At 41.1% G+C, this 57,347-nt stretch carries 57 protein-coding genes, 1 tRNA gene and 2 pseudogenes (1 of these 60 running past the window's edge); 32 read left to right on the top strand and 28 right to left on the bottom strand.

The window, feature by feature from the left end; genetic code table 11:
• The 12 genes from carB to G6W43_RS04325 all read right to left on the bottom strand — a co-directional run.
• On the bottom strand, positions 1-3,106 hold a 3,106-nt coding region (gene carB / locus G6W43_RS04270), incomplete at its 3' end, for a carbamoyl-phosphate synthase large subunit (RefSeq protein WP_194169240.1).
• Positions 3,106-3,861, bottom strand: coding sequence for a rod shape-determining protein MreC (mreC, locus tag G6W43_RS04275; RefSeq protein ID WP_194169241.1), 756 nt, complete (start codon positions 3,859-3,861; stop codon positions 3,106-3,108). The genes carB and mreC, both read right to left, overlap by 1 nt.
• Positions 3,851-4,888: a rod shape-determining protein gene (locus G6W43_RS04280; RefSeq protein WP_002939972.1), complete on the bottom strand. Its 1,038-nt coding sequence runs from the start codon at positions 4,886-4,888 to the stop codon at positions 3,851-3,853. The genes mreC and G6W43_RS04280 overlap by 11 nt, the downstream gene beginning before the upstream one ends.
• Before the next feature lie 9 nt (positions 4,889-4,897).
• The gene (gene clpX, locus G6W43_RS04285) at positions 4,898-6,130 is read right to left on the bottom strand and encodes an ATP-dependent Clp protease ATP-binding subunit ClpX (RefSeq protein WP_148824895.1); all 1,233 of its coding nucleotides are present in this window, start codon (positions 6,128-6,130) and stop codon (positions 4,898-4,900) included.
• The gene (gene lpxA, locus G6W43_RS04290; protein ID WP_103616929.1) at positions 6,130-6,918 is read right to left on the bottom strand and encodes an acyl-ACP--UDP-N-acetylglucosamine O-acyltransferase; all 789 of its coding nucleotides are present in this window, start codon (positions 6,916-6,918) and stop codon (positions 6,130-6,132) included. Before lpxA ends, clpX begins: the two co-directional genes overlap by 1 nt.
• 24 nt (positions 6,919-6,942) lie before the next feature.
• Positions 6,943-7,389 (bottom strand): 3-hydroxyacyl-ACP dehydratase FabZ, encoded by a 447-nt coding sequence (fabZ, locus tag G6W43_RS04295; RefSeq protein ID WP_004317884.1) that lies wholly within the window; start codon positions 7,387-7,389, stop codon positions 6,943-6,945.
• 110 nt (positions 7,390-7,499) lie between these two features.
• Positions 7,500-8,576, bottom strand: coding sequence for an epoxyqueuosine reductase QueH (locus G6W43_RS04300; protein ID WP_103597240.1), 1,077 nt, complete (start codon positions 8,574-8,576; stop codon positions 7,500-7,502).
• Between the two features lie 26 nt (positions 8,577-8,602).
• Positions 8,603-9,352 carry an ATP-binding cassette domain-containing protein gene (locus G6W43_RS04305; protein ID WP_194169242.1) on the bottom strand — a complete coding sequence of 250 codons (750 nt, stop codon included), beginning with the start codon at positions 9,350-9,352 and terminating at the stop codon, positions 8,603-8,605.
• Positions 9,349-10,029: an ATP-binding cassette domain-containing protein gene (locus tag G6W43_RS04310; RefSeq protein ID WP_194169243.1), complete on the bottom strand. Its 681-nt coding sequence runs from the start codon at positions 10,027-10,029 to the stop codon at positions 9,349-9,351. The genes G6W43_RS04305 and G6W43_RS04310 overlap by 4 nt, the downstream gene beginning before the upstream one ends.
• Positions 10,026-10,826 carry an ABC transporter permease gene (locus G6W43_RS04315; protein ID WP_194169244.1) on the bottom strand — a complete coding sequence of 267 codons (801 nt, stop codon included), beginning with the start codon at positions 10,824-10,826 and terminating at the stop codon, positions 10,026-10,028. Before G6W43_RS04315 ends, G6W43_RS04310 begins: the two co-directional genes overlap by 4 nt.
• Positions 10,823-11,761, bottom strand: coding sequence for an ABC transporter permease (locus G6W43_RS04320; protein ID WP_194169245.1), 939 nt, complete (start codon positions 11,759-11,761; stop codon positions 10,823-10,825). The genes G6W43_RS04315 and G6W43_RS04320 overlap by 4 nt, the downstream gene beginning before the upstream one ends.
• A gap of 12 nt (positions 11,762-11,773) precedes the next feature.
• Positions 11,774-13,306 (bottom strand): ABC transporter substrate-binding protein, encoded by a 1,533-nt coding sequence (locus G6W43_RS04325; protein ID WP_194169246.1) that lies wholly within the window; start codon positions 13,304-13,306, stop codon positions 11,774-11,776.
• A 175-nt stretch (positions 13,307-13,481) separates the two neighbouring features.
• Here G6W43_RS04325 and G6W43_RS04330 point away from each other — a divergent pair, with 175 nt between their 5' ends.
• The gene (locus G6W43_RS04330) at positions 13,482-16,802 is read left to right on the top strand and encodes a DUF748 domain-containing protein (protein ID WP_194169247.1); all 3,321 of its coding nucleotides are present in this window, start codon (positions 13,482-13,484) and stop codon (positions 16,800-16,802) included.
• Here G6W43_RS04330 and G6W43_RS04335 read toward each other — a convergent pair.
• Positions 16,799-17,203, bottom strand: a complete 405-nt coding sequence (locus tag G6W43_RS04335; RefSeq protein ID WP_194169248.1) for a hypothetical protein — start codon at positions 17,201-17,203, stop codon at positions 16,799-16,801. The two genes, G6W43_RS04330 and G6W43_RS04335, sit on opposite strands and share 4 nt — an antisense overlap.
• A 114-nt stretch (positions 17,204-17,317) precedes the next feature.
• Between G6W43_RS04335 and G6W43_RS04340 the strand changes: the two genes are divergently transcribed.
• From G6W43_RS04340 to G6W43_RS04375, 8 genes are all read left to right on the top strand, one after another.
• Positions 17,318-17,521, top strand: coding sequence for a tautomerase family protein (locus tag G6W43_RS04340; protein ID WP_002939973.1), 204 nt, complete (start codon positions 17,318-17,320; stop codon positions 17,519-17,521).
• The gene (gene bcp, locus G6W43_RS04345) at positions 17,518-18,015 is read left to right on the top strand and encodes a thioredoxin-dependent thiol peroxidase (protein ID WP_103558972.1); all 498 of its coding nucleotides are present in this window, start codon (positions 17,518-17,520) and stop codon (positions 18,013-18,015) included. The genes G6W43_RS04340 and bcp overlap by 4 nt, the downstream gene beginning before the upstream one ends.
• A 9-nt stretch (positions 18,016-18,024) precedes the next feature.
• A complete protein-coding gene (locus G6W43_RS04350; RefSeq protein WP_103571729.1) occupies positions 18,025-18,666 on the top strand; it encodes a thiol:disulfide interchange protein DsbA/DsbL in 642 nt (213 codons plus the stop codon).
• A 100-nt stretch (positions 18,667-18,766) separates the two neighbouring features.
• A complete protein-coding gene (locus tag G6W43_RS04355) occupies positions 18,767-19,681 on the top strand; it encodes a branched-chain amino acid transaminase (protein WP_002939975.1) in 915 nt (304 codons plus the stop codon).
• Positions 19,682-19,697: 16 nt separating this feature from the next.
• Positions 19,698-20,816 carry a prohibitin family protein gene (locus tag G6W43_RS04360; RefSeq protein WP_194169249.1) on the top strand — a complete coding sequence of 373 codons (1,119 nt, stop codon included), beginning with the start codon at positions 19,698-19,700 and terminating at the stop codon, positions 20,814-20,816.
• A 2-nt stretch (positions 20,817-20,818) separates the two neighbouring features.
• Entirely contained in the window at positions 20,819-21,553 is a 735-nt protein-coding gene (gene hisIE, locus G6W43_RS04365; protein ID WP_149701402.1) for a bifunctional phosphoribosyl-AMP cyclohydrolase/phosphoribosyl-ATP diphosphatase HisIE, read from the top strand.
• The gene (locus tag G6W43_RS04370) at positions 21,543-22,073 is read left to right on the top strand and encodes a DUF2393 family protein (RefSeq protein ID WP_149701485.1); all 531 of its coding nucleotides are present in this window, start codon (positions 21,543-21,545) and stop codon (positions 22,071-22,073) included. Before hisIE ends, G6W43_RS04370 begins: the two co-directional genes overlap by 11 nt.
• Positions 22,073-22,624 carry a DUF2393 family protein gene (locus G6W43_RS04375; protein ID WP_194169277.1) on the top strand — a complete coding sequence of 184 codons (552 nt, stop codon included), beginning with the start codon at positions 22,073-22,075 and terminating at the stop codon, positions 22,622-22,624. Before G6W43_RS04370 ends, G6W43_RS04375 begins: the two co-directional genes overlap by 1 nt.
• A 166-nt stretch (positions 22,625-22,790) precedes the next feature.
• On the opposite strand, the gene G6W43_RS04380 is transcribed toward G6W43_RS04375, so the two are convergent.
• From G6W43_RS04380 to modA (G6W43_RS04395), 4 genes are all read right to left on the bottom strand, one after another.
• A complete protein-coding gene (locus G6W43_RS04380) occupies positions 22,791-24,122 on the bottom strand; it encodes an acetyl-CoA carboxylase biotin carboxylase subunit (protein WP_004317853.1) in 1,332 nt (443 codons plus the stop codon).
• Entirely contained in the window at positions 24,122-24,574 is a 453-nt protein-coding gene (accB, locus tag G6W43_RS04385) for an acetyl-CoA carboxylase biotin carboxyl carrier protein (RefSeq protein WP_103647795.1), read from the bottom strand. The genes G6W43_RS04380 and accB overlap by 1 nt, the downstream gene beginning before the upstream one ends.
• Positions 24,575-24,659: 85 nt before the next feature.
• Entirely contained in the window at positions 24,660-25,319 is a 660-nt protein-coding gene (locus G6W43_RS04390; protein WP_194169250.1) for a molybdate ABC transporter permease subunit, read from the bottom strand.
• 8 nt (positions 25,320-25,327) lie between these two features.
• Entirely contained in the window at positions 25,328-26,026 is a 699-nt protein-coding gene (gene modA / locus G6W43_RS04395) for a molybdate ABC transporter substrate-binding protein (RefSeq protein WP_194169251.1), read from the bottom strand.
• A 127-nt stretch (positions 26,027-26,153) separates the two neighbouring features.
• Between modA (G6W43_RS04395) and G6W43_RS04400 the strand changes: the two genes are divergently transcribed.
• The 11 genes and pseudogenes from G6W43_RS04400 to G6W43_RS10610 all read left to right on the top strand — a co-directional run.
• Positions 26,154-27,242 carry a nicotinate phosphoribosyltransferase gene (locus tag G6W43_RS04400; protein ID WP_194169252.1) on the top strand — a complete coding sequence of 363 codons (1,089 nt, stop codon included), beginning with the start codon at positions 26,154-26,156 and terminating at the stop codon, positions 27,240-27,242.
• A gap of 8 nt (positions 27,243-27,250) precedes the next feature.
• Entirely contained in the window at positions 27,251-27,748 is a 498-nt protein-coding gene (locus G6W43_RS04405; RefSeq protein WP_194169253.1) for a hypothetical protein, read from the top strand.
• A 55-nt stretch (positions 27,749-27,803) separates the two neighbouring features.
• Positions 27,804-28,676: a menaquinone biosynthesis family protein gene (locus tag G6W43_RS04410; RefSeq protein WP_194169254.1), complete on the top strand. Its 873-nt coding sequence runs from the start codon at positions 27,804-27,806 to the stop codon at positions 28,674-28,676.
• The gene (fliQ, locus tag G6W43_RS04415) at positions 28,673-28,942 is read left to right on the top strand and encodes a flagellar biosynthesis protein FliQ (protein ID WP_223154231.1); all 270 of its coding nucleotides are present in this window, start codon (positions 28,673-28,675) and stop codon (positions 28,940-28,942) included. Before G6W43_RS04410 ends, fliQ begins: the two co-directional genes overlap by 4 nt.
• Positions 28,939-29,736, top strand: coding sequence for a UDP-N-acetylmuramate dehydrogenase (locus tag G6W43_RS04420; protein WP_194169255.1), 798 nt, complete (start codon positions 28,939-28,941; stop codon positions 29,734-29,736). The genes fliQ and G6W43_RS04420 overlap by 4 nt, the downstream gene beginning before the upstream one ends.
• An 8-nt stretch (positions 29,737-29,744) precedes the next feature.
• The gene (locus G6W43_RS04425; RefSeq protein WP_194169256.1) at positions 29,745-30,233 is read left to right on the top strand and encodes a hypothetical protein; all 489 of its coding nucleotides are present in this window, start codon (positions 29,745-29,747) and stop codon (positions 30,231-30,233) included.
• A gap of 62 nt (positions 30,234-30,295) precedes the next feature.
• Positions 30,296-31,393, top strand: coding sequence for a recombinase RecA (recA, locus tag G6W43_RS04430; protein WP_002940852.1), 1,098 nt, complete (start codon positions 30,296-30,298; stop codon positions 31,391-31,393).
• Positions 31,393-32,643, top strand: coding sequence for a phosphopyruvate hydratase (eno, locus tag G6W43_RS04435; protein WP_103611796.1), 1,251 nt, complete (start codon positions 31,393-31,395; stop codon positions 32,641-32,643). The genes recA and eno overlap by 1 nt, the downstream gene beginning before the upstream one ends.
• A 104-nt stretch (positions 32,644-32,747) precedes the next feature.
• Positions 32,748-32,930, top strand: coding sequence for a hypothetical protein (locus tag G6W43_RS10795; RefSeq protein WP_178140078.1), 183 nt, complete (start codon positions 32,748-32,750; stop codon positions 32,928-32,930).
• Between the two features lie 5 nt (positions 32,931-32,935).
• Positions 32,936-33,826, top strand: a complete 891-nt coding sequence (locus G6W43_RS04445; RefSeq protein WP_194169257.1) for an AMIN domain-containing protein — start codon at positions 32,936-32,938, stop codon at positions 33,824-33,826.
• Between the two features lie 76 nt (positions 33,827-33,902).
• Positions 33,903-34,003 (top strand): annotated as a pseudogene (locus tag G6W43_RS10610) (tyrosine-type recombinase/integrase); the annotation flags it as partial.
• 282 nt (positions 34,004-34,285) lie between these two features.
• Here G6W43_RS10610 and G6W43_RS04450 read toward each other — a convergent pair.
• From G6W43_RS04450 to G6W43_RS04475, 6 genes are all read right to left on the bottom strand, one after another.
• A complete protein-coding gene (locus G6W43_RS04450) occupies positions 34,286-37,276 on the bottom strand; it encodes a molybdopterin dinucleotide binding domain-containing protein (protein ID WP_194169258.1) in 2,991 nt (996 codons plus the stop codon).
• Between the two features lie 13 nt (positions 37,277-37,289).
• Positions 37,290-38,027 (bottom strand): 4Fe-4S dicluster domain-containing protein, encoded by a 738-nt coding sequence (locus G6W43_RS04455; RefSeq protein WP_194169259.1) that lies wholly within the window; start codon positions 38,025-38,027, stop codon positions 37,290-37,292.
• 185 nt (positions 38,028-38,212) lie between these two features.
• Positions 38,213-39,343 carry a glycerate kinase family protein gene (locus tag G6W43_RS04460; protein ID WP_148824903.1) on the bottom strand — a complete coding sequence of 377 codons (1,131 nt, stop codon included), beginning with the start codon at positions 39,341-39,343 and terminating at the stop codon, positions 38,213-38,215.
• Positions 39,340-40,734, bottom strand: coding sequence for a GntP family permease (locus G6W43_RS04465; RefSeq protein WP_103617057.1), 1,395 nt, complete (start codon positions 40,732-40,734; stop codon positions 39,340-39,342). Before G6W43_RS04465 ends, G6W43_RS04460 begins: the two co-directional genes overlap by 4 nt.
• Positions 40,735-40,898: 164 nt before the next feature.
• The gene (locus G6W43_RS04470; protein WP_194169260.1) at positions 40,899-41,861 is read right to left on the bottom strand and encodes a phospholipase A; all 963 of its coding nucleotides are present in this window, start codon (positions 41,859-41,861) and stop codon (positions 40,899-40,901) included.
• The gene (locus G6W43_RS04475; RefSeq protein ID WP_148824905.1) at positions 41,854-42,417 is read right to left on the bottom strand and encodes a molybdenum cofactor guanylyltransferase; all 564 of its coding nucleotides are present in this window, start codon (positions 42,415-42,417) and stop codon (positions 41,854-41,856) included. The genes G6W43_RS04470 and G6W43_RS04475 overlap by 8 nt, the downstream gene beginning before the upstream one ends.
• Before the next feature lie 226 nt (positions 42,418-42,643).
• On the opposite strand from G6W43_RS04475, the gene G6W43_RS04480 reads away from it, so the two are divergent.
• Positions 42,644-42,901 carry a SemiSWEET family transporter gene (locus G6W43_RS04480; protein WP_012140463.1) on the top strand — a complete coding sequence of 86 codons (258 nt, stop codon included), beginning with the start codon at positions 42,644-42,646 and terminating at the stop codon, positions 42,899-42,901.
• A 320-nt stretch (positions 42,902-43,221) separates the two neighbouring features.
• On the opposite strand, the gene leuC is transcribed toward G6W43_RS04480, so the two are convergent.
• The gene (leuC, locus tag G6W43_RS04485) at positions 43,222-44,487 is read right to left on the bottom strand and encodes a 3-isopropylmalate dehydratase large subunit (protein ID WP_103589905.1); all 1,266 of its coding nucleotides are present in this window, start codon (positions 44,485-44,487) and stop codon (positions 43,222-43,224) included.
• Positions 44,488-45,042: 555 nt separating this feature from the next.
• Here leuC and G6W43_RS10855 point away from each other — a divergent pair.
• The 4 genes and pseudogenes from G6W43_RS10855 to G6W43_RS04500 form a co-directional block, all read left to right on the top strand.
• Positions 45,043-45,567, top strand: a pseudogene (locus G6W43_RS10855) (cache domain-containing protein); the annotation flags it as partial.
• A 765-nt stretch (positions 45,568-46,332) separates the two neighbouring features.
• Positions 46,333-46,857, top strand: a complete 525-nt coding sequence (locus G6W43_RS10860; protein ID WP_103575376.1) for a methyl-accepting chemotaxis protein — start codon at positions 46,333-46,335, stop codon at positions 46,855-46,857.
• A 71-nt stretch (positions 46,858-46,928) separates the two neighbouring features.
• Positions 46,929-48,251, top strand: coding sequence for an NFACT RNA binding domain-containing protein (locus G6W43_RS04495; protein WP_194169262.1), 1,323 nt, complete (start codon positions 46,929-46,931; stop codon positions 48,249-48,251).
• A 2-nt stretch (positions 48,252-48,253) separates the two neighbouring features.
• Positions 48,254-48,595, top strand: a complete 342-nt coding sequence (locus G6W43_RS04500; protein WP_194169263.1) for a hypothetical protein — start codon at positions 48,254-48,256, stop codon at positions 48,593-48,595.
• A 123-nt stretch (positions 48,596-48,718) separates the two neighbouring features.
• On the opposite strand, the gene G6W43_RS04505 is transcribed toward G6W43_RS04500, so the two are convergent.
• Positions 48,719-48,816, bottom strand: a tRNA-Sec gene (locus G6W43_RS04505).
• Positions 48,817-48,891: 75 nt separating this feature from the next.
• On the opposite strand from G6W43_RS04505, the gene G6W43_RS04510 reads away from it, so the two are divergent.
• The gene (locus G6W43_RS04510; RefSeq protein ID WP_002940841.1) at positions 48,892-49,467 is read left to right on the top strand and encodes a BON domain-containing protein; all 576 of its coding nucleotides are present in this window, start codon (positions 48,892-48,894) and stop codon (positions 49,465-49,467) included.
• A gap of 2 nt (positions 49,468-49,469) precedes the next feature.
• Here the strand turns inward: G6W43_RS04510 and G6W43_RS04515 are convergent, their stop codons facing one another.
• From G6W43_RS04515 to G6W43_RS04525, 3 genes are read right to left on the bottom strand one after another with little or no spacing between them, the layout of a single operon-like run.
• Entirely contained in the window at positions 49,470-51,920 is a 2,451-nt protein-coding gene (locus tag G6W43_RS04515; RefSeq protein WP_194169264.1) for an efflux RND transporter permease subunit, read from the bottom strand.
• Complete coding sequence (locus G6W43_RS04520) at positions 51,920-52,522, bottom strand: ABC transporter substrate-binding protein (protein WP_107831525.1); 603 nt, start codon at positions 52,520-52,522, stop codon at positions 51,920-51,922. Before G6W43_RS04520 ends, G6W43_RS04515 begins: the two co-directional genes overlap by 1 nt.
• Positions 52,523-52,524: 2 nt before the next feature.
• A complete protein-coding gene (locus G6W43_RS04525; protein ID WP_194169265.1) occupies positions 52,525-53,241 on the bottom strand; it encodes an MlaA family lipoprotein in 717 nt (238 codons plus the stop codon).
• Between the two features lie 154 nt (positions 53,242-53,395).
• Here G6W43_RS04525 and G6W43_RS04530 point away from each other — a divergent pair, with 154 nt between their 5' ends.
• The 6 genes in view from G6W43_RS04530 to G6W43_RS04555 are tightly spaced (at most 36 nt apart) and all read left to right on the top strand, a layout consistent with a single transcriptional unit that may run on beyond the window.
• Positions 53,396-54,178 carry a TOBE domain-containing protein gene (locus tag G6W43_RS04530; RefSeq protein ID WP_194169266.1) on the top strand — a complete coding sequence of 261 codons (783 nt, stop codon included), beginning with the start codon at positions 53,396-53,398 and terminating at the stop codon, positions 54,176-54,178.
• Positions 54,179-54,934 (top strand): molybdate ABC transporter substrate-binding protein, encoded by a 756-nt coding sequence (gene modA / locus G6W43_RS04535; protein WP_107969880.1) that lies wholly within the window; start codon positions 54,179-54,181, stop codon positions 54,932-54,934. It begins immediately after the preceding gene.
• Entirely contained in the window at positions 54,931-55,320 is a 390-nt protein-coding gene (locus G6W43_RS04540) for a TOBE domain-containing protein (protein WP_107969878.1), read from the top strand. The genes modA (G6W43_RS04535) and G6W43_RS04540 overlap by 4 nt, the downstream gene beginning before the upstream one ends.
• 2 nt (positions 55,321-55,322) lie before the next feature.
• A complete protein-coding gene (locus G6W43_RS04545; RefSeq protein ID WP_103617672.1) occupies positions 55,323-56,180 on the top strand; it encodes a sulfate/molybdate ABC transporter ATP-binding protein in 858 nt (285 codons plus the stop codon).
• The gene (gene modB / locus G6W43_RS04550; RefSeq protein WP_103617681.1) at positions 56,180-56,854 is read left to right on the top strand and encodes a molybdate ABC transporter permease subunit; all 675 of its coding nucleotides are present in this window, start codon (positions 56,180-56,182) and stop codon (positions 56,852-56,854) included. The genes G6W43_RS04545 and modB overlap by 1 nt, the downstream gene beginning before the upstream one ends.
• Positions 56,855-56,890: 36 nt before the next feature.
• Positions 56,891-57,347, top strand: the 5' portion of a protein-coding gene (locus tag G6W43_RS04555) for a redoxin family protein (RefSeq protein ID WP_103617671.1). 41 nt of this gene lie beyond the right edge of the window; the window shows 457 of its 498 coding nt (coding positions 1-457); it begins with the start codon at positions 56,891-56,893; its stop codon lies off the right edge, out of view.

Below are 57,347 nucleotides of genomic sequence, written 5' to 3' on the forward strand. Positions count from 1 at the left end.
CATCCACGCTTGATTTAGTATCGCTTGTATTTATAACAAGTGCTATATCGCCATTTTTAAGTCTATCTTCGACGTTTGGTCTGCCCTCGCTTATCTTATAGACAAACTCAGCCTCCACGCCAGCTTCACTTAAAATTTTATGCGTACCGCCAGTTGCGACGATGCTAAAACCAAGCGCTATTAGCTCTTTTGCAAGATCAGGCGCGTAAGATTTATCAGCGTCAGCTAGCGTTAAAAATACCCTGCCCTTGCTTGGCAAAGTGTTGCTAGCAGCGATCTGGCTCTTTGCAAATGAGCTTGCAAAGTCGTGGCTGATGCCCATGACCTCGCCCGTGCTCTTCATCTCAGGACCAAGGATGAGATCAGCGCCACTTAGCTTGTTAAACGGCAGCACGCACTCTTTTACGCAAACATGCGAACTTACGCGAGGTTTTAAGATGTCACCATCTTCATAAACGACCTTGTAATCATCATAAAATTTAAGCGCTTCACGTAAATTTCCCTGCCACATAACTCTTGTAGCCACCTTTGCCATAGGCACGCCAGTAGCCTTACTCACAAACGGCACGGTTCTGCTCGCGCGAGGATTTACCTCGATCATATAAAGCTCATTTTCATAGATAGCAAACTGGATATTCATAAGACCAACAACGCCTAAATTTAGTGCGATATCTCTAGTTTGCTTCTCCACTTTTTTTATCATCTCATCGCTTAAACTCATCGGTGGCAATATGCAAGCTGAGTCGCCAGAGTGAATTCCGGCCTCCTCGATGTGCTCCATTATCGCACCTATATAGACCTCTTTGCCGTCACATATCGCATCCACGTCGAGCTCTTTTGCGTCTTGTAAAAATTTATCAAGTAGCACTGGCGAGTGGTTGCTAACCTTTACCGCCTCGCTCATATACTCTTTTAGCTCGCTCTCGTTATGCACCCTTCTCATCGCCCTGCCGCCAAGGACGTAGCTTGGACGAACAAGCACTGGATAGCCGATAGTTGCGGCCTTTTGCAAGGCTTCTTCTAAGCTAGTGGCAGTGTCGTTTTTAGGCTGAAGGACGCCTATTTTATTTATAAATTCGCTAAATTTCTTTCTATCTTCGGCCACGTCGATCACTCTTGCGGTTGTGCCGATGATCTTAGCACCGATCACGCTTAGGCGTTTTGCAAATTTAAGCGGAGTTTGACCGCCAAAATGCACGATCACGCCGTCTGGCTTTTCACGCTCGATGACTGATCTAACGTGCTCAAAATCGATCGGCTCAAAATACAAAATATCGCTCGTGTCGTAGTCGGTTGAGACGGTTTCTGGGTTGCAGTTATACATTATCGTTTTTATGCCAAGGTCTCTTAGGGCGTAGCTTGCATGCACGCAGCAGTAGTCAAACTCTATGCCCTGGCCGATCCTGTTTGGACCGCCGCCTATTATCATCACCTTTTTAGCGTCTTTCACAGGCTCTTTTTTAGGAAATTTAGTGATATTTGTGGTTGAGTAAAGATACGGCGTTAGCGCCTTAAATTCGCCCGCGCAAGTATCGACCTCGTTGTATTCAAGCTCGATGCCAAGTTTTTGCCTAGCAAAATAGATATCATTTTGGCTAAGCTCAAGATCGTCTTTTTCATTTATAAGCACAGCTATCATCTTATCTGAAAAGCCCATACTTTTGGCCTCTCGCAGTAGCTCTTCGTTGTTTAAGATATCCATGTCGATCTTATCTTCAAATTTGACTATCTCATAAATTTGCTCCAAAAACCAAGGATCGATCTTGCTAAACTCATGCACCTCAGCCACGCTAAAGCCATCTCTAAAGGCTTGTGCTAGATATAAAATTCTTCTCTCATTTGCATTTCTGATGCCATAAATCAAAGCGTTTTTCTCTAGGCTAAGGCTGTTAAATCCGCAAAGATCACGCTCTAGGCTACAAAGCGCCTTTTGGATACTCTCTTTAAATGTCCTACCTATCGCCATGACCTCACCAACTGACTTCATCGCAGTGCCTAGATATGGGTTTGATCCTGGGAATTTCTCAAATGTAAAACGCGGAATCTTTGTCACGATGTAATCAATCACCGGCTCAAAGCTAGCAGGCGTGCCTGTGATGTCGTTTTTGATCTCATCTAGGCTAAAACCAACTGCAAGCAGTGTCGCTACCTTTGCGATCGGGTAGCCAGTAGCCTTACTGGCAAGTGCTGAGCTTCGGCTAACGCGTGGGTTCATCTCGATAACGATCATGCGGCCAGTTTTTGGATCTATGGCAAACTGCACATTGCTACCGCCAGTATCAACGCCTATCTCGCGAAGTATGGCAAAGCTAGCGTCACGCATCGCTTGATACTCCTTATCTGTGAGCGTGAGTGCTGGCGCAACCGTGATGCTATCGCCTGTATGCACGCCCATTGGGTCGAAATTTTCGATCGAGCAGACGATGATGCAGTTGTCATTTCTATCTCTAATGACCTCCATCTCATACTCTTTCCAGCCAAGCAAGCTCTCTTCTATCAAAATTTCATGTATCGGGCTTGCGTCAAGGCCGGTGTTGGCTAGCTCTTTAAATTCGTCCATATTATAAGCCACGCCACTTCCTGCGCCACCAAGCGTGTAGCTAGCTCTTATGATAAGTGGAAAGCCTATCTCGTTTGCCGCATTTAGCGCGTCGTCCATGTTATAAGCATATCTACTCTCAGGCAGGTCCATGCCGATCTTTTGCATGGTCGCTTTAAAAATTTGTCTATCTTCGCCCTTTTTTATCGCTTCTGGGTTTGCACCAAGAAATTTGACATCCTTTAAAAGTCCGCTCTCAAAGACCTCCATAGCGGCATTTAGCGCCACTTGACCGCCCATCGTTGGCAAGATGGCGTCAATATTTTCTTTTTCGATGATCTTTAAAATGCTCTCTTTTGTGATCGGCTCAATATACGTTGCATCGGCAAAATTTGGGTCAGTCATGATGGTAGCTGGGTTTGAGTTTATAAGCACTACGCGGTATCCAAGCTCTTTTAGCGTCTTGGCTGCTTGCGTGCCTGAGTAGTCAAATTCGCAGGCTTGACCGATGACGATAGGGCCTGAGCCGATTAGCAAAATGGTATTTATATCTGTTCTTTTTGGCATCATTTTTCCTTTGTTACAACGTATAGGTAGTTTGGTATGTTTAGCTTTGCATAGGGCTCAACTATCACGCTTTGATAGGAGCTCTCTTTTAAAATTTTACTCACGCGCCCTACTGGCACCCCACTAAAAAATATCCCATCAAGCCCGCTCGTAAAGACCTCATCGCCCTCTTTTGGGCTGAGCCATTGTGGGATAAATTTCACCATTATTTGGCCTTGATTTCCATGCGCGACGCCTGGAATTTTGTCGTTTCCTATATAGACTGCAAATATACTTTTTGGGTCATTTTGCAAGTAAGCTAGTGGCTTGCCATCTTTTGCGATGACGATGCCAGCACTATTTCCTTGATAGATGAGCCCATAAATTTTATTTGGGTCGTATCCTTCAAACTCGCTTATCCAAATTTTATTATAATCCCCGATATGCACGTAGCTAAGCCCTTTTACTAGCTTTACGGCTGGGGCGTAGGCAGTTGAGTTTTTATCTTTTAAAATTTGATTTAGCTCGTTTGCAAAAGTAGATAAAAGCGTAGCTGAGCGCTCTAGTTCTTTGTTTTGCGCTCTTAGTTTTTCTATCTCGCTAGCCTGCCTAAAATATTCGTTTATATAATCTTTCACGCTTTTGGCAAAATTGTCGTATGAATTTATAGCGTAGTTGCTAAATTTAATAGATATGTTGCTTAAAATTTCGCCCTTAAACATCGAGGCGCCAGCAAGCAACGCTATAAAAACAAAAAGAACAATCTTACTCTTCATTTGTTAGCTGTTGTAAAAGTCCGATCTCTTGAAGTGCCTTGCCTGTGCCTCTAGCAACAGCAAGAAGCGGCTCATCAGCTACAAATACTGGAAGCTTAACGATATCAGACAAGAACTTATCAAGCCCTCTAATAAGCGCTCCACCGCCAGTTAGCACGATACCAGTCTCGACGATATCGCCAGCAAGATCAGGCGGCATCATCTCAAGCACAGTTTTTAGCGCATCTGCGATCTCTTTTAGCGGCTCTCTCATCGCCTCTCTCACATCCTCGCTCGTTAGCTCAACCCTGCTTAAAAGCCCACTCACTTGGTCGCGTCCTTTTACCACTACGCTTAGCTCTTTTTCTAGCTGCACAGCAGAGCCCACAGCGATCTTTATCTCCTCACCTGTTCTCTCGCCTATTAGTAAGTTGTATTTTTCTTTTATGTAATTAACTATGCTGCTATCTATCTTATCACCAGCTGTTCGGATAGATTTTGATATTACCAGACCGCCAAGTGAGACGACACCGATCTCAGTCGTACCACCGCCGATATCAACTACAAGGTTGCCTTGTGGCTCTCTAACTGGTAAATTTGCTCCGATAGCTGCTGCCATAGGCTCTTCTATCAAAAATACCTCTCTTGCACCAGCACTTAGTGCGCTCTCTCTAACAGCCTTTCTCTCAACCTGAGTAAGTCCGTAAGGAACTGATATGATGATCCTTGGGCGTAAGAAATTTTTCCTTCTATGAGTCTTTTCTATAAAGTAGCGTATCATCCTCTCTGTCATGTCAAAATCCGCGATAACACCATCTCTCATCGGTCTTATCGCCTCGATGTCGCCAGGAGTTTTTCCCACCATCTCTTTTGCAGCGTGGCCGACTGCTAGAATTTTTTGTTTTCCATATTTTTCACGTCTTACCGCAACAACTGATGGTTCGTTTATGATTATTCCCTTATCTTTTACCAAAACCAAAGTATTTGCCGTACCTAAATCTATACCCATATCACTTGAGAAAAAACCTATAACCTGATCTAAAAACATCTATTTCCTTTACGCTGTTAATTTATTGTGCTTTACCAAAATCGGCTTTGCCTTATCTTTTACCGTCTCTTTTGAGATCACGATATCGTAGTCTTTTAGCTCTGGCAGATCATACATTATATCTGTCATGAGCTCTTCCATTATGCTTCTAAGCCCTCTTGCTCCAGTCTTTCGCTCGATAGCAAGGCTCGCTATCTCTTCAAGTGCCTCATCATCAAATTTAAGCGTAGCGCCGTCGATCGCACAAAGCTTTTGATATTGTTTTAATATCGCATTTTTTGGCTCGGTCAAAATTTTAACCATATCCTCTTTTGTTATCTCATTTAATGTAGCCACCACATGAAGTCTGCCGATGAGCTCTGGGATGAGGCCGTACTTTACAAGATCGTCTGGCTCAAGCAGACTTAGTAAATTTTCTTTTTCATTTTTGCCACGTTTTTCTTGGTTAAAGCCAAGTACATTTTTGCCAACTCTGCGCTCGATGATATCAAGAAGTCCGTCAAATGCACCGCCGCAAACAAATAAAATATTTGTCGTATCTATCTGGATGAAGTCTTGATTTGGATGCTTTCTGCCGCCTTTTGGTGGGATATTTACTACGCTACCTTCGATGATCTTTAAAAGCGCTTGCTGCACGCCCTCGCCTGAAACGTCTCTTGTGATGCTTCTGTTTTCGCTCATTCTAGCGATCTTATCGATCTCATCGACAAAGACTATACCCTGCTCCGCCTTTTTCACGTCGCCATTTGCAGCTTGCAAGAGCCTTGTGAGGATATTTTCAACGTCCTCGCCGACATATCCAGCCTCAGTTAGGCTTGTTGCATCGCAAATCGCGATAGGCACGTCAAGAAATCTCGCCAAAGTCTGAGCCATCAGCGTCTTTCCGCTACCAGTTGGGCCAACAAGCAAGATGTTTGACTTTGAAATTTCGGTGTCGTCTTTGATGTCGCTTTGTTTAAAAATTCTCTTATAGTGGTTATATACGCCGACGCTAAAGACCTTTTTAGCCCTATCTTGACCGATCACGTAGTTATCAAGTACTGCTTTTAGCTCCTTTGGTGTGAGCTTTTGATACTCTATCGCCTCTTCACTTTTACTCTCTTCTACACTCGTATCACCATGTATCATATCGTATGCTGCTGCTATACAGTACTCGCATATATAGGCGTTTCCTTCGATGTCTGCTAATAATCTTCTCTCAGCAGACTCAGCCTCGCCACAAAAATTACACTTTCTAGCCATTAATCTCTTCCTTTTGCAAGCGGAATTCCTCTTGTCGTTTCTAATATAAATTTACACATTTTCTTTACGTTTTCGTCGCTGGTTTTTACGATCAGCTCGTTTGCTTGATCTTTTAGGCTGATGCCTTGATTAAACAAAAATTTATAAGCGCGAACAAGCTCTTCAACCTGCTCTTTGTCAAATCTACGCCTAATGCCAACTAAATTTAAGCTTCTTATATAGGCTCTGTTGCCCTCAGCTAGGCAAAATGGCACTACATCTTGGCTTAGCGCACTAGCCCCTGCGACCATGCAGCTCTCACCCACTCTAACAAACTGGTGAATAGGCGTAAGACCGCCCACAACAGCGTAGTCGCCAAGCTCGACGTGGCCAGCTAGTGTTGCATTATTTGCCAAAATGACGTTACTGCCTATTATACAGTCGTGTGCGATGTGGGAGTATGCCATGATAAAGGCGTTATCGCCGATCCTTGTTATACCATCGCCCTTGTGCGTGCCTGAGTTTATCGTGCAAAACTCACGTATAGTTGCGTGCTCGCCGATGATGACGCCAGTATCGACCTCGTCTTTATAACTGATATCTTGCGGGATGTCGCCCACGATCGCGTAGCTAAATACACGAGAGTTATCGCCGATCTTCGTCTTGCCAAGCACCCTTGCACCTTGTTTTATCGTGACGTTGTTGCCAAGGACTGCATCTTTGCTCACAAAGGCGTAAGCCTCGATATTTGCGTCATCTCCTATTATCGCTCCATCTTCTATAACAGCTGTTTGGTGGATATTTTTCATTGTCTCTCTTTTTTAAGCAAAAGCCTATTTATCGACTATCATCGCTTTTAGTTCAGCCTCGGCGCATAGCACATCATCGACGTATGCTTTGCCCTCGAGCACCCAGATATTGCCTTTGTGTTTTAATACATTTAATCTATACTCTAGTCTATCTCCAGGGCGGACTGGATGGCGAAATTTCGCTCCGTCTATGCTCATAAAATAGACCACTTTGTTCTCGATGCCAGCTTGATGCTCATCGCTCATACTCTTAAACGCTAGCACGCCGCCAGCTTGCGCCATACCCTCAATGATCATCACGCCAGGATAGATCGGGTGGCCTGGGAAGTGCCCCTGAAATATCGGCTCGCCAATGGTTACATTTTTATAAGCGACGATGTTTTTTGCAGGCTCTAGCTCGACAACTCTATCGATAAGCAAAAAAGGAAATCTATGTGGGAGAATTTTTTGAATTTCTACGACGTCTATCACGTTTTAGCCTTAGTAATGTAAATTTTCGCAGATTGTAACAAATTTATACTAAGAAAAAAATTATTAGCCTCTTTTAAAATCTCTGAAATTTAGCCTTAGTAGGTCTAAATTTAGCTCTCTAAAACCAAAATTTCTTCGCTGTCGTTGTAAAAAACAGCCTTTGCGTAAATTTCGTAGCTGCCCTTTTTGACCTCGTCTAAGATGATGATAGGATTTTGCGAAAACTCCCCGCATATCTGCCTACGAAATTTCATCTCAGCGTCAAGCTCAAGCGGCTTTTTACAAAGCTCATCAACGCTTTTAAATTTGCTATTTGTAAATTTATTAAAGCGCTCTATGCTCATAAATATCGCGCCCTCTTTTAGCTCATCGTCCATTTCGCAGTCGCGCTCTACATTAAGCTTTAAATTCTCTCTTTTAAAGCCAGAGTAGAGCACAAAGTAGCTTGGCACCACAACTCCATCAAATTTAACACTAGCGCGCAAAAGCCTGTAGTTTAAAAATCGCCTTCTAAAAAGGTGAAATTTCTCACCTCTCGCCTCGCAAAGGCGCACCTTTTTGTAAAGCTCAAGCCTAGCCTCAATGCTTCCATAAAGTGCCCTTGCGTGCAGCTCGCTCATTAGCTCACTTTGGGGCAAATTTTGCGAGTCGCGCTGTTTTTTTAGCGCAAAGACACAGCCGCAGTAGTTTTGATGATAGAGTTTGTCCTTTTTAGCGAGGATAAACTGCTCGCTTGTGCCGCCATTTTTTCTATAATCAACCGCAATCGCTTCTAAATTTAAGCCAGCCACCGCCTCATCAAGCGCCTTTTTAAGCTGAGAAAAGTCCTTTTTTGGGCTCATCAAAAGTGTTGTCGTGATCTTATTTAGACCAAGCTCTATCGCCTTTTTAGCTGAGTCTTTCATACGAAAATCAAAGCAGTATTCGCACCTTTTGCCCTTTTCTGGCTCATCTTCAAGCCCTTTTGTGCCGCCAAGCCACGCTTCGTAGTCGTATTCGCCACATATTAGCTCGATGCCAAGCTTCTCGCAGCTTCGCTTCACGTCCTCAAAACGCAGTAAAAATTCGCTATACGGATGTATGTTTGGATCGTAAAAATAGCCTACTATTCGCTCATTTGGATGATCTTTTCGTAGGCGCTGTAAAAAGTAGTGGCTATCGACCGAGCAGCAGATATGAACTAGCAAATTTGACCTTTTTTGCTTGCATTATATCAAAGTTTGGAGTCATAAAATCTAGCTGCGTCAAGGTATTTTTTAAGGACATTTTGGCTTGCAAGATCTTCAAATTTACCAAAAGCCACTTGCTTGCCAGCCTCTATTATTAGCACCTTTTGCGCTATCTTCATCGCACTTAAAATATCGTGCGTGATAAAAATAATGCTGATCTTTTCATCCAAGCTTAAAAGCAAATTTATGATCTTTTGCTTTGTCTCGTTGTCAAGTCCGCTTGTTATCTCGTCGCAGATTAGGATTTTTGGTTTTGAAAGAAGCGCTAGCAGTATCCCGACCCTTGTCGCCTCGCCGCCACTTAGCTGTGATGGATATTTCTCTAAAATTTCATCTTTTAAATTTAAATTTGCCAGAAGCTCTTTGAGCTCATTTTCGCTAAAGCTAAGCTTAAGATATGATCTCACATGAGCGATGGCGGTTTTTACTTTTAGCGCTGGATTTAGGGCTTGTTTTTGATTTTGCAAGATATATCTGATATCTTTTTTTAGCTCATTTTTGTCCGTGATCTCTTCACTGTTTATATAAATTTTGCCCCCACTTTTTGGCTCGCTAAATGATATGAGCTTTGCAAGCGTGCTTTTGCCACTGCCACTTTGACCCAAAATGGCTAAATTTTCGCCATCACCAAGCTCGTAATTTATCCCCTCTAAAAGGTACAGCACTTCAGCCCTAGCGTTAAAATGCTCCTTAAAGCTTAAACTTTTTGAGACGTTTTCAAGCCTGATTTTCACGCATTTTCCTTTAAATTTAGCCGCCCATCCCTCATCTGCCAAATTTCATCACTAAGATAGTTTGTTAGCGCCTCATCGTGCGAGATAAAAATGACGCTCATCTTGCCCTTTAAGCTTTCTAAGATGCCCGCCACGTGGCTACCGCTAATGCTATCAAGCCCGCTTGTTATCTCGTCGCAGATTAAAATTTTTGGCTTCAGGCAAAGAGCCAGAGCGATCTGCACACGGCTCGCCTCGCCACCACTTAGTTCGTATGAGTATTTGTGCCAGATGAGATTTGCATTACCCAGCCCAAACTCCCTAAAATAATCAAATGCAAGCTCTTTATTTGATTTATTATCACCGCCAAGATAGGCGTTAAAGTGATCGCCCACGTTTAAGAGCGGATGAAGGCTTGCAACGGAGTTTTGAAAGATGAGCGCGGCGACCTTTTTTCGGTGCTCTTTTAGCTCATTTTGGCTAAGTTTTAAGATATCTTTTTTATAAATGCTAAATTTATCCGCTCTCACTCTAAAATCATCATCAAAAAGCCTTATTAGGCTCTTTGCAAAGAGCGATTTGCCACTGCCACTTGCACCCGTGATACCTATAAATTTACCCTCACTCATGCCAAAATCAAGCTCTCGCAAAAGCTTCTTATCCTTATAAAAAACGTTTAAATTTTTAATCTCTATCATATTTTTATATTGCCATTTTTTGAATTTGACGTAATGATCGAGGTTGCAAGGATGAGCAAAAAGAGCGTCACGCCAGGGAAAAGCACCATCCACCAAGAGCCCAGAAAAAGCGCCTCTTTACTCTCATTTAGCATGATGCCAAGGCTTATTTTATTTGCGTCACTACCCACACCAAAAAAGCCAAGCGTGGCCTCCATGACAACCGCGTTTATCGCGTTTATGCCAAAGATACTAATTATTAAATGCTTTAAATTTGGCAAAATTTCAAAGCAGATAAGGCTAAATTTACCAGCCCCATTTATCACAGCCTGCTCGGCGTAGTCGCACTTTTTACTAAGCCTTAAATTTTGCATAAAAACTTTTGCGCCCTGCATAAAGGAGCAAATGGCGATGATAAAAGAGGTAATCAAAAGATCGCCACTACTAAATGAGCTAAAAAGCATGATAAAAACGATGTTTGGGATACTTAAAAAAGCATCAAGCCCCTTATCAAAAAGGCTCTCGCAAACTCTGCTCTTGCTCGTACCAAAATATGCGTAGATGAGCGAGAAAAGCGTCGTTAAAAAGCCAGCTAAAAGTAAGATAAGAAGCGAGTTTTTAAGCGCATAGGCCACTCTTATGAGATTGTCTCTACCAAGGATGTCAGTGCCAAAGATATGCTCGCTACTTGGGGCTAAATTTACCGCCATAAAATCAGTGAAATTTGGCTCAAATTTAGAGAAAAATGGCGTCAAAAAGGCAAATGTGACAAGCGACAAAAAGACAAAACAGGCTAGGAAAAATATGACTTTTCTCATAAATTTCTCTTATCTGCTAATATGGCAAAAATTTTAGCCAGTAAATTTGCAAAAACGACAAAAACAGCCGTTAGCAAAATGGTCGCAAGTGCGACTGGATAGTCTTTGGCGATGACTGCATCAAGGCTAAGCTTGCCTATGCCTGGAAATGAAAAAATGCTCTCAATGACGTATGAGCCAGCAAAAACGCCAGCCACAAGGGTTGCGAAATAATAGACTATATCAGTGCTTGCGTGCTTTATGGCAAAGAGATAAATTTTGCCGCGCCCCAAACCTCTAGCGTGAGCCGTCTGAATAAAGTCAGCGTTTAGGCTTTGATTTAGCCTGTCTCTTACAAATTTCACGTTTGCGCCAAGGTGTGGCAAGATGATGGCAAGCGTTGGCAAGATGATAAATTTAGCCCCAACGCCGCTAGAGCCTAGCTCGTTCGCGCCTGAACTTGGCAGCAAATTTAGATAGACGCTAAAGATCGCTATTAGCACGAGTGCGATGTAAAAATGTGGTAGTGATGCCAGCAAAAACGAGCTAAAGTTTATAAAGATATCGGCAAATTTATTTTTATAAATGGCACTTAAAAACCCTAAAAAAAATGATAAAAAAACTATCAGAAAAAACGAAGCAAAAAACAAAATAAGAGAGTTTAAAAGTCTCTCTTTAATGAGTAAAAAAACGCTTGCCCCACTTACAAAACTAGTGCCAAAATCCCCCGTGACAAAGTGAGCCAGCCATCTAAAATACTGCACAAAAAAGCCATCTTTTAGCCCCAAATTTTCTAAAATTTGCTCTTTTATAGCCACGCTCACCGCCTCACTTCGCAAAAACATCGCATCAGTGACGTTTCCTGGCAAAAAATATATGAGCAAAAATAGAAAAAATGAGATAAAAAACAGCAACCCAAGGCTTGAGATCGCTGTTTTTAAAATGGCTCTAAACAAATTTTTTATCCACTATTTTACTTGCCACTCTCTTATGTTCCATAAAAATCCAGCCCCATGGTGACCTAAAATTTGCGTCTTTATGCCTGAAATTTTGTTGTTAAAAACGAGCGGATAGTCAAGATAGGCTATAAAAATGTAAGGTGGATTTTCAAAAAGCGCTTTTAGAAATTCTTTGTAGTATTTTTTCCTAAGCTCCATGTCCTTTGTATATCTCGCGTTTTTTAAAGCAAGATCAGCGTTTGCGTCCTTGTAGTGACTAAAGTTCCAGCCATTTTCATTGACATCGATGTCGGCAAATCCGCCAAAAATTCTATATGTGTGAAAGTCTGGATCAAATGGGCTGCCCCAGCCGATCACAAAGCTATCAACCTTGCTTATACTAAAGGCTGTTTTTGGCTTTGCATAGGCTTTGGCTCTTACGCCAAATTTCTCAAACTCGCTGCTTAAAATTTTAGCTAGATTGACCCTTAAGATATCGTTATTAAAGGCGTATATGTCAAAGCCAAGCTCTTTGCCGTCCTTTTCAAAAAAACCAGCCTTGTTTTTCTTAAAGCCGCTTTTTTCAAGTAGCTCCCTAGCCTTTTGCGGATCGTAGCTAAATTTAAACTCGCTGTCATTTGCAAAGCTTTTTTCTATCGGGTTGTTCGCTACGCTTGCATATCCGTGAAATAGTTTTTTAACTATCTCGTCTTTATTGACCGCGTAGTTTAGAGCTATCCTTACATTTTTATCTTGAAAAAGAGGATCATTAAAGTTAAACATCAAAGCTCTATAGTCCGCACTTTTAAACTTAAGCAAGCTTAATTTTTTATCATTTTTTATGAAATTTACACCAGTTGGAGAGATGAGCGCAACGTCGATCTCACCGCTTTTAAGCCCAACGAGCCTTAAATTTTCATCGCCAACGATCTTTAAAAATAGCCTTTTTATCTTTGGCTCGCCTTTATAGAATTTATCATTTGCCACAAACTCCAAACTCTCATCTTTTTTCCATTTTACAAGCTTGTATGCGCCAGTGCCAATAGGAGCGTCGTTAAATTTATCAGTTGCGATATCTTTGCCCTTTAAAATGTGCTCAGGCAAAACGCCAAAGCTAAGCGCGTCAAGAAACGGCGGAAAAGGCTCACTAAGCGTGATCTTAACTTTATAATCGCCTAAAATTTCAACGCTTTTTACCACCTCGTAGTTTGAGATAGCAGGCGCGTTTAGCTTCTTATCTTGAGCCGCTTCGATGGTAAATTTAACGTCCTTTGCGCTAAATTTCACCCCGTCATGCCAAAAAGCATCATCTCTTAGCTCAAAAACATACTCCAACCCATCATCGCTCACCTGCCAAGACTTGGCAAGCTCAGGCACGACATGGCTATTTTCATCGTGGCTAGTAAGTCCAGAAAAAACCAGCGAAAGCGTAGGATCGTGGTCCTCGTCGTAGAGTGGATTTATACGAGGTGTTTGCTCCTCGATAGCGACCACAACGGCATTTTCATTTGCATAAGCAAAGGCAGAAAACAACAAAAACAATAAAGCCAAAAATCTCTTCATCACTCGCTCCTTTGTTTAAAAAATATTTGATGAATAGTAATACGAAATGCATAAAAGTATTATTAAGATAAGTGTAAATTTAATGTATAGAAAATTTGAAATTTCTAACTAACTTTTAACCTTTTTTAAAGTAAAATCAAGGCTCATTTTAGCTAACAAAAAGGTAAATTTCACAATGGATAAAAAGAAAAAAATAGCCCTAATCACCGGCATCTGCGTAGTCTCACTTTTGCTTATTTACACGCTTCTTGGCTTTTTTGGTCTGCCTTATGCTATCAAAAATATCGCGCCAAAGTACCTAAAAGACTACAACGCAACGCTTTTTGTAAGTGATGCTAAATTTAACCCATTTACCTTCGAGCTAAACGCTACAAATGCCGAGCTAAACACTACTTCGCCGCTTTTTAGCACGAAGCAGATCGACCTTAAGCTAAAGCCATTTTCTATCTTTAAAAAGCTAGTTGAGATAGACATTTTTAGGCTAGATGAGCCAAAAGTAAAGATCGCAAGAGATAAAAAAGCAAATTTTAACTTTAGCAATTTTATAAGCGACGATAACGCAACTAGCGAAGATAACAGCACTAGTTCGATAAATTTCGCGCTAAATAACGCAAAAATCATCAAAGGCTCATTTTCATATAGCGATCAAAATTTAACAAAGCCATTTAACGTAAGCTTTGATGATATAAACTACGAGCTAAGCTCGCTAAATACGAAGAAAAATAGCGCTGGTAGTCACATCTTTGACTCAAACTCAAGCCTCGCTCATAAGATCGATCTAAAAGGCGACATCAAGCTAAATCCACTAAAAATAGAGGGCAACGTCAGCATAAAAGACTTTAGCATAAAGCCAGTTGCGATAAGTTTTATCGACAATGACACGTTAAATCTAAAAAATGCCATTATAAACTTAAAGATAAACTACGCTTTAAAAGCCGATGAGAACGCAACTAGGATAAATTTAAAAGATGGCTTTTTAAATATAAAAGGACTAAGCCTTGATGAAGGCACAAATGAGCTTAGCCTTGGTGAGCTTGAGCTTCCAAAATTTGATCTTGTTAGTAAGATAGCTGACAAAACGGAGGCTGCGCTAAATTTAAGTGCCATAAATTTAAATGATATCTCTTTAAAAAATGCTATTGCTGCGAGCGTAAAATCACTAAATTTAAGTGATATCTCGCTTCTTGCAAATTTAAATGAAAAAAGCGAACTAAATGCCACAGCCAAGTTAAAAAGCGTAGGCGCAAACGCTCTAAAAGTAGATGAAGCAGATAGAAATTTAGCAAATTTAAAAGATATAAATGCTTCAAATTTAAATATAAATTTAGCAAACAACAAAACCGCTCTAACGCTTGAAAAAATAGCACTTAATGGCATCAATGCGCCACTTAGCAAAAGCGCAAGTGCAAATGTAGCAAGTGCTGGCGTGACAAATACAAGCTTTACAATGGATGGCAACAAAAGCCTTGCGAGCCTTGATGAGCTAAATGTAAAAAACATAGAGCTTAAAGCAAAAAATAAAGATATAGCAAGCGTCGCTGACGTGGCGATAAAGAGCATAAGCTTTGATATTTTAAAAATGGCTCTAAATATCGCTAGTGTCGATGTTAATAAGCCTAAATTTACTTCAGAACTAAGTGGCAATGGTCTAAGCGCCGTAAATGAGCTAGGATTTGGCGAGCAGAGCGCAAAACCTGCAAAGACGGCAAAGCATACTAAAAAAGTAGAGAAAAAAGCTGAAAATAAAAGTGCTTCAAAAAGCAAAGAAAATGAGTTTAAATTTGATATAAAAAATATAAGTGTAAATAACGCAGATATCGCTTTGACGCATCTTTTTGAAGGCGAGAAGATCGCTCATAAATTTGATAATCTTTTTGTAAAAGTAGCAAATTTAAGTAGCGATTTTAGCAAGCCATTTGACGCAAAAGTGGCGATGAAGAGCTCGCAAAAGCTAAATTTGGATGTTGAGTCCAAGATAAAGATCGAGCCACTTGATGTGAGCGCTAAAATAAAGCTAAATGATACAAATTTACCAAAGTATTTTGCCTATGCAAAGCCCTTTTTAGAGGCCGATCTAGCTAGCGGACAGCTCGAAAGTAGCGCTGAGATAAGCTACGCAAAAGATATCAAAGCAGACGCAAAAGTTAGCATAAAAGATATAAGACTAAATGGCAAAAAAGCTGAAAAACTGGTCGCCTTTAAAAGCCTTGATCTTGAAAAAATTTCATTTGCCAAAAATGACCTTGCCATAAGCGGAGTGAGCTTAAATTCGCCATTTATCAAGGCTCATCTAAGCAAAGAGCGTAAATTTAACCTATCTCAGATCGTAAAAGAGGATAAAAATAAAGCTAAAACTGAGGCAAAACCTGAGAGCAAAAAAGTAGTTAGCAAAAAAGATGATGAGCTAAAATTTAGCGTGAAAAACTTCTCTTTAAAAAATGGCGAGGTTGATTTCTCGGACGCATCGCTATTTATGCCATTTGCCACAACGATCTCAAAGCTAAATGGCAAGCTCACCGACATCGATAAAAAGCGTCCAAGCTCAGGCGAGTTTCAAGGTGTGGTTGGCAAAAATGGCTTTGCACAGATCACTGCAAAACTCTTTCCGTTTGAGCTAAAGCAAAATACTGATATAAAGCTTGACTTTAAAGATATCGATCTAGTTAACGTGACACCTTATAGCGGGCAGTTTGTGGGCTATAAGATCAAAAAAGGCAAGCTAAATTTAAACCTAAACTATAACGTCATCGACTCAAAACTAAATGGCTCAAATTTTATAAATTTTGACTCTCTTATACTTGGAGAGAAGGTTGAGTCAAAAGATGCTGTAAATTTACCACTTTCACTTGCCATCTCGATACTTAGCGATCAAAATAATCAAATAAACATCGATCTGCCAGTCGAGGGAAATTTAGACGATCCTGACTTTAAATATGGCGGCGTCATCTGGGCTGCAGTGAAAAAGCTCTTTGCCGACATCACGCTAGCTCCATTTAGATTTTTAGGCAACGCCCTAGGACTTGGCAACAAAGATCTTAGCTCTATTGATTTTCTTGCAGGAAGTAGCGAGCTTATAAGCTCAGAAGCGCCTAAGATAGCTGATTTCATAAAGCTAACTGGCTCAAAACCTAAGATGAAACTTAGCATAACGCCAACATACTCAAAACTCGATGAGAGCTTTTATAAAAACAAAAAACTAGATCAAAAAATCAATCAAATCATCGCTTCAAGCGGCAAAGACTACATCGCGGTTTTAAATGAGCTTGTGCCAAATTTAAAAGATAGAAGCGAAAAAGCCTTAAGAGAAGAGGCGCTAAAGGGCATCGAAGTCGATAAAGCAAAGCTAGTAGAGCTTGCAAATGAGCGTGCAAATGCGGTAAAAGAGGCACTTATAAAAGCTGGGCTTGAGGCTGGCCGCATAAATATGAACGATGCAACAAGCTCAGAGCCTAAGCAAAACACCTACACAAGCGTGCTAATGGGAGTGGCGAACTAAATTTCATTTATTTCGTTGCTTCTTGCATTATAGACAAACCAGCTAAGAAGCATAAGCATCATAAATGCCCCAAAAACGAGGCTTGCGTAAAAATATAAGTTAAAATCAGCTCCGAGCAAATTTGCGTTGTGAAGGGCGATCATGACGCCAGCTAAAGCGATTAAGTAGCCAATTAGCTTGATGATGAAAATTTTTGGATTTACAATGATCAGCAAAAGGCCACAAAGTATGATGCCAAGGGCTATTTGCAAATTTGAAACGTCAGCTTGAGCATTTGAGCTAAGTGTTAAAAAGCCAGCCAAAAGCGCCATTAGTATCATCAAAACTGCATAAACCGCCCTGCTTCGTCCAAAGCCATACATAAAGCAAACAAAGCCCTTATTTTGCCTGTTATAATCCATTTTTCGCTCCTTTTGGAAGTTTGCTTATTTTAATGCCAAATTCTTAAATAACGGCTTTAATCTGAAATTTCACTCATTTTGGCTAATATTTTGCATCTTAAAAAAGGAGCAAAAATGCCTTATGTAAATATAAAAATAGCAGGCCCAGAGCCTACAAAAGAGCAGAAAGATCAAGTTTTTAAAGAAGTAACCGAAACGCTTGTGAGGGTGCTTGGCAAGAAAAAAGAGGCGGTTATGATATTTATAGAAACTCACGATGCTGGCAATATCGGCGTAGGCGGCGAGAGCGTAGAAGATAAGAGAAAGGGGATAAAATGAGCGAATTTAGCAAAGCAGACATGGAAAGAAAGATAACACTTGAGGTTGGCGACAAGGCGCCAGAGTTTGAAGCGCTAAATCAAGATGGCGTAAAGGTCGCGCTAAAGGACTTTATAGGCAAAAACGTGGTGCTTTACTTCTACCCAAAGGATAACACTCCTGGCTGCACGACTGAGGCTTGCGAATTTAGCGCAAACTACGATCAGTTTATCAAAAATGATACCGTCATCATCGGCGTTAGCCCAGATAGCGTGAAGTCGCATGTGGGCTTTATCGCAAAGCAAAATTTAAAGCACATCCTCTTAAGCGATGAGGATAAAGAAATTTCAAAGCTTTATGGCGTTTGGCAGGTCAAGAAAAACTACGGCAAAGAGTATCTTGGCATCGTTAGAAGCACCTTTGTGATCGGCAAAGACGGCAAGATAGTTAAAATTTACAAAAGCGTAAAAGCCAAAGACCACGCCGCAAAAGTGCTAGCTGATCTAGTAAAATAAGGAGCAAAGATGAAGCTTATAAAAATGCTAATTTTAAGTGCGTTTTTTGCGCTAAATTTATCAGCACTGACTGAAGGTGTGGAGTATCAAACTCTAGCAAAACCGCTTAACGTGCCTAAAAACTCAGTCGTCAAGGTCTTTAGCTACGACTGCCCTCACTGCTATAAATTTGACCGAACGATCACAAGAAAGCTGATGTCAAAGCTTGACGGGGTTAAATTTATCCCATATCACCTAAGCACCAAAGGCAAGCTTGGCGAGACAACAAGTAAAATTTTCGCCGCTCTTATATCGATAGATGAGGCAAATGGGACTGATCTGCTAAGCGATGAGTCTAAATTTAAGCAAGCTAAATTTGCGATATATAAAGCAAGACACGATGAAAAAGATGACTTTAATGATGGCAAAGACAAGCAAAGATTTATAGATCTAGCGCTAAATGCGGCTCACGTGAGCAAAGACGAATACGAAAAAGCGCTAAGCTCAGATCGTGCAAAAGAGCTTTTAAACGAGTGGTTTGCCTCTTATGATGTAGCAAGTATCAGCGGTGTGCCAGCCTTTGTGGTAAGTGGCAAGTATCTGATAAATTTAAGCGCAGCTTCGTCGATCGATGAGATGGCAAAGACGATAAAAGAGCTTTTAGATAAGTAACTTTAGCCTAAAATTTACGGACATTTTGGGCTTAGAAATGTAAATTTAAAGCAATTTTAGATAAACTCGGGTCAAATTTCTAAAAAAGAAAGGTTTAATTATGAACGCTTCAGAATTCATCTGGATGGATGGAAAACTAGTAAAATGGGACGATGCGAAAGTACATGTTCTAACTCACTCTTTGCACTACGCTAACGCTGTATTTGAGGGCACAAGAGCTTATAAAACAAAAAAAGGTCTAGCTATTTTTAGACTAAAAGACCACACAAAAAGACTTTTAAGATCAGCAAAAATGACCGTTTTAAATGTGCCTTACACTGAAGAAGAGCTTGAAAAAGCGCAGATCGAGCTACTTCGCGCAAATAAATATAACAGCAACGTCTATATCCGCCCACTTATCTTTTTAGGATACGGCGTAATGGGCGTAGCACACACAAAAGCACCAGTGCAAACTGCTATCGCTTCATGGGAGTGGGGTGCATATCTTGGCGATGAAGGCCTAGAAAAAGGCATCAGAGTTAAAATTTCAAGCTTTGCTAAACTTGCTCCTGCTGCTCAAATGAACAGAGCAAAGGCTAGCTCAAACTACCTAAGCTCACAAATGGCAAACTACGAAGCAAAAGAGGCTGGATACGACGAGGCGCTACTTCTTGATAGCGAGGGCTTTGTGGCTGAGGGTCCAGGCGAGTGCTTCTTCATCGTTGAAAATGGTGCATTGATCACTCCACCAAACGACAACAGCCTACTTAGCATCACTCAAGATACAGTCATAAGACTAGCTCACGATCTTGACATCGAAGTAAGAAGAGAGCGCATCACAAGAGATCAAGCATACACAGCTGACGAGGCATTTTTCACAGGTACTGCAGCTGAAGTAACGCCGATAAACAGCATAGATAACCGCATCATCGGCAACGGTGCTAGAGGCGAAGTGACAAAGAGACTACAAAAAGCTTACTTTGACGTAGTTTATGGTCTAAACAAAAAATACGAATCATTTTTAACATATATTTAAGATTTAAAGGAACGAAATGCCCGCTGATTTAAATGATTATTTCAACAAAAAAAAGCCAGGTAATGACAACAGGGGCTCAGGTCAAAATAACGACAAAGAGCCACCTTTTAAAAAGGATTTTAAAATGCCAAATATACCAAGCGGCTTTGGCAAATTTGGTGCGCTAGCCTACATCATAATCGCCATTATCGCGATCCTTGCTATCACTCAGCCATTTAAAGTGATACACTCAGGCGAGGTCGGTATTAAAGCCACAGCGGGTAAATATGAGCCAAATCCTTTGCAACCAGGATTTCACTTCTTTTTGCCATTTATCCAAGACATCATCATCGTGGATACCAGAGTTAGGATCATAAACTACACTTCTGGTGAGGATATGGGCGAATCAATGCAAAAATCATATCAAGGCGTCGGTGCTGGAATTTTACGCAAGAACTCTATCTCGGTTTTGGACGCTAGAAATTTACCAGTTAGCATCGATATCACCGTGCAATACCGCCTAAATCCAGAAAATGCACCACAAACTATCGCATCTTGGGGTCTTAGCTGGGAAAGTAAGATCGTCGATCCTGTCGTTCGTGACGTGGTTCGCAGTATCGCTGGTAAATACACAGCCGAAGAGCTACCGACTAAAAGAAACGACCTAGCAAGGCAGATTGATGAGGGCATAAGAAAAGACATCGACTCTCAGCCAAACAAGCCAGTCGAACTGCTAACCGTGCAGCTTCGTGAGATCATCTTACCTTCAAAGGTAAAAGAGCAAATCGAGCGCGTTCAGATCGCTAAACAAGAGGCCGAGAGGACAAAATATGAGGTCGAGCGTGCAAATCAAGAGGCTCTAAAACAAGCTGCTCTTGCAGAAGGTAGTGCAAAAGCTGCGATCATCGAGGCAAAAGGTAAGGCTGATGCCATAAAGATCGAGGCTGACGCGACTGCTTATGCAAACAAAGAGATCGCAAAAAGTGTCGATCAGAATTTATTAAATTTAAAACAGATCGAGACACAAAATAGATTTAACGATGCTCTTAAAGAGAACAAAGATGCTAAAATTTTCTTAACACCTGGCGGAGCTGTGCCAAATATCTGGCTAGATGCAAAAGATAGGGCAAAAGCTAGCTCAGTTAGCGAAAGGTAAAAATGAATAGCGTAGCAAAAAGTATAGACTGGCAAAAGGTTGGTGGATTGCTCCCAGTGGTGGTTTGCGATCACGCTACAAACGAGGTTTTAATGCTTGCTTATATGAATGAAGAAGCACTAAGCTTAAGTCTATCTAGCCGCTACGCTCACTACTTTTCACGCACTAAAAATAGAATTTGGAAAAAAGGCGAAGAAAGTGGCAACACACAAGAGATCAAGGCTGCATTTTTAGACTGCGACAACGACACCTTGCTTTTAAAAGTCGTTCAAAACGGAGGCGTCGCTTGTCACACTGGGGCAAAATCGTGCTTTTTTAACGAGATAAATTTAGAAAATTTAGAAATTTCAGATGAAAAAAGCGAGGTTAAAAAGCCAAGATATGGCGTCATTGACGAGCTTTATCACGTTATAGAGGATAGAAAGCTAAATGCTGATCCGCAAACTTCATACGTGGCAAGCCTTTTTAAAAAGGGTGAAAATCAAATTCTAAAAAAAGTTGGCGAAGAGGCTACAGAGCTTGTCATGGCGGCAAAAGAGCTTAGTTTTGCCAAGCAGATAAAACAAGATGAGCAAAAAGCAAAAAACGACCTCATCTATGAAGCAGCTGATCTTTGCTTTCACGCACTTGTGGCGCTTTCAGCCCACAACATACATCCAGATGCCGTCAAAAACGAGCTTGCAAGGCGTTTTGGCATGAGTGGCATCGAAGAAAAAAGATCGCGAGATGTTAAATAGCATCAAGCATAATATACTTTTCATACTTCAAAATGCCAAACTTATCGACTTTCTAGCCTATGGTTGGGTCTTTTTAGCCTTTATATTTATCGTGCTTTTAGGAATTTTTGTCGCGATAAAATCATGGTGGCAGATAGGATTTTTATTTATCCTAGCTGGTTTTTTGGGACTTTTCGCAGGTAACTACTACGCAAACAAATATATAAATGAAAATCTAAGACCAGTTAGCATAAGCAAAATAAACACAAAACAGCTTCAATATGTAGATGCGTTGATGGTTGATTTTAACATCACAAATAATTCAAACTACACATTAAACATTTGCAAAATCGAGCTTGGCTTCTACCTTGGCTCAAAACAAAGCACGAGAAATTTTCTAAATTCACTAAACCCTTTTGCTAAAAAAAGGATCGTTTTAAATGAAGTGCTTTTGCCAAAGCAGAGCAAGCAGATAAGAGAATTTGTCAACGACTTTGCCTTCATTGACTACAATATCACCAAAAAAGCGGAGTGTTTTTGATGAGTTCAAACTACTTTACCATCGTTCATATCATCGTGCTTTTTGCGATCACACTACTTTCTATTTTATTTCTTGTGCTCTCGCTTAGAGCCGAGCGAAAACTATTTTTATCGCTACTTTTTACAAACATTTTGGTCTCAACCACGCTTGCCATTTTTTTGATGCTAGTTCTTGATAAATACACCAAAAAAGGCATAGTCGAAGGCGTAAAAAGCGAGCGAGTGTTAAGAAATGAAAGCATCGTATTTCGTGGTCAAGTAAGAAATGTCGGTAAATTTACCATTAGCAAATGCACTCTTACAATTAAGCTCATAAATCAACCGCTAAACAAAAACGATCTTGGTGGCGAGGCGCTATTTAAACCAAGCGGGATCTCATTTTTCTCATGGGTTTTTGGAGGCGATGAGGACGAGAGACCAAACACTGTGGCATATAAATTTGACGTAGCTCAAAATTTACCAAAGCAAAAAGCGGTGCCATTTACAGTGACTATGCCCTATCCGCCATATTTTAAAAATGGTATGAATATCACAAAACTTAGTTGCTACTAATAAATTTAGATAAATTTTTAGTCTTTATTACGTTTTGTGGTTACAATCTGGCTAAATTTCTCTTAAATTTAAAATAGCTCAACTCATAAAAATTTGGCTTATATAAAATAAAATTAAATATGAAATTTTAAACCAAAGCCAAAAGGCAATGGTTTAAAATTTAGTTTTAATGTCTTGAAAGATAGTTTGTATCGTAGTTGTTGCTTAAAAAGTCTTTGTTTTCCATCATGGCGATGTGAAAGTCTTTTGTTGTTTTGATGCCACTTATTATGAGCTGATCAAGAGCTACTTTCATCTTGTGGATCGCTCTGTTTCTATCAGTGTCCCAAACAACAAGCTTTCCGATCATACTGTCGTAATACGGCGGTATAGAGTAGTCTTGGTAGATGTGGCTATCCATTCTCACGTTGCGGCCGCCTGGGCAGACATATTTTGTGATCTTGCCAGGGCATGGAGTGAAGGTGTTTGGATCCTCAGCTGTGATCCTGCACTCGATCGCATGGCCTTTTAGCTCGATGCTCTTTTGTGACGGTAGCTTTTCGCCCTCGGCCACTTTTATCATAAGCTCGATGATATCAAGTCCGCTTACCATTTCGCTTACTGTGTGCTCGACTTGAAGCCTTGTGTTCATCTCGATGAAGTAAAAGTCTAAATTTTTATCAACCAAAAACTCAAACGTACCTGCTCCCTCGTAGCCGATCGCTTTTGCCGCTTTTATGGCAGTTTCATGTAGCCTCTCTCTTGTTTTTTCATCAAGTAAGATAGCTGGGCTCTCTTCGATCAGCTTTTGGTGACGGCGCTGCATAGAGCAGTCGCGCTCACCTATGTGAAGCACGTTGCCGTGGCTATCGCCGATGATTTGAACCTCGATGTGGCGTGGATTTAGGATGTATTTTTCCATATACATTGTGCCATCGCCAAATGCACTCATCGCCTCGCTCTCAGCCGACCAAAACGCCTTTTCTAAATCAGCCTCTTTTTCAACCACGCGCATACCGCGTCCGCCACCACCTGCCGCAGCTTTTAGTATGACAGGATAGCCGATCTTTTTGGCTAGCTCTTTTGCAGCTTTTGTATCAGCCACAGCGCCGTCTGAGCCAGGGATGACTGGCACGCCAGCTCTTTGCATGACCTGTTTTGCCTTGCTCTTATCGCTCATCAAAGCCATCGCAGCAACGCTTGGTCCAATAAATTTTATCTTGTGGTGTGAGCAAATTTCAACAAAATTTTGATTTTCACTTAAAAAGCCATAACCTGGGAAGATAGCGTCTGCTTCGCTGATCTCAGCTGCGCTTATGATAGCTGGGATATTTAGGTAGCTGTCACTTGAGCGCTCTTTACCGATGCAAATGGCCACGTCGGCGTATTTTACGTAAAGCGCGTCTTTGTCAGCGGTTGAATAAACTACAACGGCTTCTTTACCCATCTCCTTTATCGTTCGCAAAGCACGAAGAGCGATCTCGCCGCGGTTTGCGATTAAAATTCTTTTTAATTCCATTAATTTTTCTCCACGCCAAATAACGGCAATCCAAACTCAACTGGCTGTCCGTCAGAGACTAGCATCTCAGTGATCTGGCAGTCAAACTCAGCCTCGATCTCGTTCATGATCTTCATAGCTTCGATAATGCCCACTACATCGCCCTTTCTCACTCTTTGGCCTGCTTTTACAAATGGTGCAGCGCCTGGGCTTGGAGCAGCGTAGAAAGTACCTACCATAGGAGATTTTATGCTATCTTTTGGCGAATTTGCAGCTGGTTTTACCTCTGAGCTAACGACAACATTTACAGGTGTTGGCGCTGGAGCTGCTGCTTGTGCCGCTGGCTTTGCAGGCGCGCAATAATCAGCAAATTTCTCTACCTCGACCTCAAAATCACCACTTTTTATCTTGATATGATTCATCTCCATACCATTAAAAAATTCGATAAGCTCTTTTATATCTTCTTTTTTCATAGAAAATTCTCCTAAATTTTTATATAAGCCCCTAATTGTAGCGAAATTTAAATAAATTTAATTTTTAGCTGGCATAAAATTTGTGCTAAATCCTACTTTTATCTAGCAAATTTATAATAAAAAATAAGATAAAACTAAGCACAACTAAAACAAGGCTTAAAGCGAGTGCCTGATCGCTTCTGCCGTCATAGACTGCGTTGTAGATAGCAAGTGAGATGGTATCTGTTTTGCCTATGATATTGCCACCTAAAATGAGCGTTATGCCAACCTCGCCAAGCCCTCGCGAGAGCGCTAGGATAAAGGCTGCTGCCACGCTTTTTGCGATGCTTGGGAAAAGCACTAAAATAGCTGTTTGAAATTTATTTTTACCAAGGCTGTATGCCGCCTCGCTAAGGCTTTTTAAAAGTGAGCCTAGCGCTGAGGCTACGGGCTTTACAAAAAGTGGCAGCGAAGCTATAAAAGCAGCTATAACAAGGGCTTTAAAGCTAAAGACGATCTCTAAATTTAAGGCCTTGCCGATGATGCCATTTTTGCCAAGTAGATAAAGCAGTAAAAATCCTGTCGCAATGGGCGGAAATATGAGAGGAAAGGTGACTATCATCTCGGCAACTGCTTTAAATTTAGACCTGCTAAAAGCTAGAAAATAAGCTAGAGCTAGCCCAAAAATAGCAAGCAAAAGCCCCTGGCACAAAACGACCTTTATGCTTAAAAATAGCGGATCAAAAAGCCAAGCGAGCTCTTGCAAATTTCGCCCTATCTTATGCCAAATTTAGCGTAAATCTCTTTTGATCTCTCGCTTTTTAGCTCGTCTATAAATTTCTCGCAATCAGCCTTTTTCTCGCATCCTTCAAGCTTTGCAGCCACGATGTTTGCAGGGGCATAAAGCGCCTTATCTATCAAGATAAAACTACCAAATTCATCCTTGTGCGCGTTTAGCTCAGTTTGGTTGATAAAGCCAGCATCAACTTCGCCGTTTAATATATAGGTAACGACCTGTGGCACGCCTGCAACTGCTAAAATTTTATCCTTTAGCTCGCCCTCTAAATTTGCTTTTTGCATAAACTCACTAGCTCTTTTGCCATAAACCGTCTTTGCCGCGTCTGGCATAGCGATTTTAGAAAGCGTTTTTAGCTCATCAACTTTTTCTATTTTTACGCCCTTTTTAGTAGCTAGCACCAAGGCGCCAGAACCTAAATTTACATATTCAGTGATCTTTAGATCAGACTTCTTTAAAAAGTCCTCATCGCCCACTATCACGTCAGTTTTGCCCTCTTTTGCCTGCGCCATGATCGCTTTGATGTTTGCAAAAGAGGTATCGATATTTACGCCGTCTTTTTTGAGATTTTGCGCGACTGCTTCGACTATCTTTTTATATCCACCGCCTGCACTTACTAGCAAATTTTCATTGCCAAATGCAAAAACTGCTGCCATTAAAAGTAAAAATTTTTTCATATTTTTTCCTTTAAAAATAAAATTTCACGATTTTATAAAATATACTCTTATATATTCTTAAAATATATTTTTACAATTTTACTCTTTTTCTAAAATGGTATAATCTCGCAAAAACAAAAGGACAGACATGAACGAACTTGAACTAAAGATGCAAGGCAAGATAGATAGGCTAACAGATAAGACTTTTAGGCTAGATCCAAGGATCGGCGTGGGCTACTTTACGGCGAAATATTTTCTAAAAGTAAATGAGATAATTAAGCAAAACCTGCCCGATCAGCACGTGACGATGCAGTTTTTCCAAAGGCGCGATGATATCGTGTTTTGCGGTATCGACGAGGTTTTAGCTATCATCAATAAATTTGCTAAAAACCCAAGCGAGCTTGAAATTTACGCACTTGATGATGGCGATATCATAAATGCAAACGAGCCAGTTTTAAAGATAAGCGGCAAGTATGAAAATTTCGGCTTTTTAGAAAACGTCATCGACGCGACGCTCACTAGAAGAAGCTGCGTGGCGACAAACTCCAGAGACGTGATAAAAGCGGCAAATGGCAAGGACGTCTTTAGCATGGCAGACAGACAAGATGACATCTGCACGCAGCCAGGCGACGGCTATGCCTCGTTTATCGGCGGTATAAAAAAGGTCGCCACAGACGCTCAGGGCGAGCTTACAGGGCTAAAAGGTGGTGGCACCATGCCTCACGCGCTCATTCAAATGTGTGGCGGAGACGTGGTAAAGGCTTGCCAAATTTATGCTAAAACCTTTGAAAACGAGCAGATCACAGCCTTAGTGGATTACAACAACGACGTGATAACAGACGCTTTAAAGGCTGCAAATGCCCTAAAAGAGAGGCTTGGCGCGGTTAGAGTGGATACTAGTAAAAATTTGATAGATAGATATTTTGAAGGCAAAGATACGAGTAAATTTGACCCCCATGGCGTTTGCAAGGAGCTTATATTTGCCCTAAGAGAGGCACTTGATGAAGCTGGCTTCAAGCACGTTAAAATAGTCGTTAGCTCAGGTTTTAATCCGCAAAAAATGAGCGAATTTGAGAAATTTAAAACCCCAGTTGATATTTATGGCGTGGGAAGCTATCTTGTTAAAAATGACATTTGTGGCTTTACAGGCGATCTAGTCGAGTTAAATGGCAAAAGTGAAGCTAAATTTGGCAGAAAAAATTTCGCTTCAGATAGGCTAAAGAGAGTGAAATTTTAAGAGAAAAGATGAAATTTATAAAAATTTTAACGATTCTAGCGCTTTTACTGACTGCTTGCACCGCTGCAAACTACGCTAACGCCTTTGAAAAAGTTGGCATCCTTGAGGACGGAGTTTATCGCTTTAGTCAAAATGGCATTGGAGTCAAAAAAGACCTGCTTGTAAAGGTGATCTCCGTGCAAAACGCGGACAACTCGCGCAAAAAGATCATCTCCATGCTAAATATCCCTAAAAAGTCTAAAATCACGGACTTTAAAACAAGCGACGCAGGCGTGATAGTCTGGCCATTTTATGAGTTTGAGGATAAATTTATAACAACGATCATCGTTGAGCGCGTAAAAAAAGAGCTTGATGATCAAAAGCTAATTAAAATGCTTGACCTTAAACACCCTTACTACTCGACCTTTTCTTCGCGCAACAAGGGCAAAAATGACGCCATAGACGTGAAATACGTGCTAAATTTCAAAGAGGCAAAGCTGGTAAAATCGTTTCAAAACCGCCCTTAAAACTTTATTTTAAATAAATTTCATTAAAATGGCGTAATCAAAAAAAGGATCATCTTTGCATAATCTAAAAACCATAAACGTCGCTCACTCGCCGGACGCTGACGATATTTTCATGTATGCCGCAGTCAAATTTGGCTGGGTTAGCAGTAAAAATTTAGCCTTTACATCAAAGGCGCTTGATATAGAAACGCTAAACGAAGAGGCGCTAAAAGGCACTTATGAAGCAACGGCGATCAGCTTTGCACTCTATCCAAAAATTTGCGATGAATTTGCACTTTTGCGCTGCGCGGTGAGCTTTGGCAATGGATATGGCCCAAAGCTTATCAAGCTAAAAGATAAGCAGTTAAAGCGAAATTTCAAGGTTGCTCTCTCTGGCAAAAACACGACAAACGCCCTACTCTTTCGCATAGCCTACCCAGAGGCAAGGATCGTTTATAAAAATTTCTTAGAGATCGAAAATGCCGTGCTTAGCGGAGAAGTCGATGCTGGCGTGCTCATACATGAAAGTATCTTAAATTTCTCAGACCAGCTCTGCGTAGAGCGTGAAATTTGGGACATCTGGAGCGAGCTAAACGGCGAAAATTTACCGCTTCCACTTGGTGGCATGGCGCTTAGACGAAGCCTACCGATAACCGACGCGATCGAGTGCGAGAGAGTGCTTAGCGAGGCCGTTAGGATCGCCACTTCGCACAAGCCATTTTTATCTCACATGCTAATGGAGCGAAATTTAATAAGAGTTGGCAAAGATGAACTAAAAGCTTATCTAAATTTATACGCAAATGACGAGTCAATAAGCATGAACGAAACGCAGCTAAAAGCGCTAAATAAGCTCTATCAAATAGGCTATGAAAAAGGCTTTTTTGAAAAGCCGATCGACGTAAATGACTACCTAATCCCAACTGAATACAACGAAGTAAGGTTTAGCTGATGCAAAGCACGCTTGTCTCACTTGGAGTTGAAACCTTTAAGATCGCCCTTTATATCAGCCTCCCGATGCTACTAAGCGGACTAATAGCAGGTCTTATCATCTCCATTTTTCAAGCGACCACGCAGATAAACGAAACCACGCTGAGCTTCGTGCCAAAAATTTTACTAGTCGTCGTTGTCATCATATTTTTGATGCCTTGGATGATCTCGATGATGGTTGAATTTACCACCCGTATGCTTGATTTTATACCGGAATTTATCCAGTGACGAGGCTTGTTGATTTTTCTAAATTTACCTCGGTTAGGATAGGCGGCGTGCATGAAATTTTCGAGGTTGATAGCCTTGAAGATCTAAACTCGCCTCACTTTTTAGGCGCTGTGATGATAGGCGGGGGCAACAACCTTCTTATCTCGCCAAATCCCCCAAAAATGGCGATGCTTGGCAAGAGCTTTGACTATATAAATTTAGAAATTTGTGATGAAAAAATTTACCTTGAGATAGGCGCTGCGACAAAGTCAGCTAAAATTTACAACTTCTGCAAACAAAACAATATAGCCAACCTTGAGTTTTTAAAAAATATCCCTGGCACGCTTGGCGGACTTATTAAGATGAACGCTGGACTGCTTAAATTTAGCATAAGCGACAACCTCACGCATGTGCGTCTGGCTCGTGGCTGGGTAAGCAAAGAGGAGATAAGCTTTAGCTACCGCCACAGCGGCATAGATGAGGCCATTTTGGGAGCTAAATTTAAGCTTCGTAGTGGCTTTGACGCGAGCATTTCTGATGCTATAAGCGCAAAAAGGGCAAATCAACCAAAAGGCGCTAGCTTTGGCAGTTGCTTTGTAAATCCCGAGGGGCAATTTGCAGGGGCACTGCTGGAGGCTGTTGGACTAAAGGGATACGCTATCGGCGGAGCGAAATTTAGCGAAGAGCACGCAAATTTTTTGATAAATTTTAACCACGCAAGCTTTGAGGACGCCACTAGCCTTATAAATTTGGCTAGAGCTAGAGTTTTAGAGAAATTTGGCGTAGAGCTTAAGACTGAAGTTTGCATTTTATAAGGATGATGATGAGTGAGTTTTTGAGCGAAGTTTTTACCCTTTCACTTTTGTTTATAGCTATCGGTCTTTATGCCATTTATAGGGCTAAAAAGGCGCAAAGCGAGCATGAGAAAAATGTGGCTAGTTATGATAAAAACTTGCTAAATTTTGCCAAAATTTTAGGCGTAAAAGATCATATCGATCTAGTTAAATTTGATGAAATTTTAGCTCAGGCCTTAAAAGAAAAACTAATTTTTAAATTTAATAAATCTACCTCACAAGAGGAATTTCTCTCTTTTATAAAAGATGAAAATTTCAAAACCAAACCCCAAATTTCGCAAAACAGTATCGATGAAGCTTTTTTAAACCTTTGCGCAAGCTCGCTTGTAAAGCCACTAAAGCTAGCGATACTAAAAAACGAAGATCAAATTTATGGATTTTTGTTTGAAAAAGATCGGCTTTTTGCTCTTATTGATAGCGCTGCGCTGCTTGGCGAAAATATTATAATTTGCGAGTAAATCAAGTAAAATTCATCTCTTTTTAGATAAAATCAAGCCAAATTTCAACTATAAGGTAAAAAATGGCAAAAGAAAAAGATAGTGACAAAAAGATAGCTATCCCAGAGAGCGAAGCGGACAAGAAAAAGGCGCTTGAGCTTGCGCTAAAGCAGATCGATAAAGCTTTTGGCAAAGGCACGCTTTTAAGACTTGGCGACAAAGAGGTTGAGGCGATCGAGTCGATACCGACTGGCTCGCTAGGGCTTGATCTGGCTCTTGGCATAGGCGGCGTCCCAAAAGGCAGGATCATCGAGATCTACGGACCAGAGAGCTCTGGTAAGACCACACTCACACTTCACATCATCGCTGAAGCGCAAAAAGCTGGCGGAATTTGTGCGTTTGTCGATGCAGAGCACGCACTAGACGTAAAATACGCTTCAAATTTAGGCGTAAATACCGACAACCTTTACGTCTCTCAGCCTGACTTTGGCGAGCAGGCACTTGAGATCGTTGAGACACTTGCAAGAAGCGGTGCGATCGATCTTATCGTAGTTGATAGTGTGGCTGCTCTTACTCCAAAGAGCGAGATAGACGGCGATATGGGCGATCAGCACGTTGGCCTGCAAGCAAGACTAATGAGCCAGGCGCTTAGAAAGCTAACTGGAATTTTAAGCAAGATGAAGACGACTGTTATCTTCATCAACCAAATTCGTATGAAGATCGGTATGATGGGATATGGCACGCCAGAGACCACAACTGGCGGTAATGCACTTAAATTTTACTCATCTGTAAGAATCGATGTCAGAAAGATAGCCACACTTAAACAAAATGACGAGCCTATCGGCAACCGCACAAAGGCAAAAGTCGTTAAAAACAAGGTCGCGCCTCCATTTAAAGTGGCTGAATTTGACATCATGTTTGGCGAGGGTGTGAGCAAAGAGGGCGAGATCATCGACTATGGCGTAAAGCTCGACATCATCGACAAATCAGGCGCGTGGTTTAGCTACAAGGCTGAAAAACTAGGTCAAGGCAGAGAAAACGCCAAAGCCTACCTAAAAGAGCACCCAGAAATTTCTGACGAGATAGTAGCGGCGATCAAAGGCTCAATGGGTATAGATCACCTAATAAGCAGCGGCGCAAAAGACGAAGACGACGACACAAACGAAGCAGGAGATGAATAATGGTATTTATTGAAGATGTAGAAGCTCACGAGGTTTTAGACAGCAGAGGCAACCCAACAGTTCGTGCGACAGTTAGACTAAGCGACGGCACCGAGGCAAGCGCGATCGTACCAAGTGGCGCAAGCACTGGTAAGCGCGAGGCGCTAGAGCTTCGTGACAAAGACGAGAGATATGCTGGCAAAGGCGTTTTAAAGGCTGTTTCAAACGTAAATGAAAAGATCGCAGAAGCAGTGATAGGACTTGATGCCTACAACCAAAAAGCAGTCGATGTGGAGATGCTTGAGCTTGATGGCACGCACAACTACTCAAATTTAGGCGCAAACGCAGTCCTTGGCGTATCTATGGCGGTAGCTCGCGCAGCTGCAAAGAGCCTAAATATCCCGCTATACCGCTACCTTGGCGGTGCAAACGCTAGCATCTTGCCAGTGCCGATGTTTAACATCATAAATGGCGGCGCACACGCAAATAACAGCGTTGATTTTCAAGAATTTATGATCATGCCATTTGGTTTTAGCACATTTAGCGAGGCACTAAGAGCTGCAACTGAAATTTACCACAAGCTAAAATCTATCCTAAACGCAGCTGGTCACAGCACTGCTGTCGGTGACGAGGGCGGTTTTGCTCCAAATTTAAAAGACAATGAAGAGCCACTAAAGCTGATCTCACAAGCTGTAAAAGAGGCTGGATATGAGCTAGGTAGCCAGATAAAGCTAGCCCTTGACGTCGCTTCAAGCGAGCTTTACAAAGACGGCAAATACGAGCTTGAAGGCAAGAAATTTAGCAGCGATGAGCTCATTAGCTACTATGAAAAACTTTGCGAAAAATATCCGATATTCTCTATCGAAGATGGCCTTAGCGAGGATGACTGGAGCGGCTGGGCTGAGCTTACAAAAAGGCTTGGCAGCAAGGTGCAGCTAGTTGGCGACGATCTATTTGTTACAAATGAGAAAATTTTACGCGAGGGCATCGAGAAAAACATCGCAAATGCGATCCTTATCAAGCCAAATCAAATAGGCTCAGTCACGCAAACTATGCAAACTGTCCGCCTTGCTCAAAGAAACGGCTACCGCTGCATAATGAGCCACAGAAGCGGCGAGAGCGAAGATGCGTTTATCGCTGACTTTGCGGTCGCACTAAACACTGGCGAGATAAAAACAGGTGCTACCTCAAGAAGCGAGCGCAACGCGAAATACAACCGCTTGCTCGAGATCGAGCTTGAGGCGGGTGAGTTTTTAGGGGATAATATTTGAGCGAAATTTTAGATGAATATGGCAAAGAAGATGGTATATTTCATAAAATAATAAAATTTGTTCGGCCGACATTACGCTACGTCATAGCCACCATTTGTGTGGCTATGTTTGCCTTTTATGTGGGCAACATGATGTTTGGTAAACGCTCACTTGATGTGATGCTAAGCCTTCAGAGCAAAAAAGAGAGGCTTAGCGAAGACGTGGAAATTTTAAAAAAGATGAATGCACGTCTGCAAAAAGACTATTTTGAACTACAAGGCCTTGAGCCAGACTCTAATAAAAAGTAGGAACGATGAAGAAAATTTGGTTAGTTTTATCTATCTTGACTGCGAGCTTATGCGCCAGAGAAAACCCATTTATGCCTATTAGCGAGCTAAACACAAGCGTTATGACGACAAACGTCGTAGAAAAATATGACAGCTTCAACTCGCTCTCGTTTAAATTTCCAAGCGATGCGATGCTTTTGCTTGATGTCACCATAAGATATAGAGCAAATGACGGCAGCATAAAAGAAAAAAGACTAACTGACATAAACAAAACTATCGACTGGAACGATGAATTTGCACTTATGAAGATGAAGACTCCAGAGCCAGTCGCAGCTAAAAAACTAGACGTCTCAGTCACGATGGCCGATATGCCAGCTCAAAAGGTTAGCACGCCAGTGATAATAGAAAAAAAGGTGAGCACGCCAGTAACAATGGAAAAAAATGAGACGCAAATTTCAAATAAAGATAGAAATAAAACCTCAGATGTGCCAACTCCAAACGTCGTAGTGATCGACCTTGGCGCAAAAAAGATAAAAGAGCCTGCTAAGCCTGAGCAAAAAGTAGTCGAAGTTAAGATCGAGCCAGCCTCAAAGCCTGTCCAAGAGACAAAAAGCAGCGAAAAAGAGGTTAAATTCTTAGGATTTGTGAGCTTTTTAGCGCATGAAAAAGAGCTAAATATCATCACAAAAGCTAAAAATTTAAAACACTTTGCTTATGAGAAAAACAAGATCGTACTTGACTTTGCAAAACCTCCAAGAAGCTTTAAAACTAGAAATTTAAAGCTTGAAAACGAGACTTTTAAAAACGTCATAATCGGCTGGCATGATAAGTATTTCAGAGTGGTTTTAGAGCTTGACAAGATGCATAAATATAAGCTTGAAACCGCTGAAAATGGATATATGCTTAAGCTTTTATAGTTTTTATATTTAAATTTAAGCCTGCTATTTTAAATTTCTCTTGGTCGTAACCAAAAAACTGACACTAGTAAAATAAGCTTTTAGGCATGCTAGCCTAAATACCTAGCGATTTACACACACTTTGATAGTGACAAGCTAAAACTCGCTGCAAAAGTGGCTGAGGATCTGGCAAACTAGGGCACTCAAAGATAGAGCAAACTAGCAATACTATTTAACCCATACAAATTTAAAAACGCTGTTTGAAATACCAGCTAGCACACTTCAGATGATATTAAATTTAAGCCATGCAAATTTAAAACATTAAATTTAACTATGAAACTCTCTATAAATATGTGAGAATTTTTAGCTTGCAAGCAGCCTAAAAGCTTGCCCTGCATATAAATACGCCACAAGAGCAAAACTGCATGAAAATGAAATTTGGCAAGCAAATTTCACTCTGCTCGCCAAATTTATATCAAACTAGCCTATCTTTCTTATCTTTGCAGGAAGTGCTTGTCTAGCGCAAGTACCAACCAACCAGTCATTTAGGCTAAATTCGCCATTTCTTTTTGGATCAAGAAGTCCGAGCTTGTTGTGATTGACCCCTTTTTCTAAATTTGCTATCCCAAAAGCTGGCTTTCCATCGACGATATGCGTTCTTATACCAAACTCGTCATGGCCAAATCCATGCTCTATGCTGATAACTCCGCTAGCAACGCCGTCAGTTACAAACGCCTCGCCAACTTGCGCGCCATAAGGCGTAGTCACTTTGACCTTATCGCCTGAGCGAATGCCCTGCTCGCTCGCCACATCTGGCGCCATCCTTATGAAGTTGCTAGGATGGACGGCTCTTAGTCTTGGGCTAACAAATGTGTAGAAGTGCTGGATATTTGACTTTCTTGAACTTACTGTGTATTTCCACTCAGAGCGTGGGAAAAATTTCTCAAGCGGCGTGCCGTCACTTGCTACTGGTAGCATCAGGCTTGGCACTCCTGGCATATATTCGCCTGTTACTGAGTGTCTGTGTCCGCCAAGTGGCTCATAGTAGATAGAAGCTGGCGTAGGCGCTGGCACTTTTACGGTTGCTTTATCGCCCTTGTACGCGCTCTCGTAGCTATCATATCTGCCGCCTTTTGCTAGCACGTGCGCTACTTTTGGCTTCTCTTCGTCTTTTAGATAAGGATCAAGCTTTGTCATCACTCTTGATATCTTACTAAGCTTTTTGTCCTCGTCGCTTATATCTTTCACCCCCTCGCCGTCAAAGGCTAAATTTGCTAGTGCAGCCGCATAGTACTGCTCTTTTACGTCAAGGTCCATGAAATTTCCATCTTTGTCTTTGAAGGCGTTTTTGCCAAAGCCTTTTAGTCCAAGCCTCTTTGCTACGGCTATATAAAACGCCTCAACGTCGATCACGCTGCCATTTTTATCCTTTGCCTGCTTTGAGCTGACGGCTGGATAGCGCACGACTGAAGTTTTAGCGATCGTTCCCCAAAGAGAGTTTGGAAGTGCCCAGTTTTCTAAATTTACCCCATCTGGCACGATGTAGTCAGCATAGGCGTTTGTCTCGTTCATAAAGGCGTCGATACCTACAAAAAGTGGTAAATTTTTACTATCTTTTAGTGCGTCTAAAACCGCTCTTTCAAGTCCTGCTTGGCCGTAAAGTACGTTTGTCATGTAGTTTATGAAAACTTTTACTTTGTATGGATAGCCAGCCTTGTGGCTTGTAAGCGTTTCATTTACAAGTGGCATAGAGATAGGATACCATGGCTGAGTTGATGGATAGCCGCTGCCGCCAGCTGCTACTTTGCGCTTATACTCAGAGCTTGTTTCGTAGTATTTGCCTGATCTTGATAAATTTAGACCATTTGGCTTATAAGCACCCTCAAAGCTCTCAAGGTCATATCTGCCCTTTAAAAACTCGTGTGTGCCGGCACTTGCATTGACGTTGCCGCCCTTAAAGCCGTAAGTGCCCATTAGAGTGTTTAGACAAAGTATCGCAAAAGTAGTCATACCAGCTTGCGTATGCATCATACCGCCATGCACGTTTGTGCTCACCTGTCTGCCGTTTTTGGTGAAATTTTCGCAAAGCCAGATGATATCCTCAACGCTTACGCCACAAATTTTTGAGTACTCCTCTAAGCTATGCTTATAGGCTGATTCTTTTAAAAGCTGCATTGAGCTTTTTACCTCGACTTTTTTGCCGTCTATTAAAATTTTACCTTTGTAGTAGAGCTTGGCTGGTTCATTTACCTTGTAGCTTTGTATCTTGCCATCTTGCGAGCAGACCTGCCACTCGTTATTGATAAGTGCAAATTTGCCGTAGTCTTTGTGACCTTTTTCGGTGATGACTAGATGCGTGGCGTTGCACCAGTGTATCTCGCCTGCTAGCTTTGCTTGGTCTAAATTTGGCTGGATAAGGTAGTTTGTAGCGTATTTTTCATTTTCTATGATCCAGCGTATCATAGCCATGGCTAGAGCTGAGTCGGTGCCTGGCTTTATCGCTATCCAGCGGCCTTTGTCTGAAGAGGCGTATTTTACAGCATTTGTAACGCTTGGGTCTACAACTGCATAGCTAAAGTCATCTCTAGTGCCTCTTGCGTAAGAGAGCATTTTTGCCTGTTTTTGAAAAGGGTTGCCACCATTTGACGGCGAAGTGCCCCAGTAGATAACAAATTTAGAGTTTTCATAGTCTGGTTTTGTGTGAGCAAAGCCCTTTGCATTGTGCGCGATCTTGCCGCCGACCCTAAAGCCGCCGCCGCAAATTCCGCCGTGTGAGTAGTGATTTATAGTGCCAAATGACTTTTTGACAAAGCGATCGACGATATCAGAGCGTCCGTCATATAGATAAAAGCTTAAAAATTGATTGCGCTTGGTGCCGTACTCTGGGTTTTCGCTGTCGATTAGCTCGTCGCTATATATCGCTCTTAGTCCGTCCACGTGCCCCTCACCAAAGAGATCTCCGCCCTCTACGACCTCTTCTACTAGCTGCTCAAAGCTTATGCTCTTCCACTTGCCCTCGCCTCTTTTGCCAACTCTTTTTAGTGGTGTTAGTATCCTTGCAGGTGAGTCTATCATCTCAGGTAATATCGCTCCTCTAGCGCAAACTGTGGCTCGCTTTTCATCTTCGCCGCTTAGTGTTGTGGCAAGCAAAGCGTCATTTATCGATGTGTCAAAATTTGCCCAGTGTACGTTTGAGAGTGGGTGGTATGGGTTTCCGCTACATCTTAAAACGCGGTCGTTTTTGTCATCTACGTGAAGTCTTATGCCACACTTCGTTGTACAGCCGTGGCACATAGAAAAGACTACGCTATGTCCGTCGTTAAGTGAAATTTTGCCGTCTTTTACGCTAAATTCAGGCTCTAGCGAGTTTGACTGCGGCTTGTAGTCGTCTTTTTCGCCATCTGCTAGCACAGCGCTCGCGGTTAGTGTTGAGAGTACAGCTGATCTTTTTAAAAATTCTCTTCTTTGCATTACTTATCTCCTTTTACTGTGCTATCTCTTCACTCCAGCTGATAACCTTTTTATATCCATTATCAAGCTCGAGTTTCTTATCGTTTTTAACCAAAATTTCGCTAACGCCATGATAGAACACCTGTGGATTTGTATTTTTAGGGCTATCTATGACCATAGTCTCGTGTGTGGCTAGAAATTTTCTGATATTTGAGTTAGGATCGTTAAGATCGCCTATTATACGGCTACCGCCCACACAGCTCTCTACACATGCTGGCTGAAGTCCCGCTCTTAGTCTGTGGTCGCAGAAGGTGCATTTATCGGCCTTGTAGGTATGCAAGCTAAGATATCTTGCGTGATATGGACAGGCCTCCACGCAAAGCGCACAGCCTATGCACTCTTTTGTGTCGATCTTTACGATGCCGTTGCTTCTTTGATAGCTTGCTCCTGTTGGACAAACGTCGATACAGGCTGGTTTGTTGCAGTGGTTGCAAAGTCTTGGAAGTGACGCAATGACCGCCATCTTACCGCTTTTATCTTTTGCCTCGTACTCAGAGACGATGGTCCTAAAAGCACCTGGCTGAACGTCGTTTTCCAACATACAGCTCATAGTACATGACTGACAGCCAACACATCTTGTTAGATCTATTGCCATGCCGTAGCGAACACCACTACCGCTAAAGTCCTTTGGTGTTGCCTTTAGCGCAGTCGTAGCGAAAAACAGTCCTGCAGCTGTGATGAAGCTGCGACGAGAGTTTAGGGTCTGTTGCATAAGAAATTCTCCTTTCTTTTTAGAAATTTTTCTTATTTTAACATAGTAAATTTTTTTATAAAGTTTATTTTATATTTTTGCAAAATGTATTAAATTTTGAGAATTTTTGTAGCACTTTGCGAGTAAAATTTGGAGTTAAATTTAGAGAGAAAAAGATAGAAATTTAGCTTCTATCTTTTTTAAATTTATGCTTTATGATTTAGCATATAAAGGCGTATGACTTGCTCGGCGGTCATCTTTAAATTTCTAATGGCATTATCTTTTCGCATAGCTTCTTCAAGGCTCATTGGCTCATTTAGTATGCAAAAATACGCATCTATGCCGTGTTTATGGCAGTCTTTGGCGCACCTTTGCACGCTTCCAGCAAGCGCGATGACTGGCTTATGATGCCTCTTAGCTAGCTTTGCCACGCCTGTTGGGGTCTTGCCCATAGTGCTTTGAAAGTCCATGCGGCCCTCGCCAGTGATTACTAGATCGGCCTTTTTTATCTCATCTTCAAGCGCTATTGTCTGCGTGATGATCTCGATACCAGGCCTAAGCTTTGCGCCCAAAAATGCTACAAAAGCAAAACCAAGTCCGCCAGCTGCTCCAGCGCCCTTTTGCGTGTGAAATTTAGTGCCATTTTTCTCTTTTACAAGCCCCGCAAAGTGCTTTAGTCCATCATCAAGCTGTTTTACCATACGACCATTTGCACCTTTTTGTGGAGCATAGACGTAGGCAGCACCCTTTTGACCGTAAAGTGGATTATCCACGTCACAGGCGATTAAAAATTCGCACTCTTTTAGCTCTTTTAGCGCCTCTTCATCTGAAAATTCATAAATTTGAGCTAGATCTTCGCCTTTACCCTCAAGCAAAGCGCCGTTTTTGTCATAAAATTTAAACCCAAGGGCGCTTAGCATACCTATGCCAGCATCATTTGTAGCACTTCCACCAATACCTATGATAAATTTCCTAGCACCCTTACTAATGGCATCTTTTATCATCTGGCCAAAGCCAAATGTGCTAGTTTTCATAGGATTTCTCTCATCAGGATTTATAAGAGTAAGACCAGAAGCACTAGACATCTCAAGTATAGCAAGATCATCTTTTAGAGCATATCTAGCTAAAATTTCAGTCCCAAGTGGATTTTTAACGATGGTGTCTATAAATTTAGCATCAAGTGCGTCAGCCATAGCCTCCACGCTGCCCTCACCGCCGTCAGCTACTGGCTTTACTACGACATCGCAAAAATCTTCAAGCGCCTCTTTTATAGCAAGGCCCGCTTCAAGCGAGCTTAGCGAGCCTTTTAATGAATCTATCGCAACCAAAATTCTCATAAAAGCACCAAAGATAGTATATAAACGCTGATCATACCAACAACGCCCATGATAAATGTCATCGCTGTTTGAGTGCGGTAGCCTTGATCTGCCGTCATCTTACTAAAGTTTGTAACGACCCAGAAATAGCTGTCGTTTGCGTGAGATACACACATCGCACCTGAAGCTATCGCCATGACACAAAGTGCGGCTGAAATTTCGCTCGTAAAGCCAAGCGTGTGCATGAGCGAGTTGTCAGCGCTAAATGCGCCCATGATAGAGGCTGTCGTGATGATAGCCACAGTCGAGCTTCCTTGAGCGGTTTTTAGCACGGCTGAGATGATGAATGGGAAGAAAATTCCTATCGCTTTTATAGTTGAGGCATTTTCTTTTATGAAATTTACAAATCCAGCCTCGGTGATGACGTTGCCCAAAACGCCGCCAGCTGCGGTGATAAAGAGTATAGGACCAGCGATCTTTAATGATTCGTTTGTTATATGGTCAAATTCTCTCATCTTTTTAGTTTCAGCTAGTAAAAATACGCAAAAGATCACGCCGATCGCAAGGGCGATGATAGGGTTACCTAAAAATAAAAATATCTTTGGCAAGAGCGCAGCTTTATCAAGCATGCCTTGTTTTGCCAAAACATCAACCACAGAGCCAACCGCCATGAAAATGATAGGCATGATGATAGGTGCGATGCTTAAAAATCCGCTAGGCAATTTGCCAAATTTATTTAAAAGCTCCTCGTAGCTCGCTGTTATCGTAGCGTCAGCCTCTTTATCGCTGATAGTTACGCTTTTAGCGATGCTTTTTGAAAAGAAATAAACAGCTATCAAAACAGGCACTGAAACTACTGTACCCATGATGATGACAAGAAGTAAATTTCCTCCAAGTCCAAGTGTGCCAGCAGCAGCTATCGGACCAGGAGTTGGTGGGATGAAGACGTGAGAAGCGTATAGACCGCCGCTAAGTGCTACTGACATAGCAACTGGGCTTGCTGAAATTTTCTTATAAAGTGCCTCGCGGATAGAGTTTAAGACGACAAAACCGCTATCGCAAAATACAGGAATGCCAACAACCCAGCCCATTATAAGCATGGCAAGCTCAGGGCGTCTTTGTCCGACTAGCTTTACAACCATGTCAGCTAGCTTTAGCGCAGCTCCTGTTTTTTCAAGCACTGTGCCGATGATCGTTCCAAAGATGATGACGATGCCGATGCTCTTAAATGTGCCACTAAAACCAACGCCTATCATCGCTGGGATCTTGGATAGATCGATACCTGCGACGATTGCTAGCACCAAAGATATACTCATAAGTGCCAAAAATGGATGCACCTTGAGCTTTGAGATCATAACGATCATAAGGATGATTGCTATAACAAAACAGACAATCAAAGCTATACCGCTCATGAAAACTCCTTTATTGTGAGATTTTGCTAGTGATTTTAGCAAAATTTGCTTATATTTTTTCTAATATTTTTAAGTTTTTCTATTAGTTAAATTTTTTCATTATTTATATAAATTTTAGATTATCTGCCCAAATTTAGCCACTTTATAAGATTAAATTTTTAAGGCTATTTTAAAATAACAAAGCCAAGACCAACCTTCTCTGTGTGCCTATCATAATCAATCAAGCTCTCGCCGTATCCTGTAAAATACTGCAAATAGCCATAAACGCCGCTTGAAAATATCGGAAACATATATGAAATTTCAGCTGCACCTTTATTTGTTTTATCAAAATGTAAGTTATTTCTTAGCATTAGGCTAAAGATGTGGTCGTTTAGGTTGTAGCTAAGCCTCACGTCGCCATGTCCGATGTACTTTAAAATGTCCTTATTATCGCCTTTGTCGCCAACGACTATCCAAGCTCTTGGTGAGACGCTAAAGTTGCCATAGACAAAGTCACTTTGCACGTAGGCTCTGTTCCAGCTTCTTGATTTGCTACCATCTCGTCCGTTTGACTCATGCAAAAGGCCAAATTTTAGATTTTGGATGCCGATTTTCTCTAGATATTTTGGTGAGGCGAAATTTAAGAAAATTTCTGGCTGATAGTTTGTCTCACGAAACGGAGCAGAGGTTTTTGTTATCTGCCACCAAGAGGTTTGCGTATATGCTGCCACAAGGCTCTCTCTAAGACCAAAAACATCGTAAAATAGCGGCTTTGCAAGGCTTATTTGAAACTTCGTCTCAACGCTCTTTCGCCCGTCATCTGGGACAGTTTTAGCGTAAGTTACTGGCAAAAGGTAGTTAAATTTATAAAGCTCGATGCCAAGTGCATTTTGTAAATTTTTATCGCTTTTATCTCTTAAAAGATCAGCCTGCTTTAGCTTCGCATCATTTGGTGCTGGCTCACTTGCTTGCGCGTTTTGCACCACTTCTTGCTCGCCCAAAGAGCTTTTGGCTAGCTCTTTATAAATTTGCATCGCACCCTTTATATCGCCACTTTGCTCAAGCTCCTGCGCCCTTTTAAAATCATCCGTCCTGCTTGCCATCAAAAATGTAAGGCTAAAGCTTAAAAGTAATGCAAATTTACTCATTTTTCATCTTTTCATTTGCTATTTTGTACTCTTCTGGGAAATTTACGTTAAAAAACTGCTCTTTGTCCTTAAAATTTACTATTTTGCACTTGCAGTTTTTTCGTAAAAGTCCGATTTTGTGCTCATTTTTTAGGTAAAGCTCGTGTGCAAGTGGGGCTAAGCTTGGGCTAAAAAAGCCACAAAGCGAGTGGATATGCTCATCATCGCCAGCTACGACCATGTCAAATTCATCTTTAAATTTAGCCAGCTCTTCTAAGCTTTTTAGATCAAAAAATGGCATATCAGCTGGGATGATAAAGACGCTATGATCAAAGCTTTTTAGCACGCAGTAGAGCGCTAACATCGGCGAATAATCCTCACTGCTCTCATCTTTTATGAGCTTTAGTGGTGGGTTAAATTTCTCAAATTTAGAGCTTACAAAAACCTCATCAAAGACTTTGCTAAATTTAGCAACCTGATAGTGCGTGAGCGTTTCAAATCCCCCAAATGGCAGCAAGGTCTTGTCCTGACCCATGCGCGAGCTCTTGCCACCTGCTAAAATGACGCAAGTTTGCATCTTTTATCCTTTTAAATTTCAAAAAATTACAAAAGTATAACCAAATTTTCTAACTCATCTTGTTTTAAATTTATTATCACTTGATAAAAGCTTTGCCCTTAAATTTGCAAAAATGAGCGCTTTTGCCAAAACAATGGGCTACTTTTTAGCAGATAAAATTAATTTTTTTACCACGCTAATCATAAAGCTAAGAATAATATAATGGCTTACTTTTAAAGGAGATCACATGAGTGAAAGAAATTTACAAATTTTAGGTTGGATAGGCACGTGCTTATCGGTTGTTATGTACTTTTCATACATCCCACAGATAATGGGCAACCTTGATGGCAACAAAACGCCTTATATACAGCCACTAGCGGCTGCGCTAAACTGCACGATCTGGACAAGTTACGGCCTACTAAAATCTAAAAGAGACTATCCGCTAGCAGCTGCAAACTTACCAGGCATAATCTTTGGACTTTTGGCAACTATAACAGCGTTTTAATGCACTAACTTCAAGCTTTTTATACTAAAAATAGCCGGTAAATTTGCAAATTTATCGGCTAACAAATCTAAATTTTACAAATAAACTAAAATATCAAATTTAAGACAGGTCTAAAAGTAAATTTCACAAGAAATTTCATCAAATTTTGTCAAAAATGTAAGGCAAAGTATCGTGAGATGGGTTTAAGGGCTTTGCTCCCCTTGCGGTAGCAACTGCAAGCAGAAGCAACGTAAAAATTTAGCAAAGATAAGACATTTAGTCTATCGAGCTAAATTTTTACTAGCTCCATTAAAAACGCTCGCGAGACGAGCCGTTAAATTCTAAAGATCACGCGGATCGGCGATTTTACCTGCTATCGCGCTCGCCGCCACAACCGCCGAGTTAGCTAGATAAATTTCACTCGTCCTATCCCCCATACGACCGACGAAATTTCTATTTGTAGTCGATATGCAGCGCTCGTTTGCGCCCAAAATGCCCATATATCCGCCAAGGCAAGCGCCACATGTTGGGTTGCTCACAACTGCGCCAGCTTCTATGAAAATGTCGATTAGCCCCTCTTTTTCAGCAGCTCTTGCGATCTTTTGCGTCGCTGGAGTGATGATGAGCCTTGTTTTGCGGGCTACTTTTTTACCTTTTAGGATTTGCGCTGCGATGCGAAGGTCGCTTAGACGGCCATTTGTGCATGAGCCGATAAATGCTTGATCGATAGCTAGATCGTCGCGAACCGCCTGTCTTACGCTCTTGCCGTTGCTTGGCAAAAATGGATATGCGATGACTGGATCAAGGTTTGTGACATCGATCTCTAAAATTTTGTCGTATTTTGCGCCCTCGTCTGAGTAGAAAAATTTTGGTTTATCGCGTAAATTTTTATCTTTTAAAAACTCTTTTGTGATCTCATCAACCGCGATGATGCCGCTCTTTGCGCCAGCTTCGATCGCCATGTTGCACATTGAAAATCTATCATCCATGCTAAGGCCATCTATCACCTCGCCGCTAAACTCAAGCGCCTTGTAAAGTGCGCCATCAACGCCTATTTGACGGATGATCTCAAGGATGAGGTCCTTGCCGTAGACGTGCTTATCAAGCTTACCTTTAAAGACGACTTTGATGCTCTCAGGCACTTTAAACCAGTTTTTGCCAGTGATCATCGCATAAGCTAGGTCGGTGCTACCCATGCCAGTGCTAAATGCCCCAAGAGCGCCGTGCGTACAGGTGTGGCTGTCTGCGCCGATGATGACGTCGCCTGGGATGACTAGCCCTTTTTCAGGCAAAATTGCGTGTTCGATGCCCATATCCTTTTCGTCAAAATAGTTTTTAAGGTCATGTTTGTAGGCAAATTCGCGTGAAATTTTGGCTTGATTTGCGCTTAGGATGTCCTTTGTCGGGATGTAGTGGTCCATCACGATGGCAAAGCCGTCTGGGTTAGCTAGCTTTGTCGCGCCACTTCGCTCAAACTGCTTGATCGAAATAGGCGTCGTGATGTCGTTGCCTATGATCATATCGATCTTGCTCTCGATAATCTCTCCTGCGCTTACTTCTTTGCCAACGTGATCTGAAAATATTTTCTCGGTGATAGTTTGTTTCATAAATTTCCTTTAAATTTTGAGGCGATTTTAACGAAATTTGTATAAAAAGATATTTAGCCAGCGCTTTAAATCACTATAAATTTGACAAAAAATTTATGCTAAAAATTTGGACAGATAAGATTTGCAAGATAGTATTTTCTTTTTTATATATTTTAAAATTATAATTTAAGCAATTAAAATAAATTAAACGTCAAATTTAGCCTTAAATTTCATTCTTAATCCCTAAAATACTCTGTTTATTACTTTGGATAATTAAATTAATAAAATTTAGCAAAATTTATCATAACAAGCGTTATTTAGCTACTTTTTGCCATTTTTTCTTAAAAATAAAAATTAAGAGATATTGTTTAACTTTTATTATAAAATACGCCGAAAATTTTAAAAGGATTTAAGATGAAAAGACTTTTTTCTAGCTTGTCTAACAAGATAGCCTTTTTGCTGACAGCTTGGATGCTAATAGGCATAGGCATATTTTTTAGCATAAACTACTCAAATTCCAAATCGGAAAAAATTCAGTCCTATAACAATGTGCGTAAAACTGGGCTTAAATCGACGATGTACTTTGTCGATGAGTTTTTAAAGTCAAGACTTCACATGGTGCAAACCTTCGCAAAAGAGCTAGAGGATAAAAAGACCTACGCCAGCAGGGACGATATAGCCGAGGCGCTAAAGGGTGCTTTTGTCATTTCGCCATTTGACGCGCTATTTGTGGGCTATGCGGATAACGGCAACGTCATAAAGACTGATCTTTTGAAAAACAACCAGCCATTTTTGATACCAAATTTTGACGGCCGCACGAGGGCTTGGTTTAAGGGTGCTAGTAGCAGCGGCAAGCCTGGATTTTCAGAGCCATACGTAGATGTCACGACAAAGAATTTAACCATCACAGCCTACGCTCCTATTTTTAATGACAAACACCAGCTAGTAGCGGTAATCGGCGCAAATATCTTCTTAAACGGCTTTAGCCAGGAGCTTTTAGAGATAAAAACGACCAAGACTTCAAGTATCATGATCGCCGATGACAACGGCAAAGTGATAGTTCATCCTGATGCAAATTTAATCACAAAAGAAGATGAAAACTACAAAAGCCTCATCAAAGAAAATATGAAAAACAGCATAGATGGCGACAAGGTCTCGCTATTTTTCTATAACGGCATGAGAAACGTCATCTACTGCCAAAAACAAAAGCTAACAGGCTGGAACGTCTGTATAGTGGCTGATGCTGATGAGTTTGTAGCTGAGATAAAAAGCGCTTCAAATAAGCAAATTTTGATGTTTAGCCTATTTTTGATCTCGGTCATCATCGCCATCATCGTGGTCGTTAGATACTTCTTAAGACCGGTTCTAACGATACAAAACGGGCTAATCGAGGTCTTTAAATTTATAAACAACAAAACTTCAAATGTCGAGCCTATCAAGCTAAAAAGCAGCGACGAGCTAGGCGTTATGGCTAGCATCATCAACGAAAACATCGAGAGCACAAAAGAGAATTTAAATAGCGAGCGCGAGTTTTTAGCTAAAACGCAAGAATTTGTAAGCAAGATAAAAGGTGGCGACTTTAGAGCGACGCTTGAAGCGACGACAAATAGCCAAGCTCTGCTAAAGCTAAAAGAGGCATTTGGCGATCTACGTGACTCGCTAAAGACAAATATCGCTTCAAACGAGCACGACATCTTAAAAGCGCTAGAAATTTACTTTAAAAACGACTTTACTGCTAGGATAAACGACGAGGGCGTCATCGCAAAAGGTATCGACGCACTTGGCGATAAGATCGCGCAGATGTTAAAAAACAACGAAGAGATCGCAAAACTGCTAGAAGACCGCGCAAAGGCGCTAAAAGGCTACATGCAAGAACTAACGACTAAAGCAAACAAGAGTGCGACTTCGCTCTCTGAGGGCGCTGCTGCGGTTGAGCAAATGAGCGCGTCTATGAGGCAGGTAAATGCAAGATCTGATGATGTCAAAAGGCAGTCTGAGGAGATAAAAAATATCATCACCATCATCCACGACATCGCCGATCAGACAAATTTACTAGCTCTTAACGCTGCCATTGAAGCAGCACGTGCGGGAGAGCATGGCAGAGGCTTTGCGGTTGTGGCTGATGAGGTTAGAAATTTAGCCGAGCGCACTCAAAAAAGCCTTGGCGAGATCGAAGCAAATGCAAATATCCTAACTCAAAACATCGATGATATGAGTGCGGCGATAAACGAGCAAACCATAGCGATCGCTCAGATAAACACGCTAGTTGCCGATATCGACAACCTAACAAAAGAAAATCTTGAAGTGGCAAACCAAACAAACAAAGCCACAAACGAGGTTGATGAGATAGCTGATCAAATCGTCAAAGAGGTCGCTAAAAACAAATTTTAACTTTTGTCCTAGCAAACCAGCTAGGACTCTTTGTTAAAACATTTTTGCAACATTTCTGATATAATCCCCGCATGAAGTACGCACATTTAGTTCAAATAGCAAATTATCTATCAAAATTTAAAAAGATAAGCCAGGCAAAGCGCGTAAGCGACATGGCTATACTTATCGAATTTAGCGGCGAAAAGATCATTTTTGATCTAAATAAGTCAAACTCTGCTATCTATAAAGATGATGAGCTAAAAGAGGCGAAAATTTATCAAGCACCCTTTGATAATGTCCTAAAAAAGCGCTTTAACGCCTCGCATATAAAAAGCGTCGAGTGCCTAAAAGACAATAGAATTTTAAAATTTACCTGCACGCAAAGTGGCTCATATAAAAGCGAAAATTTTATCCTTTATCTTGAATTTACTGGCCGCTTTACAAACGCCGTGATAACTGATGAAAATAGCGTGATCATCGAGGCGCTAAGACATATTGATAATAGCTACCGCAAGATAGAAACTGGCGAGGTTTTAAAAGAGCTGCCAGCCATCGCCATCAAAGAAAAGCCGTGCGAGCCGATAACTGACTTTGAGGTATTTTTTAAAAGTGAAGCAGCTAGGATAAACGAGGATAGGATAGCTAGCTTAAAAGAGGCAAAGCTTGCTAGCGTGCAAAAAAAGATAGATAGCATGAGTGAAATTTTAAACTCGCTTGAAGATAAAGATGAGCTTATGAAAAAGAGCGAGGAGTTTGCAAACTACGGCACACTTTTGCTTGCAAATTTGGCAAATTTTAAGGGCTATGAGAGAGAAATTTCTCTTAATGATTTTAACGGCAATGAGATAAAACTAACTCTTAACGATACGCCAAAAAATAGCGCAAATGAATTTTACTCAAGATCAAAAAAGCTACGTGCAAAAGCCCTTGGTGTGGAGATAGAAAAGAGAAATTTAAGCGAAAAGATCGAGTTTTTAGAAGGGCTAAAGTCGCTTTTAAAAGAGGCAAATAATGCTTACGAGCTTGAAATTTTAAGCCCAAAAAACAAGGCAAAACAAAGAGAGAGACAGATAAAAGATGTGAGCGAAAATGCTGAAATTTTCTATGTTAGAGAGTTTAAAATTTTAGTTGGCAGAAACGAAAAAGGTAATATAAATTTACTTGATCTTGCTAAAAAAGACGACATCTGGCTTCATCTAAAAGACGCCCCAAGCGCTCACGTCATCATAAAAACAAACAAGAGCAAAGTGCCAGAAGACGTGCTAGAAATGGCTGCTAAATTTTGCGTGGAATTTAGCGTAAAAGGAGCTGGCAGATACGAGGTGGATTACACTAAACGTGAAAATTTAAGGCGTGAAAATGGCGCAAACGTCACTTACACAAACTACAAAACGATCATCATAAATAAAGGCTAAAAATGGCGGTAACACCTTTAGGAAACAGCAACTTCATCAACCAAAACGCCCCAGTCGTCTCGCAGGTGCATGCAAATCAGCAAGCACGCTTTGACATGCAAGCGCTAATGGCATCTGAGCTAGCCACCCAGCAAAACGAAGAGATCAAAGAGGTGCGTCCGATGGAGGAGTCATATAAAATAGACCCTGAAAAAGAGCACGAGCGTCAAAAGAGTGAAGAAGAGGCAAGCGAGTTTGAGAACGAAGAGCAAAACGCAAAAGCCAAAGATGAAGAGGTCTTTGAAGACGAGCTTGATAGCGAAGAAGAGAGCGAAGAGCCACACATTTTGGATATAAAAATTTAAACTTTAAATTTAAAGACCATGGTTTAAATTTGCGACCATTATTTTTAAAATTTACTAGCTAACTGCGCCTAAAATCATAAAAACAGATAATTTAAAAAAGTAGAAATTTAAAAGAAGCAAAAGTGGCGAGAGGATGAGAGAATCGAACTCCCCACCAGACGGTCAACCGCCCAGTCATCGGGTTTGAAGCCCGTGAGCATCACCAGATTACTTTATCCTCCGTGAGCGTTATTTTAGCAGATTTAGATAAATTTTAGCCCATTTTCTATAAACTTTTTGAAATTACAAAAGGATTTATGATTTCTAAATTTAGCGTTTTTGCATTTTTGGTCTTATTTTTTTGCTCTTGCTCCTCAGTCCTCACCCCAGCAACAGCGCCACTAAATGTATATGACGCATACTCCATTTCTCGCGATAAACGCGGTATCTACTCGATCTCACGTGATAAATTTATCCAAAGCAAGCTACAAAGCAAAATTTTGTTTTCAAAAGGGCTCAGCAACATCGACATCGAGATAGAGGTCTTTTATGGCGATGCCTATCTCATAGGGCTTGTTGATAGCAAAGAGTTAGGAGATAAGCTAGTTGAGCTTGCCAAAAGCACGGACGGAGTGCGAAAAATTTACACCTATCTTAGGGTAAAAAAGAGCGAGTATCCGTGCGATAGCCTGAGCATACTTGCAAATTTAAAGCAAAATCTCTTTAAAGATAGCGTCGTTGAGGGCACAAATGTGCGTGTTAGCATCGTTGGCTGTGACGTTGTTTTTAGCGGTGTGGTAGATAGTATCGAGCAAGAAAAGCACGCCATTTGGTACGCTAAGCACATTGACGGCGTGGCTGATGTCTATTCGTTTATCAAAGTTATCAAATAAATTTATACCTCGCGCTTTTTCACAAAGCTTGCTATCAAACTTGGCAAGATGATGAGCGCACCAAGCAGCATAAATACCATAACAAGATCGGTTAGCAAGCCAAAATAAATTGTTGGTATAAAGTTGCTAGTTATCATCACGCTAAAGCCAAGAAAAATGGTAAATGAGGTGTAATACATCGCGTATCCTATGCTAGCGTGCGCAGCCTTAATGCTTTCAAAAACGTCCTTTGTAAGCAGCTCCTCTTTGAAGCGGTGGATGTAGTGGATGATATCATCAACGCCGATACCTATACTAATGGCAGCTATCGTAATGCTCATCACATCAAGCGGTATGCCAAAAAATCCCATCACGCCAAAGAGCGTGCAAAGCGGGATCAAATTTGAAACAATGGCGATGGTTGCTAGCTTGATACTTCTAAAAACAAAGCAAAATATAACAAAAAGTATCGCAACCGTTAGTCCAAATGTATCAACCTGCGAGCTAAGCAAATTTTGAAGCATATTGTTATAAAGCACCATCATACCGGCAACTTCTATGTTTACGTTATCATTTTTGGTAAGCTCTGCAAGCCCAGCCTTAAGCTCTTTTAAAAACTCATTTCGCCTAAGCTTTGGATCGCTATCAACGATCCTTAGGCTAAATCTAAGCTCGTCGTTTTCGACGCTTACATAAGGACTTAGCAAGATAGTTTTATACTCAAGTGGTAGCTTCTCATACATCGCAGCTAGCAAAAAATCATCACTAACGCCGTTATTTAGCTCTTTTATCGCCTTTATAAGCGTTGCAAGAGAGCTTACGTTGCCTACAAAATTTTGCTCTTTTAGATAGTCGTGAACTTTTTCTGCAACTCTTGTGTGGTAGCTGTTAAACCAGTATTTTGCGCTCTTTGCGTCGTTTTCAAACTCACTTTCAAAGTCATCTTTTTCTTCGCCACCCTCTTTCTTTGGCTCGCTCTCTTTAAATTTCACTATCACATCAACTGGGATCGTGCCACCAAGCTTTGTGTCGATAATCTGCATGCCTTGGCGGATCTGCGTACTCTCCTTAAAGTAGCCAATGAAGCTGTTTTCGACCTTTATCTTACTGATGCCATAAACGCCAAAGCAGACAACAAGTACGCAAACTGCGTAGATGATCTTTCTTGAATTTAGCGCCAAATTTGCGCAGTATTTTGTAAATTTAAAGCTGTTTTCAAATGTCCTAACAGGGGCAAGCTTCTTTAAATTTGCATTTACCGAGCCAAACAGCAAAAATGCAAGCACGAGTGAAACGCTAATGCCAGCACTCATCATAATGCCAAGCATGATAACTGGCTTTATATCGGCACTCATTAATGAGCTAAAGCCAATGACTGTCGTAAATATCGCCCAAAAAGATGGAGAAAATTTGTCACGAAGTGTCAGATAGATGAGCTGATTTTGGCTGTATTTTGGGTGTTTTGCATAAAATTCTCGGTAGCTTACGACTAGGTGAATGACAGTTGAGATGGTGATAATTAGCTGAAGTGCGATGTAGTTTGAGCTAATGACCGTCACTTCCCAGCCAAACATACCAAAAATTCCAGTCGTAAAAATGGCACTTACCGCGCAGATAAACATCGGTAAGACGATCCATCTAACCTGCCTAAAAAATAGCCACAAGCTAAAGCTAAGAAGCGCTAGAACGCTTAGCCCGTAAACCAAAAGATCGCTCTTTATAAAGCCTATCATATCATCAGCGATCATATTTGCGCCGCCCAAAAAGAGCTCGTCATTTGCGTTAAATTTAGCGATGGCTGCCTTTATGGCTTCAAGGTTTTTGTGATCGCTCTTTCTAAGCTCATCTCGGTAGGCTTTAAACTCCGCTAAAAGCGCTTTAAATTTCTCTTTTTCAGCCTGCGTGATAGTGCCGTTTGACTCTTTTTGGCTAAGTAAATTTCGCTCATTTAAAAGCTCGTTAAATTTCTCATCTTGCTTTAAATTTAGCGCGATCGCTGTGGTTTTTAGATCTTTGCTTATCAAATTTCCGCTATAAATAGGACTTTTTGCAAACTCAAGCTTTGCTTTTGAGATATTTATATCTCTATCACTTAGCGTTGGCGTATGCTCTAAGATGCCAGTCACGCCGCCTTTTACGCTATTTAGAAGCGGCACATTTAAGATAGAGATGACGCTGCTAACCATATCGTTTTTGGCTAGCTCGTCGCTTAAATTTTTAATAAGCTCTAAATTTTTAGGTGAAAAGAGATCATCTTTTGGGGTGAAAGCGACCACCAAAAGCCCTGGCGAGTCGTAGCGTTTTGCTATCTGTCTATAAGCTTTTAGATCAGGGTCATGTTCAAGTAGCAAGGTCTCAGCTGAAGCGTCAATGCTAAGCTTTGTGCTAAGGTAGCCAAAAACTACGCTTAGAACTAGCACAAGCGAGATAATAAGCTTGTTTTTAGCAATGATAAATTTAAAAATTTGTCGCATTAAGGATTAGTTTTATTTTGATCAGGCAAAACCGCTTCGTTTAGTTTTTGTAAAAGCGTATTAAAATCGCCATTGTTTAGCACGTCGCCAAACTGGCTTCTATAAGTTTGAATGATGCTCACACCAACGATATCAAGGTCGTAAATGAGCCAACCACGCTCTTTTGCATCGTAAAATTTATAGACAAATTCATAGTTTTTGCCGTCATTTAGAAGCTCAGATGTGAGCCAGTATCTATTTTTTTGAGGCTCACTCTCTCCAGTGATGTGGATCTGTTGGTCTTTGTAGCCTAAGAGTTTGTCGATATATGAGCTTTTTAGCTTTTGCTCAAATGCAGCGTCAAATTTAGCTTGCTCGTCAGCACTTAGGCTGTTGTAGCGCTTGCCAAGGCTGATCTTTGCCATTTGCTTGTAGTCAAATAGTGGATCAAGCAGAGCAAAAATCTCCTTTGTCTTTGCATTGTTGTCTAAATTTGTATTTTTTAAAATTTCAATCACCTTTGTTGTCTTTGCCTCTATCTCAGGCTTTATCTGCTCTTTTGAGAGGGCAAAAAGGCTAGTTGCTAAAAGTAAAATCGCCGCTATAATTTTAAAAATTTTCATACTTACTCCTTGATAAGTTTATCGCGTCTTTGCTCGTAAGCATCGCGTAAAAATGGATATAGATCGATCGCGTCTTTGCGTAGTTTTTCATATGCTGTTGGGTCTTGTGCAAAGCTGTTAAACGTCCTATAAGACTGGATGCCAGCTGACAAAAGCATAGGATCAACATAGCTAATAGGATCGGCAAAATAGTCTCCAACTAGGCCTCCAGTATCTCTTAAATTTGATGGTCCAAGCAAAGGCCAAACGATGTGAAAACCGCTTCCTAGCCCCCAGTAGCCAAGGGTTTGTCTAAAGTCCTCGTTGTGAGGCTTAAGATCATAGTATTTTGCCCCGTCTGTTAGCCCTCCAAAGCCAATTATCGTGTTTGCCAAAAAGCGCAAAGTCTCTTCGCCGGCGTTTTGAAATTTAAACTGAAGCAAGTTATTTACAAAACGCACTGGAAAAAGAAGGTTGTCAAAGAAATTTGCAACCATCGTTCTAGCCGTAGCTGGCACGACATAAGCGTAGCCTTTTGCCACTGGAGTTAGCATATTTATGTAGATAAAGTCATTTACATTTGTCATCACCCTGTTATAGCCACTAAGTGGGTCAAAAACGTCACTTCTTGCCTCAAATTCAACATCAAAGTCATCATTTTCATTGCCATTAGTCGCGTTTATATCGGCACTGGCACAGGCTAAAAGCAGGCTACAAAAGATAGCAAGCAAAAATTTCATCATAAAACCTTAAAATTTATTTATAAAATACGGCTTGATTTTATCCTCTTGAAACTTTACAAGAAATTAAAGAAAATTTGTAATTTTAAGCTTGTGAATTAATATAATTAGATATACTTTGCAAATTATTATTATATATTTAGAGGTTAAAAATTTGAAAGCAGATATAAATTTAGAGCTATTTCTGGGCGAAGATACGCAGGTTTTAGCAAAGCATATAGCGCTACTTAAGGCTATAAAAGAGACAAAAAGTATCACAAAAGCGGCTGAGGTTGTCGGCATATCATATAAAAACGCTTGGGACTGCTTAGATACGATAAATAACAAAAGCAGCAAGCCTCTCATCATAAGAGCTGATGGCAACAAGAAAAATAGCGGCTCAGAGCTTAGCCCATATGCCAAAAAACTGATAAAAATTTACGACGCTATCCTCGAGACACAAAAGGACTTTTTGCAAAAAATTTGTCAAAAGGTTGATTTTGAAGATGTTGATATCATAAACCTTCAAAGGATGAGCATGAATTTAAGCGCTAGAAACCAGCTCTCATGCGAGATCGTTAGTATAAATAGAGGCGCTGTAAATTCTGAGATTGTTGCAAAGCTAAGCAATGGCAACACGCTTGAAGCGACCATAACAGTTGAGAGCGAGAAAAATTTAGGTCTAAAAGTGGGTCAAAAGGTAGTTTTCATCTTTAAAGCACCAGCAGTCATTCTCGCAAAAGATCTTGATATAAAAATAAGCACTAAAAATCAGCTAAAAGGCGAGGTCATCGAGGCAAAGATAGGCGCTGTAAATGCCGAAGTCACGCTAAAACTAAGTGACGAGCAGACCTTAACTGCCATCATCACAAAAGATAGCGCGATGGATATGCAAATAGGCGTTGGCGACACGCTTTTAGCAATAGTAAAATCATCTCAAATCATAATAGGAGTATAAATGAAAAAGGTTTTTAAATTTCTATGTGTGGCGGCGTTGCTAGCTATAAACGCCTTTGGCGCAGAGGTAAATGTCTATGCCGCAGCAAACACGACCTATGCGTTTCCTGAGCTTATAAAAGAGTTTAACAAGCTTCATCCAAACGCTAAGATCAACCTAACTCTTGGCGCAAGCGGCGGCCTTGTCACGCAGATACAAAACTCAGCCCCAGCTGATATCTTCATGGCTGCTGATATGGGCTTTGCGCAAAAAGCCTACGACACAGGCTTTGCAGTGGCTGCTCCAAAAGTTTATGCTCAAGGAGCTTTGGCGATCTTTTCTATAAGAGATGTGGATTTTAAAAAGGGCATCGAAGTGGTTCGCGGCCTAAAAGCGATCTCGGTAGCAAACCCAGAAACCGCACCTTACGGCAAGGCTAGCATCGAGGCTCTTAAAAATGCAAAACTTTATGACGAAGTGGAGAAAAACATCGTCTATGCTCAAAAAATTTCTGAGACACTTTCTCAGGCACTAAGTGCTTCAGATGTTGGTTTTATCGCTGCTAGCGCGCTTTTTAGCGAGAAAATGGCAAAATACAAAGAGGGCACTAACTACATCTTCGTGCCTCAAGAGCTCTACACTCCGATCGATCAAGGCATCGTGCTCTTAAAACGCGCTGAAAATAACGCTGATGCGAAGGCATTTTATGAGTTTATCTTGGGCGAAAAGGCAAGAGAAATTTTCAAGAAATTTGGCTACAACGTCCCAGCTAAATGATAAAAGCAAAGATCGCTCAAATTTCTTCTAAAGATGGGGTCAGCTTTTTTGAGCTTGAGTGCCTAAATTTAGGGATAAATTTATATATGCTAGCCTTAAATGAGGCTAGCAAATTTGCTCTAAATGATGAGGTGAGCTTAAATTTCAAAAGCTCAGACGTCGTCCTATCAAGGCTTAGACTTGAGGCTAGTTCGCTTAAAAATGAGCTAAAATGCGAGGTCGCTGGCATAAATCACGGCGAAATTTTAAGCATAGTTAGCCTAAAGTGTGAGCAGCTTTGCTTTGAGGCTATCATCTCAGATCACGCTCTAAAAGGGCTAAATTTAGCGGTAGGCGAAGAGGTATTTGCCTACGTTAAATCAACAAGTATCCACATAAGCGCTTAAAAATGATAGAAATTTCATGCAAAAAAGAGCTAAATGGCGGCGACGGTAAATTTACGCTTGAGGCCGAGCTTACCTTTGAAAGTGGCGAGTTTGTCGCACTTTATGGAGCAAGTGGCGGAGGTAAGACTACGATTTTAAGGCTCATCGCTGGCTTTGAAACCCCACAAAGTGGCGTGATAAAGGTTGCAGATAAGATCTTTTTTGATGAAAAGACAAATTTAGCCCCGCAAAAGCGAAATATCGGCTTTTTGTTTCAAGACTACGCCCTTTTTGAAAATATGAACGTCTTTAAAAATTTGCTTTTTGCAAATAATGATGAAAATTTAGCAAACAAGCTACTTGAAATTTGCGAGCTAAAGAGCCTAAAAAACGCCAAGATAGGCGAACTTTCAGGTGGTCAAAAGCAGCGCGTGGCACTTGCTCGTGCGGTGATGAGAAAGCCAGAAATTTTACTGCTAGATGAGCCACTAAGTGCCCTAGATAACGCTATGCGCGAGAAGCTGCAAGACTATTTACTAGCGCTTAACGATGAGTTTAAGATGAGCGTTATCTTAGTAAGTCACGACATAGCTGAAATTTACAAGCTTTGCAGCAAGGTTTTTGTCCTTGAAAATGGCAAAATTTCGAGGTCTGGCAGTGCGAGTGAGATATTTTTAAAAAGTGCAGGATCGCAGAAATTTGCATTTAACGCTAAAATTTTAGAGATCAAAAAGCGTGACGCCATTTTTGTGGCAAGCGTGCTAATAAACCGCCAAATTTGCGAGGTCGTGCTAAGTAGCGCAGAGGCTAGTGGGCTAAGAGCTGGCGACACAGTCGTGGTTAGCACAAAAGCCTTTGGCGTAAATTTGGTAAAAGCATGATGAGCGAGCTAGCAAATATTGATTACGAGCCATTTTGGCTCTCGCTAAAGCTCTCTTTTATCACGACCTTTATACTATTTTTCTTCTGCGTAGCACTGGCATACTTTATGTCGCAAAAGAAATTCTTTGGTAAGGCATTTTTAGAGTCCATCATCTCGCTGCCTTTGGTACTACCGCCAAGCGTTCTTGGCTTTTATCTGCTCATTTTTCTCTCGCCCTACTCGGCCTTTGGCAAATTTATAGAAGAACTCTTTGGCGTGAGGCTAGTTTTTAACTTCACGGGCCTTGTTGTAGCAAGCTGCATCTACTCGCTGCCATTTATGTTTGGGCCCATTTACGCTGGGTTAAATAGCCTAAAAAAGAGCCTTTTTGAGGCGAGCTACAGCCTTGGTAAAAGTAGGCTTACGACCATTTTTAGGGTCATCTTGCCAAGTATCAGATCAAATTTACTAACCGCGATCGTCGTTAGTTTTGCTCATACGATGGGCGAGTTTGGCGTGGTTTTGATGATAGGTGGCAGCGTGGCTGGTGAGAGCAAGGTCGCTAGTATCGCGATATTTGAAGCGGTTGAGATGCTTGACTATACCAAAGCTCACATCTATGCACTTTTGATGCTCATAATTAGCTTTTTCGTTCTTTTTGTCGTCTATCTCTTAAATTCTAAAAAAGCTTAAAGATATATAATAGATAAAATTTTTAAAGGACGAAACATGATAAAAGTGCCTACAAGCATCTATCTAAGGACTTTAGACGGTAAAGAATTTGACTTTTCAGCCTTTGCAAGGATCCACAACTGCGTGGTTTTTATCTATCCAAAGATAGGTGAGGACTTCGAGCTTTTAAGCGAGCAGCTACAAAAAACTGCGGGCATGAAGGGTTGCACCAAGCAAGCGATAAACTACAAAAAACTTCTTAAAGAATTTAACGATCTTGGCTTTATGGTAGTAGCTATTGGCTCCCAAGATATCGCGGCTCAAAAGAAATTTGAAGAAGAGACCGCAACTGGCGTGATGTTTTTAAATGATAGCGAGTTTATGCTAGAGCGCGCGCTTGAACTACCTGTATTTGCAGCTTCAAATGGGCATAAATTTTACTTTCGTCAAACACTTATCATAAAAGGTGGCAATATAAGGCGCGCATATATCGTTGATGAACCCGAAAACGACG

The organism is Campylobacter concisus (genome assembly GCF_015229965.1).
Lineage (GTDB): Bacteria > Campylobacterota > Campylobacteria > Campylobacterales > Campylobacteraceae > Campylobacter_A > Campylobacter_A concisus_BD.

Bases quoted from the DNA above. Each gene is read 5' to 3' on its own strand.
- mreC (WP_194169241.1), bottom strand. From the start codon at position 3,861: ATGAAGAGTAAGATTGTTCTTTTTGTTTTTATAGCGTTGCTTGCTGGC.
- G6W43_RS04280 (WP_002939972.1), bottom strand. From the start codon at position 4,888: ATGTTTTTAGATCAGGTTATAGGTTTTTTCTCAAGTGATATGGGTATA.
- clpX (WP_148824895.1), bottom strand. From the start codon at position 6,130: ATGGCTAGAAAGTGTAATTTTTGTGGCGAGGCTGAGTCTGCTGAGAGA.
- lpxA (WP_103616929.1), bottom strand. From the start codon at position 6,918: ATGAAAAATATCCACCAAACAGCTGTTATAGAAGATGGAGCGATAATA.
- G6W43_RS04310 (WP_194169243.1), bottom strand. From the start codon at position 10,029: ATGATAGAGATTAAAAATTTAAACGTTTTTTATAAGGATAAGAAGCTT.
- G6W43_RS04315 (WP_194169244.1), bottom strand. From the start codon at position 10,826: ATGAGAAAAGTCATATTTTTCCTAGCCTGTTTTGTCTTTTTGTCGCTT.
- G6W43_RS04325 (WP_194169246.1), bottom strand. From the start codon at position 13,306: ATGAAGAGATTTTTGGCTTTATTGTTTTTGTTGTTTTCTGCCTTTGCT.
- G6W43_RS04330 (WP_194169247.1), top strand. From the start codon at position 13,482: ATGGATAAAAAGAAAAAAATAGCCCTAATCACCGGCATCTGCGTAGTC.
- G6W43_RS04335 (WP_194169248.1), bottom strand. From the start codon at position 17,203: ATGGATTATAACAGGCAAAATAAGGGCTTTGTTTGCTTTATGTATGGC.
- G6W43_RS04340 (WP_002939973.1), top strand. From the start codon at position 17,318: ATGCCTTATGTAAATATAAAAATAGCAGGCCCAGAGCCTACAAAAGAG.
- bcp (WP_103558972.1), top strand. From the start codon at position 17,518: ATGAGCGAATTTAGCAAAGCAGACATGGAAAGAAAGATAACACTTGAG.
- G6W43_RS04350 (WP_103571729.1), top strand. From the start codon at position 18,025: ATGAAGCTTATAAAAATGCTAATTTTAAGTGCGTTTTTTGCGCTAAAT.
- G6W43_RS04355 (WP_002939975.1), top strand. From the start codon at position 18,767: ATGAACGCTTCAGAATTCATCTGGATGGATGGAAAACTAGTAAAATGG.
- G6W43_RS04360 (WP_194169249.1), top strand. From the start codon at position 19,698: ATGCCCGCTGATTTAAATGATTATTTCAACAAAAAAAAGCCAGGTAAT.
- hisIE (WP_149701402.1), top strand. From the start codon at position 20,819: ATGAATAGCGTAGCAAAAAGTATAGACTGGCAAAAGGTTGGTGGATTG.
- G6W43_RS04370 (WP_149701485.1), top strand. From the start codon at position 21,543: ATGTTAAATAGCATCAAGCATAATATACTTTTCATACTTCAAAATGCC.
- G6W43_RS04375 (WP_194169277.1), top strand. From the start codon at position 22,073: ATGAGTTCAAACTACTTTACCATCGTTCATATCATCGTGCTTTTTGCG.
- G6W43_RS04380 (WP_004317853.1), bottom strand. From the start codon at position 24,122: ATGGAATTAAAAAGAATTTTAATCGCAAACCGCGGCGAGATCGCTCTT.
- accB (WP_103647795.1), bottom strand. From the start codon at position 24,574: ATGAAAAAAGAAGATATAAAAGAGCTTATCGAATTTTTTAATGGTATG.
- modA (WP_194169251.1), bottom strand. From the start codon at position 26,026: ATGAAAAAATTTTTACTTTTAATGGCAGCAGTTTTTGCATTTGGCAAT.
- G6W43_RS04400 (WP_194169252.1), top strand. From the start codon at position 26,154: ATGAACGAACTTGAACTAAAGATGCAAGGCAAGATAGATAGGCTAACA.
- G6W43_RS04405 (WP_194169253.1), top strand. From the start codon at position 27,251: ATGAAATTTATAAAAATTTTAACGATTCTAGCGCTTTTACTGACTGCT.
- G6W43_RS04425 (WP_194169256.1), top strand. From the start codon at position 29,745: ATGAGTGAGTTTTTGAGCGAAGTTTTTACCCTTTCACTTTTGTTTATA.
- recA (WP_002940852.1), top strand. From the start codon at position 30,296: ATGGCAAAAGAAAAAGATAGTGACAAAAAGATAGCTATCCCAGAGAGC.
- eno (WP_103611796.1), top strand. From the start codon at position 31,393: ATGGTATTTATTGAAGATGTAGAAGCTCACGAGGTTTTAGACAGCAGA.
- G6W43_RS10795 (WP_178140078.1), top strand. From the start codon at position 32,748: ATGTTTGCCTTTTATGTGGGCAACATGATGTTTGGTAAACGCTCACTT.
- G6W43_RS04445 (WP_194169257.1), top strand. From the start codon at position 32,936: ATGAAGAAAATTTGGTTAGTTTTATCTATCTTGACTGCGAGCTTATGC.
- G6W43_RS04450 (WP_194169258.1), bottom strand. From the start codon at position 37,276: ATGCAAAGAAGAGAATTTTTAAAAAGATCAGCTGTACTCTCAACACTA.
- G6W43_RS04455 (WP_194169259.1), bottom strand. From the start codon at position 38,027: ATGCAACAGACCCTAAACTCTCGTCGCAGCTTCATCACAGCTGCAGGA.
- G6W43_RS04460 (WP_148824903.1), bottom strand. From the start codon at position 39,343: ATGAGAATTTTGGTTGCGATAGATTCATTAAAAGGCTCGCTAAGCTCG.
- G6W43_RS04465 (WP_103617057.1), bottom strand. From the start codon at position 40,734: ATGAGCGGTATAGCTTTGATTGTCTGTTTTGTTATAGCAATCATCCTT.
- G6W43_RS04470 (WP_194169260.1), bottom strand. From the start codon at position 41,861: ATGAGTAAATTTGCATTACTTTTAAGCTTTAGCCTTACATTTTTGATG.
- G6W43_RS04475 (WP_148824905.1), bottom strand. From the start codon at position 42,417: ATGCAAACTTGCGTCATTTTAGCAGGTGGCAAGAGCTCGCGCATGGGT.
- G6W43_RS04480 (WP_012140463.1), top strand. From the start codon at position 42,644: ATGAGTGAAAGAAATTTACAAATTTTAGGTTGGATAGGCACGTGCTTA.
- leuC (WP_103589905.1), bottom strand. From the start codon at position 44,487: ATGAAACAAACTATCACCGAGAAAATATTTTCAGATCACGTTGGCAAA.
- G6W43_RS10860 (WP_103575376.1), top strand. From the start codon at position 46,333: ATGCAAGAACTAACGACTAAAGCAAACAAGAGTGCGACTTCGCTCTCT.
- G6W43_RS04495 (WP_194169262.1), top strand. From the start codon at position 46,929: ATGAAGTACGCACATTTAGTTCAAATAGCAAATTATCTATCAAAATTT.
- G6W43_RS04500 (WP_194169263.1), top strand. From the start codon at position 48,254: ATGGCGGTAACACCTTTAGGAAACAGCAACTTCATCAACCAAAACGCC.
- G6W43_RS04510 (WP_002940841.1), top strand. From the start codon at position 48,892: ATGATTTCTAAATTTAGCGTTTTTGCATTTTTGGTCTTATTTTTTTGC.
- G6W43_RS04515 (WP_194169264.1), bottom strand. From the start codon at position 51,920: ATGCGACAAATTTTTAAATTTATCATTGCTAAAAACAAGCTTATTATC.
- G6W43_RS04520 (WP_107831525.1), bottom strand. From the start codon at position 52,522: ATGAAAATTTTTAAAATTATAGCGGCGATTTTACTTTTAGCAACTAGC.
- G6W43_RS04525 (WP_194169265.1), bottom strand. From the start codon at position 53,241: ATGAAATTTTTGCTTGCTATCTTTTGTAGCCTGCTTTTAGCCTGTGCC.
- modA (WP_107969880.1), top strand. From the start codon at position 54,179: ATGAAAAAGGTTTTTAAATTTCTATGTGTGGCGGCGTTGCTAGCTATA.
- G6W43_RS04540 (WP_107969878.1), top strand. From the start codon at position 54,931: ATGATAAAAGCAAAGATCGCTCAAATTTCTTCTAAAGATGGGGTCAGC.
- G6W43_RS04545 (WP_103617672.1), top strand. From the start codon at position 55,323: ATGATAGAAATTTCATGCAAAAAAGAGCTAAATGGCGGCGACGGTAAA.
- modB (WP_103617681.1), top strand. From the start codon at position 56,180: ATGAGCGAGCTAGCAAATATTGATTACGAGCCATTTTGGCTCTCGCTA.